This is a genomic window from Demequina muriae (assembly GCF_030418295.1).
Lineage (GTDB): Bacteria > Actinomycetota > Actinomycetes > Actinomycetales > Demequinaceae > Demequina > Demequina muriae.
The window spans coordinates 512,443-570,113 of record NZ_JAUHQA010000001.1 but is presented as its reverse complement, the minus strand read 5'-3'; the positions used below and the strand labels follow the sequence as shown (position 1 = coordinate 570,113).

Sequence of the window (57,671 nt, the reverse complement as noted above, 5' to 3'; positions counted from 1 at the left end):
TGGCGAGCACTGTTCGGGAAGGCCGCCGCCGCATCGTCCGCGCGCAGGCGCACGCTCGAGGTGGGACGTGCCGCTGTCAGGCGCGAGGTGCTGCCCGCCGTGCTGGAGCCCACCGAGACCATTCACCAGGCGTACCGGGCGCTCGATGAGCTCACCGAGCTCGACCAGGAGGGCGCCGCGTGAGCTCGCACCACCGCGTGATCGCGGTGCTGGGGGCCGGGAACATGGCCGGCGCGTTGGCGCAGCGATGGGCGTCGCTCGACCCCGCACCGGAGCTGCGACTCACCACGGGTTCCTCCCGTCCCGCGTGGGCGGACGGGCTCACGCACGTCTCGCATGTCCCCGTCGCTGACGTGCCGTCCGCGAATGTGGACGCCGTCGCCGAGGCCGACGTGGTGGTGCTGGGAGTCAAGCCCCACGCGATCGTGGCACTGGCGGGGGAGATCGCCGATGCACTCGCGCCGGGCGCGCTCGTCGTGTCCGTCGCGGGCGGTGTGCGGCTCGCGGACCTGGCGTCGGTGCTTCCCGCGGGCGCCGCGCTGGTGCGGACGATGCCGAACACGCCTGTGGCGGTGGGGCGTGGGGTGACGGCGTTCGCGGTCGCGCCCGGGGCGCCAGCGGGGACGAACGCGCGGGTGCACGAGTTGTTCGCGCCGACGGGCGCTGTCGAGGAGCTGGACGAAGACCTCATCGACGCCTTCTCCGCCGTGGTCGGCTCGGGTCCCGCCTATGTGTACGCCGTGATCGAGGCGATGAGGGAGGCCGCGGTCTCGCAGGGGCTGTCGCCCGAGCAGGCGGCGCGCATGGTGCCCGCGATGATCGGGGGAGCGGTGGCGTACCTCGAGTCGACCGGCCGTGAGCCCGGCGACCTGCGAGTCGAGGTCACGAGCCCGGGGGGATCGACCGCCGCCGCGCTGGGGGCCTTCGTGGAGCACGGGCTGGCCGAGGCGCTCGCCGCGGGGGTGGGCGCCGCGACCGCGCGTGCTCGCGAGCTCGGTCGCGGCTGAGCCGTCCGCTTCTCGGCCGCTGCCGCGGCCACCGTGGATCTGCCCGCCGTGCTTGGCGCGCGCTGTCCACACGTCCGCGTGCGCGCGCACCCTCCACCACATTCGCCTCGTGCCGAGGCGCGCCGACGCCGCATCGGGTCAGCCTGGGATCAGCCGCAGACAGCGGCACGAGTCGAGGAGGCAGCATGAAGGATCTGACCATGACGGTGACCGGGTGGGTCGCCACCGACCCGCGGCTGGTGGTGACGCGGGACGGGGAGGGGCCGCCCATGTGCACGTTCAGGCTCGCGCAGACGGCGCGGTACTTCGACCGCAGCACCGACAAGTGGACCGACGGCAACACGGAGTGGTTCACGGTGCGGGTGTTCCGCGACAGCGCGCGGCTCGTCGCGGAGTCGGTCCGCACGGGACAGCCGGTGATCGTCGAGGGACGGCTGCGCACGAACGAGTGGACCGATGCGCAGAAGGTGACGCACTGGGGCCTGCAGCTCGACGCCACGTGCGTGGGCCACGACCTCACCAAGGGCCTCGCGACCTTCACGCGCGCGGTCGTCTCCGGCGGCGAGGACGAGGCGCCGGAGGAGGAGCCGGTCGACTCGATTCCCGACGACGACACGGAGACGATCGCGGACCCGGCGCAGGACAGTGAGGATGCCGAGGAGGAGGTCGACGGGCGACCAGCGGCACTGGTGTGACCAGACTCCCCGCGCGTCGACAACCCCTCGTCGGCGCGCGGGGCTCCGCCGTCCCCTGCTCCCGTGAGGCGGTGAGCGCAGACCGCGTAGGCTGGTGGAGGCATGTCAGCAGGCGCATCGGCGCCACCCAAAGATCTCACGGAGTTGCAGTGGCAGAGTTCATCTACTCGATGTACAAGACGCGCAAGGCGCACGGCGACAAGGTCATCCTCGATGACGTCACGATGTCGTTCTACCCAGGCGCGAAGATCGGCATGGTCGGCCCCAACGGAGCCGGAAAGTCGACGATCCTCAAGATCATGGCGGGGCTCGAGCAGCCGTCCAATGGCGAGGCCCGACTCAGCGACGGGTACACGGTGGGCATCCTCCTCCAGGAGCCGCCGCTGAACGAAGAGAAGACCGTCCTCGGCAATGTCGAAGAGGGCGTGGCCGAGATCAAGGGCAAGCTCGACCGGTTCAACCAGATCTCCGAGGAGATGGCGAACCCCGACGCGGACTACGACACGCTGCTGGCCGAGATGGGCACTCTGCAGGAGGAGCTCGACCACGCCGACGCGTGGGACCTCGACAGCCAGCTCGAGCAGGCGATGGATGCACTCCGGTGCCCGCCAGCGGACGCCGACGTCTCGGTGCTGTCCGGTGGTGAGCGCAGGCGCGTGGCGCTGTGCAAGCTGCTGCTCGAGAAGCCCGACCTCCTGCTGCTCGACGAGCCCACCAACCACCTTGACGCCGAGTCCGTGCTGTGGCTCGAGCAGCACCTCGCGAAGTACTCCGGCGCGGTGCTGGCCGTCACTCACGACCGGTACTTCCTGGACCACGTCGCGCAGTGGATCTGCGAGGTCGACCGCGGCCACCTCTACCCCTACGAGGGCAACTACTCGACGTACCTCGAGAAGAAGCAGGAGCGCCTGGCCGTTCAGGGCAAGAAGGACGCCAAGCTGTCCAAGCGCCTCAAGGAGGAGCTCGAGTGGGTGCGCTCCAACGCGAAGGGCAAGCGCACCAAGTCCAAGGCCCGCCTGGGTCGCTACGAGGAGATGGCCGCCGAGGCCGAGCGCACCAAGAAGCTCGACTTCGAAGAGATTCAGATCCCGCCGGGCCCGCGTCTGGGCTCGCTGGTGCTGGAGGCCAAGGACCTCAACAAGGGGTTCGGCGACCGCACGCTCATCGACGGCCTGTCCTTCTCGCTGCCGCGCAACGGCATCGTCGGCGTGATCGGCCCCAACGGCGTGGGCAAGACCACGCTGTTCAAGACCATCGTCGGCCTGGAGCCGCTCGACGGCGGCGACCTCAAGATCGGCGAGACCGTCAAGGTCAGCTACGTCGACCAGAGCCGCGGCGGCATCGACCCCAAGAAGTCGCTGTTCGAGGTCGTCTCCGACGGTCTGGACTTCATCAAGGTGGGCAACGTCGAGATGCCGTCGCGTGCCTACGTGGGCGCGTTCGGATTCAAGGGGCCCGACCAGCAGAAGGCCGCCGGCGTGCTGTCCGGTGGAGAGCGCAACCGTCTGAACCTCGCGCTCACGCTCAAGGAGGGCGGCAACGTCCTGCTCCTCGACGAGCCCACCAACGACCTGGACGTCGAGACGCTCGGCTCGCTCGAGAACGCGCTCCTCGAGTTCCCCGGCTGCGCCGTGGTGGTCTCTCACGACCGGTGGTTCCTCGACCGCGTCGCGACCCACATCCTCGCCTACGAGGGCACCGACGAGAACCCGGCCAACTGGTACTGGTTCGAGGGCAACTTCGAGGCGTATGAGGAGAACAAGGTCGAGCGTCTGGGTGCCGATGCGGCCCGCCCGCACCGCGTGACCTACCGCAAGCTCACGCGCGACTGACGCGATTCGACAGCCCCCGGTGCCGCGAGGTGCCGGGGGCGTCGTCGTCTCCTGTCCGGCACTCATGGTCGCCTGTGGGGCGTGGCGACGCCCTATCCGGCACTGACTGTCGCCTAGGCCGCGCCGCCCGTCTCTTCCTGAGCGCGGTAGAGGACGGTGTGCGTCGGTTCTCGCGGCTCGCGACATCCTGGCGGGCACTCAGTGTCGTCGGGCCGCTACCGTGACGCCATGAGCCGCATCCACGTCCCCATCTCGCTGCGCTGGTCCGATCTCGACGCCTACGGCCACGTGAACAACGCCGAGATGCTACGGCTGCTCGAGGAAGCGCGCATTCGGGTCTTCTGGGCCGATGCGGGGGCTGGGGAAGGCGGGGATATCACCTCCACTGCGGTGATCGATGGCGGTCCTGGAGCGGACACCATTACCCTCATCGCCGGCCTGCAGATCGAGTACCTCGCGCCTGTGCCGTTTCTGCGCCGTCCCCTCGATGTCCAGCTGTGGATCGGTCGGCTCGGCGGAGCCAGCATCGAGATCTGCTACGAGGTGTGCTCGCCGATCGGGGCGGAGGAGCAGCAGATCTTCGCGCGCGCGTCGACCACGCTGGTGCTGATCGACGCGGAGTCGCAGCGCCCGCGCCGGCTGACGGAGGACGAGCGCGCCGCCTGGGGGCCGCACGTCGAGGACCCGGTGCAGTTCCGCAAGCGCTGAGCCCGCGCATCGGCCGGTGGTCGGGGAGTCGGGCGACACTCACGGTCCTGAACGATCCGCGGATCGCCTCACAGCGACACTCAGCGCCCGCTGGGGCGCCAAGGCGGGGATGGCGCGGGGGTGGTGCGACGGTGAGTGCCGGACAGAGCGTCGCCACGGGCCAGACCCGACAATGAGTGCCGGACAGGGGAGTGGGGAACGCGAAAGCGCCGGCCACCCCGAAGGGCAGCCGGCGCTCTCGATGAAGCAGGCGAGACTTACGCGGTGAGCGAGTCGACCCACTCCTGGTTCTCAGCGATCCAGTCGGCGACGACGGTCTCGAACTCGGACTCGTCGGCGTCGTTCAGCTTGTTCTCGAGGTCGTAGAGCAGCTCTGCGTCCATCGTGAAGTTGCTGAACCACTCGGCGACGTCAGGGAACTCCTCGGTGATGCCGGTGCGACCGTAGGTCACGATCTCCTCGGCCTCGCCCATGGCGCCCTCGGGGTCCTCGAGGTTCTTGATGTCGTACGCGCCGTAGGCCCAGTGCGGCTCCCACAGCGTCACGACGATGTTCTCGCCGTTCGACGTGGCGGTGTCGAGCTCCTGCAGCATGGCGGGGGTCGAGGAGGTGATGAACTCCATGCCCTCCAGGCCATAGGTCTCGATGGCGCCCTCGGTGGCGGCGGTCAGGCCGGCACCGGGCTCGATGCCGACGATGCGGTTGTCGAACTCGTCGGCGCTGTCAGCGAGCTCCGCGATGGTGTCGACGGGAGCATCGGAGTTCACGGCGATGGTGAGGGCGGCCGAGTCGAACCATGCACCCAGCTCCTCCATGTCGTCGCCGAACTCCTCGACGTAGGACTCGTGCGTGAGCGGCAGCCAGACGTCGGTGACGATGTCGTAGTCGCCGTCCGCCACGCCCTGGAAGACCGGGGCCGGGTCGGCGTACTCGAGCTCGACGTTGTAGCCCTGCTCCTCGAGCACGGCCTCCCACAGGAGGGAGGTGGCGACGGACTCGTCCCAGCCGTTGAAGACGGCCAGCGTGAGGTCGCCGCCCGCGGCGGCGTCAGTCTCTTCGCCCGCAGCGGTCGAGCCGTCGGTGGTCTCCTCGGCGGCGTCGTCATCGGCCGACGAGCAGCCGGCGAGAACGAGGCCCGAAGCTGCAGTCACCGCGAAAACGGTGGCAGTGCGCTTGAACATATGTTTCCTTTCCCAGCGTGCGGAATCTCCGCCGCCGTGAGCATCCCTGGCCGTGTCGTACGGCCCGATGCGCGCGACCGTTGGGGGAACGGCCGCGAGGTCTGTGGTGGTCGCGTCGGCATCACGCCGATGCGGGGGTGGGGTCAGGCCTTCGCGCCAGTCATCAGGTGCGGCTCGTCGTCCTGGGCGGCCATCGCCTCGAGGCGAGCCAGCTCGTCCTCGGTCTTCTTCGCACTGTGGCGGTTGCGCAGCCACGCGTACATGCCGAGTCCCTGACCGAACGAGCCGGTGAAGCGGTCGAGGATGATGGCGAGCACGACGACTGCGAGACCGGCCTCGAAGCCGAGCGGGTAGTCGAGCGAGCTCAGCGACCGCACGACGTCGCCACCCAGGCCGCCCGCGCCGACGAGGCCGGCGATGACGACCATCGAGAGCGACAGCATGATGATCTGGTTGATGCCGGCCATGATCGACGGCATCGCGAGGGGCAGCTGGATCTGGCGGAGGATGCGACGCGGGGAGGCGCCGAAGGCCTGACCGGCCTCGACCACTTCCTTGTCCACGCCACGGATGCCCAGCTCGGTGAGCCGCACGCCCGGCGCCATCGCGAACAGGATGGTCGCGAAGATGCCAGGAGCGACGCCCACCCGCAGCAGCGCGAGCGCCGGCATGAGGTAGACGAAAGCGGGCATCGTCTGCAGGAAGTCCATGATGGGTTTGAGGATCGCGGACACGGTGTCGTTGCGCGCGGCCCAGATGCCCAGCGGAATCGAGAGGGCGATGGCGATGAACGCGGCGACGATCACCAGCGCGAGCGTGTCGACCGCGTTGTCCCACTGGCCGACGCTCACGATGAACAGCAGGCCCACGGTGACGCCGATCGCGAACTTCCAGCCGCGTGCGAACAATCCCGCGAGCGCGAGAACCGCGATGATGGCGAGAGTAGGCGGCGAGGAGAACAGCCAGTCCATGCCGTCATACATGCCCTTGAAGGTGGAGCGCATGCCTTCGAAGAAGACTTCGAGGTTGATCTCGATCCACTCGAGACCCTCATTGATCCAGTTGCCGACGGGGATGCGGAAGTCCATCACACGCCTCCCTTCGTCGTGGTGGAGCCGAGCACTTTGTCGACCACCGAGGTGGGCAGCGGGTCGACGCGCGGAATCGCGGACGATGCGGCCTCGGGCTCACCGCCCAGAGTGGCGAGCAGGGTCACGCGGGGGATGACCCCCACCAGGCGGCCGCGGTCGTCGGCGACGCCGAGCGGAAGCGCGGCCTCGAGCGACGGGATGAACAGGTCGGCCAGCGGGGTGTCCGTCCCGACGGCGCCGTGGTCGGTCTTGATCGCGGGGGTGAGCGACTTCTCGCCGCTGCGCACCAGGTCCAGGACGTCGCGGTCGCGCACCCAGCCCACGAGGGTCCGGTCGCGCTTGGTGACGTAGGCCGCGGACATCTGCTCGTCGCGCATGGTGGCGAGGGCGGCGTGCGGGCCTCCGCTCTCGTGGATGACCACGCGGGGCTTGCGCATGACCGACTCGGCGGTCAGCACCTTGGTGCGGTCCACGTCCTGCACGAACTGCTCGACGTAGTCGTTCGCCGGGTTGGTGAGGATGTCCTCGGGCGAGCCGATCTGCACGATGCGGCCGTCACGCATGACCGCGATCCGGTCGCCGATGTACATGGCCTCGTTGAGGTCGTGGGTGATGAACACGATGGTCTTGTTCAGCTCGGACTGGAGCTCCAGGAGCTGATCCTGCATCTCGCGCCGGATCAACGGGTCGAGAGCGGAGAACGCCTCGTCCATGAGCAGCACGTCGGTGTCCGCGGCGAGCGCCCGGGCGAGGCCCACGCGCTGCTGCATTCCACCGGACAGCTGCGAGGGGAACTTCTCCTCCCAGCCGGCCAGGCCCACGATGTCGGTGACCTGGCGGGCCCGACGCAGGCGCTCGTCGCGCGACTTGCCCTGGATCTCGAGGCCGTACGCGACGTTGTCGATCACGGTGCGGTGGGGGAGCAGCGCGAAGTGCTGGAACACCATCGACACCCGGTGGCGCCGCAGGTCCCGCAGGTGCGACGTGCTCGCGTCGGTGATGGAGTCGTCGCCGATCTGGACGGTGCCCGCGGTCGCCGGCTGAAGGCCGTTGAGCGTGCGGATCAGGGTCGACTTTCCGGAGCCGGAGAGGCCCATGACGACGAAGATCTCGCCGCGCTTGACCTCGAAGGAGGCGTCGATCACGGCGGCGGTGGCGCCGCCGAGGTCGTCTCGCGAGGCGCCGTCACGAAGGCGCCGCACGGCGTCGTCGGGATGCTTCCCGAAGACCTTGTACAGTCCGTCAGCGCGCAAGGCGATGCTGTCGTTCACTCGTTACCTCAGCTCCCCGTGGTGACACGGGCGTCGTTGGAGGACTCGGTGGGACGAGGGGACTCGCAGCCGTCGTACGGCAGTCACGGGCCCGCGTGGCAACGACGTGGTGCCGTCGCCATCGCTCGCCGCCAGGGCGCGCTCCACGTTCGGGCGCAGCCATGAGGCCTGGGCTGGTCATTGGCGCTTCGGTCGCGACTGACGCGGACCCCGAAACGGCTACTCGACGCTATCAACCCCGCGGGGGGAATCTCAAACGGTGGGGCGGAGGAGGGCCGATGCGCGGGCTGAGTACGGCGGCAACATGCCTGCTAAACATGGCCTCGGTCGGTCATGGTCACGTTTTGGTAAAGGGTTGAGATCGAGTCGGAAAAGTCCGGTCCGTGTCGCTCCACCGCGCCACGAGGCCTTCCGGAGGCGTCACTCCGGCATGCGGATCATGCCCTCCTGCGACGCCGACGCCACGAGGCGTCCGTCCTCAGAGAACACCCATGTGCCGCCGAGACCGCGGCCACCCTGGGCCGTCGGAGCGTCCTGCACGTACAGCAGCCACTCATCGGCGCGAGCGGGGCGGTGCCACCACATCGCGTGGTCCAGGCTCGCAAAGTTCAGGCCAGGCGTCATCCACGACGCGCCGTGGCGGCGCAGCAGCGGCTCGAGCATCACCTGGTCGCACTGGAACGCCAGCAGCGCGCGGTGCAGCAGGTCCGAGCCCTCGATCGGCCGGCGCAGCCGGATCCAGGTGGTCTGGTACTGCTTGGGTCGCTTGTCCGGCTGGAGCAGCAGCGAGCCCTCGACGTGGCGCAGGTCGAACGGCGTGCGCTTGAGCCAGTAGTCCGCCCGTGCGTCGCCGACGAAGGGCGCGAGGATGTCGACGGACGAGACCACCGCATCGGGCCCCGGCACCTCGGGCATGCTCACGGCGTGCTCTGGCCCGTGCTGGGGCAGCTGGAACGAGGCGATCATCGACAGGATCGGCTTCCCGTCCTGGAAGGCGTGGGTGCGCCGAGCCGAGAAGGAGCGGCCGTCGCGCAGGTTCTCCACCTCGAAGGTGATGGGGCGCGACGCGTCGCCGGGTCGCAGGAAGTATCCGTGCATCGAGTGCATCGGCCGCGCGTCGTCGACGGTGTGACCGGCGGCCAGGAGCGCCTGCGCGAGCACCTGCCCGCCGTACGCGCGACCGCCGGGCATCGGCAGCGAGTCGCCCTCGAACTCGGTCTCGCCCAGCCTGCGGAGGTCGAGCACGGCCATCCCGGATGCGACGGCCTCCTTGGCCCAGATGTCCTCGACGTGGTCCATCAGTGCTCCTCAGATTCGGTTTCGACTAGTCGTGCTGGCCGGACTCGGGGGCCGGCGTGGGCTCGAACGTGTTGATCATCGAGTGGGCGGCCCGCTCGAGGTAGTCCATCAGCGTGACCGCGTGCAACGGCGCGAGGTCGGCCGATGCGACGGCGTCCCGCATGAGCGCGATCCAGTGGTCGCGCGCCTCGGGGTTGACGTGGAAGGGCTGGTGCCGCATGCGAAGGCGGGGGTGGCCGCGTTGGTCCGAGTAGGTGGTGGGGCCGCCCCAGTACTGCTCGAGGAACATCGTGAGCCGCTGGGTCGCGCCCTCCATGTCGTCTGTGGGGTACATGGGCGCCAGCACCGGGTCCTCGGCGACTCCCGCGTAGAAGCGGCGGACGATCCGCTCGAAGGTCGCGTGGCCGCCCACGGCGTCGTAGAAGCTCTGGCCCTCGGCCTGGGGCGCGCCGGCCCCGACGTTCATTCCTGGCGTGGTCATGTCAGTCCTCGTCATTCGAGGGGGGAAGCGGGCGGCCGTCCTCGCCCTTGGGGGCGGTGTCGGACCCCGGACGAGCGGAGTCGTGCAGTAGCACCTTGTCCGGGTTGGCCTTCGAGTCGAACATCATCGCCTCGCCGGGCACCGCGAGCGAGATCCCGCGCTCGGCGAACAGCCTGCGCATCTGGCGGTGCACCTCGCGCTGCACGTCCCACTGGGTGGCGGGGTTCACCTGGCACATGAGGCGCAGCATGATCGCGTTGTACTCCAGCGACTCGATGCCCGCGACCTCGGGCTCGCCCAACAACGCCGCGGCGACCTCCTCGCGCTCCCGCTTGGCGGCCAGGACGGCGTCGATCATGGCCTGACGTGCGGCCTCGACGTCCGTGTCGTAGGCGAAGCGCACCTCGATCATGGCGCGGCTCCACATGCGAGTCATGTTGCCGACGCGACGGATCTCGCCGTTGGGGACGTACCAGACGGTGCCGTCGAGCGATCGGAGCCGCGTGCACCGCAGTCCCACCTCTTCGACCGCGCCGGTCGCCTCGCCCAGGTCCACCACGTCGCCCACGCCGTACTGGTCCTCCATCAGCATGAAGGTGCCGGAGAGGATGTCCTTGACCAGCGACTGGGCTCCGAAGCCGAGCGCGACGCCGAGGATTCCGGCCGATGCGAGCATCGGCCCCACGGGCACGCCCACCACGGCCAGTCCGGTCATCAGCACGAGCAGAATGAGAACGACAGCGAGTGCGGACTTGAGCACCCTGCGCAGAGTGCCGGCGCGCTGTCGACGCCGCTCGGCCTCCAGCCGCTCCTCGATCGTGTCAGGATCCGGAAGCTTGATGCGCGCCTTCGACAGCGCCCGGCGGGCACGGGCGTCGGTCAGCGGCGCCCCGCGCTCCATCGCTCGGGTGAACCCGTTGATCGCGGCGCGTCCCACGAACCACAGGACGAGGACCACTACCAGCATGATGCCGAAGCCGATCAGGTTCTGTGACACGTCGCTCAGCCATTCCCCCAGTTCCTCGCCCGTGGGCAGGTCATCACCAGGGGCGGTCGTCGTGTCGGGGTCGGTCGTCAGATGCAGCACGCCTCCCAGGGTAACCATCGCGCGGGCCGTGGTCCGCGCATCGGCCGTGCTGTGCCTTTCGAGCGTGCGGCGCAACCTGGCAGGATGGGCACGTGACTGACGCCGACCGACCGCTGCCCACGCCCGCCCTCTCAGCGCTCGCGCGCGCCTGCGGGGTCTCGGTCGACTACACGGCGTGGAACGGCTACCGCGTGCCGTGCTCGCCCGCAGCGATCCGCGCGGCGCTTGCGTCCATGGGGGTCGACGCGCGCGACGACGACACGTGCGAGCGTTCGCTCGCGGATCTCGAGGACCTGCCGTGGCGGCGCATGGTGCCGCCCATCACCGTAGTGATCGAGGGTCAGAGCGTGCAGGTCCCGGTGCACGTGCCCCATGGCGAGCCCGTGACTGCCAGCCTCGTCCTCGAGAGCGGCGAGGCCCGCGAGGTCGCGCAGCTCGACGTCTACACCCCGCCCCGACGGATCGACCACCGCGACGTGGGCCGCGCGACCGTGCAGATTCCCGCTGACCTGCCGCTCGGGTGGCACCGGCTTCACGCGGGCACCACGGGCAAGCGCGCCCGTGGCTGGGTCGTGGTCACCCCCGAGCGCATCTCCGTTCCCGACCAGATCCGACGCGATCGGCCGTGGGGTCTCGCGGCCCAGCTGTACTCGGTGCGCTCCGAGCGCTCCTGGGGCATCGGCGACTTCGCCGACCTGGGCGACCTGTGCGCGCTCGCGGCCATCCGCGAGGGCGCCGACTTCATGCTCATCAACCCGCTGCACGCCAGCGAGCCGGTGCCACCGATGGAGCCGTCCCCGTACCTGCCCACGTCGCGCCGATTCCTGAACCCCCTCTACATCCGCATCGAGGACATCCCCGAGGTGGCGTACGTGCCGTCGCAGCAGCGCGCCGTCATCGAGTGGGAGTCCGAGCGGCCGCGCCGCGCCAACACCGAGGTGGACCTGTTGGACCGCGACGCGTCGTGGCGTGCCAAGGCTCCGGCACTCGAGAAGGTGTTCGAGGCGCCGCGGTCGGCGGCCCGTCAGGCCCGCTTCGAGGCCTTCTGCCTGCGCGAGGGCGCCGCCCTGGAGGAGTTCGCCACCTGGTGCGCGATCTCCGAGGCGCACAAGGGACTGCCGTGGCCGGAGGAGTTCTCGAACCCCCGTTCGCCAGCCATCGAGGCGTGGCGCGAGGAGAACAGCGAGCGCGTGCTGTTCTACGCGTGGCTGCAGTGGGTCGCCGACGAGCAGCTGGCGCGCGCGCAGGCCGATGCGGTCGAGGCCGGCATGTCGATCGGCATCATGACGGACCTCGCGGTGGGCGTGCACCCGCACGGCGCCGACTCCTGGTCGCTGGGCCGCGTGCTCGCGACGGGCATGAACGTGGGAGCCCCGCCGGACATGTACAACCAGCACGGCCAGAACTGGTCGCAGCCGCCGTGGCAGCCGCGCGCCCTCGAGGCCGCCGCATACCTGCCGTTCCGCGACGTGGTGCGGGCCGCCGTGCGTCACGCCGGGGCGCTGCGCGTCGACCACATCCTGGGGCTGTTCCGCCAGTGGTGGATCCCGGACGGCCACGGTCCCGATGACGGCGTGTACATCCAGTTCGACCACGATGCGATGATCGGCATCCTCGCTCTCGAGGCGCACCGTGCGGGCACCATCGTGATCGGCGAGGACCTCGGCACGCTCGAGCCGTGGGTCTCCGACTACCTCAACCACCGGGGCCTGCTCGGCACCGTCGTGGCGCTGTTCGAGAAGCAGTCGGACGGCTCGCCCACGCCACCGGAGCGCTACCGGGCCGATGCGCTGGTCTCCGTCACCGTCCACGACCTTCCGCCCACGGCGGCGTTCCTTGCGGGCGAGCACATCGAGGTGCGGCGTCGGCTCGGTCTTCTGGCCGGCGACGCCGGCGCCGAGAAGGCAGAGTCCGATCGCCAGCGCGACTCGCTCGTCGCGTACCTCCGCGAGCGCGACTGGATGATCGAGGACTGGAACGAGGACGACCTCGTCGCCGGCGTCCACACGCTCGCCATGCACTCGCCCGCGCTCCTCACGGCCGTGTCCCTGGCCGATGCCGTGGGGGAGCGGCGCTCGCAGAACCACCCCGGCACGCACACCGAGTACCCCAATTGGCAGGTGCCGCTGGCGGACTCGAATGGCCAGGCCGTGCTGCTCGACGACCTGTTCGACCACCCCCGGCTGCAGCGGCTGCTGGAGGCCGTGCGGAGCGCTCGGCGCTAGAGGCTGGGGCGCGTCGCCGGCCGCGCACGGGCCCCGGCACGCGGGGGGGACCTTGGGCCCAGGCATCCCTCCATTCGGCCCCTAGGTTCGCAGTGGCGCCCCTTCAGGGCCTCACGGGTCCCGGATCCCGCGCACTGCAGAACGCAAGGACGCGTGAACCATGGCCAACACCACCCGCGGCATCATCGACCGCACCATGTTGCCTCTGCCCAAAGTGAGGCCGAGCACTCAAGTGTGGATCGGGCTCGCGGTGCTCGTCGCGGCGTTCGCGATCGGCCTGCCGCTCGCCGACAGCGCCAGCCAGTTCACCCTCTTCATGATCACCGGCCTCGCGCTGGGGTACATCCTGACGCGCTCCCGCTTCGGCTATGCCGGTGGCGTGAAGCGCATCTGGATGACGGGAGAAGGCAGCCTCACGAAGGCCCTCGTCATCACCTTCGCTCTCGCATCGGTGTTCGCGGCAGGGATCCATTGGGCCGCTGCTGAGGGAGGCGCGGTTGCCGCGTCCGTCGCGGCGGAGGGCGACGCTGTCATCCCCGGCACCCAGAACGTCGGCTTCATCGGCCTGGGCCTCGTCGTCGGCGGCCTGCTGTTCGGCGCCGGGATGATCATGGCGGGCGGCTGTGCCTCCGGAACGCTGTCTGACTTCGGCGAAGGTGCCGTGCGCGTCGTGTTCTCACTCCCCATGTTCATCGTCGGCTCCGTGATCGGAGTGTGGATGACGTTCGAGTTCGAGAAGTCGTCGCTCGGCACCTGGGGCACACGGATCTACCTGCCCGATTCCTTGGGCTACCTCGGCGCGGTCGCGCTCACGCTGGCCGGCCTGCTGGCCATCTACGGGCTCACCCGCTGGTACGAGCAGCGGCGCAAGTCGCAGGGGCTCTATGCGGTCGAGGAGTGGAGCGCGGACGAGAAAGAGCTCCCCGAGCAACCCGCCGACGAGCCCTACAAGTTCTTCAGCGCCCGCACGTTCCACACGCTGATCCGCACGCGGTGGAGCTTCGTCACCGGTGGCGTGCTGCTGGCGTTCATGTTCCTGTTCATCCTGGTCACCACCAAGAAGAGCTGGGGCGTCACGGGCGTCTTCGCCGAGTGGGGCATCTGGGCGCTCAACCTCGTGGGCATCGACCTCACTCACCCCGCGTTCGCGAAGGCCAACGAGGCCGTTGACGCCGGCATCATCAACTCCGGGGTGGGGGTGCGCAACGTGGGCATCATCCTCGGGGCGGCCGTGGCGCTGCTCCTCGCGAGCCGCTTCGCCTGGAACCGGCGCTTCAACGTGCGCGACGTCAGCATCTACATGCTCGGCGGACTGCTGATGGGCATCGGTGCGCGTCTCGCTCACGGCTGCAACATCGGTGCGCTGTACTCGGGCATCGGCAACCTGTCGCTCTCAGGCTGGATCTTCGGCATCGCCCTGTGGGCAGGTGCGCTCGGCGCCCTGAAGTACTTCGCGGGCAAGGTCAACATCATCGACAGGAATCCGTACAAGCTGCCCAAGAACTTCGTGTAGCCGCGCTCGAGACGACAAGAAAGGCCATCATGCCCAAGAAGATCATCGTCGTCGGAGGAGTGGCGGGCGGAATGTCGGTCGCCGCCCGTTGCCGCCGTCTGGACGAGAGCGCCGAGATCCTGGTGCTGGATCGCGGCCGGGACGTCTCATTCTCGAACTGCGCGCTGCCGTTCCACCTGTCCGGCATCGTTCCCGACTCAGACTCCCTGGTGCTGTCCACTCCGGCGATCTTCGCCGCGCGGTACAACATCGAGGCGCGCGTCCGCAACGAGGTGACGAGCATCGATCGCGTGGCGAAGACCATCGCGGTGACCAACCTTGACTCCGGGGACTCCTACCACGAGGCCTACGACGTCCTCGTGCTGTCGCCTGGAGCAGTGCCGCTGCGCCCGACGATTCCCGGCGCTGACGCGCCGCACGTCTTCACCGTGCGCGACGTGGTGGACATCGACCGTCTGAAGAAGCACATCGACCAGCCGCATGTCACGGACGTCGTGGTGGTCGGCGGCGGGTACATCGGGCTCGAGGTGACCGAGAATCTGGTCCTGGCGGGCAAGAAGGTCACCATGGTCGAGATGCGTGATCGCGTGATGATGCGCCTCGACAGCGACATCGTGCAGCTGCTGCACCGCGAGCTCCACGACCGTGGTGTCCGGCTGGTGCTGAACGATGCGCTGACCAAGGTCGGCGAGGACTCGGTCACCGTGCAGTCCGGAGCCTCCTATGCGGGTCAAGCGGTCGTGATGGCGATCGGCGTGCGCCCTGAGACCACGCTGGCCGTCGAGGCCGGGCTGCAGATCGGCACCACCGGGGGAATCGTCGTCGACGGTCACTACCGCACGAGCGACTCCAGCATCTACGCCGTGGGAGACGCGATCGAGGTCTTCAACCAGTTGACCCACAAGCCCAGCCGTCTCGCGATGGCCGGACCCGCCCAACGCCAGGCGAGGGCCGCAGCGGACCATATCTACGGAATGTCGCAGCGTCAGACGGGCGTCATCGGCTCCGCAGTGGTGCGCGTGTTCGAGCAGACGGCGGCGTCGACCGGGCTCACCGAGGATGAGTGTCGTGCCGAGAACATGTCGTTCGACAAGGTGTACATCATCGGTGACGACATGGTGGGGCTCATGCCGGACTCCGCAGCGATGCACGTCAAGCTTCTCTTCGAGGTCCCGACGGGTCGCATCCTGGGAGCCCAGGCCGTAGGCCCCGGCAACGTCGACAAGCGCGTCGACGTCATCGCCACCCTCATCATGATGGGAGGCACGCTGGAGGACATGCGCGACCTCGAGCTCTGCTACTCGCCGATGTACTCGACGGCGAAGGATGTGGTCAACAATGCGGCGCTGGTGGGACTCAACATCCTCAACAAGGTGTACAGCCAAGTCACGATCGGGGACGTCAGGCGACTCATCGTCGAGGAGGACGCGACCATCGTCGACGTGCGCGAGCCGCACGAGTACGCCGCGGGGCACATCAAGGGCGCGCTGAACATCCCGCTCAGCGAGTTCCGTGAGCGCCTCGACGAGTTCCCGCGCGACGAGCCCTTCTATGTCCATTGCCGCATCGGCCAGCGCTCCTACAACGTGGTGCGTGCCCTCAACCAGCTGGGCTTCCCCAACGCCGTCAACATCGGCGGGTCGTTCCTGGGGTTCTGCAACCACGAGTACTTCACCGATCAGGTCACCGGCCGCGACTCCCTCATCTCGGAGTACAACTTCAACTAGAGCGAGCGCACGATGACACCACGCCTGTCCCGTATCGACACCATCGCGCTCGTGGTCGGCGCGATCATCGGCTGGGGTTCATTCGTGCTGCCCGGCACCCGGTTCCTGTCGGGCTCGGGCGTGATCGACACCGCGATCGGCTTCGCCATCGGCGGCATCGCCGTGATGTTCATTCAGCGCGGATACCACCACATGTTCGAACGCCACGTGGATCACGGAGGCGAGGCGGCGTACGCCGCACGGTTCCTGGGGCGCGGCCACGGCTTCATCGTGGGCTGGGCGCTGATGCTGACGTACACGAGCATCGTCGCGCTCAACGGAGTCGCGTTCGTGCTGGTCATCAAGCTGGTCGCGGGCGACGCCGTGTCGCAGGTGTATCTGTACACCGTGGCCGGCTACCCGGTGTATCTCACCGATATCGCGATCGCGAGCGCCACGATGGTGTTCTTCGCGTGGTTGAACCTGAGAGGGCTCAAGGTCAGCTCACGCACGGAGAACGTGTTGGTCTCCAGCCTGCTGATCAATGTCGCGATCCTGTTCGTGCTCATGCTGGTGCTCGGCGACACTGACCAGTTCGTCGCCACGTACGTGGACGGCTGGCAGATCAACTGGGCACACGTGGCCTCGGTGGTCGCGATCGTGCCGTTCCTGTTCGTCGGGTTCGACGTCATCGCGCAGGTCGCTCGGGACCTTGCGTATCCCCCTCACCGCGCCACCCGGCTGGCCGTCATCGGCATCGTCATCGGGTGCGTCCTCTACGCGGGCATGAACACGCTGACGGCGCTCGCCTTCACGCCCGCGCAGGCCGCCGAGCATGACTGGGCCACCGGCGCGGCGGTCACCGAGTATGTGGGTCCCGTGGGATTCGTGCTGCTGGTCGTGGCACTCGTGGGCGCGGTCCTCGGAGGGATCAGTGCCTTCACGCTCGCCGCGAGCAGTCTTATCGCGTCGCTTGCGTCCAACCGGTTCCTGCCGTTGTCGCTGGCCCACACCGATGATCGTCACGTATTGAACAGGGCCGTGCTCCTGATCCTGGGGGTGAGCCTGATCGCGCCGTGGGCGGGGCGCGAGGCGGTTAACTATATCGTCGACATGTCATCGCTGCTCGCCGCGATCGCGTACGCGTACACGTGCTTCATCAGCATCCGGATCGGGAACGTGACGCTCGAACGGGTCTACGCTGCGGTCGGTCTGGCGTGCTCAGTCGGGTTCATCGCGTTGCTGCTGTGGCCGGGATCACCCGGTCAGCTCAGCGGTCCCGCGATGGGCGCGCTGGTGGTGTGGGCGGCCATGGGCCTGGTGGTCTTTGCGCGCGGTCGGCATCACCCTGATGCCCCCGAGATCGGTGAGCGGCTGTGGGTGGCCCCGCAGGGTGCCTCTTCCCTCGCGGCCGTCGTCACCGAGTAGCGCGCCAGGCCCGCCGGCCCGTCCTCACTCCGCCGCGGTCTCCTGCGCGCGCAGTGCTCGCCGCACCTCGTCGGTCCCTTCGGTGACCACTTTGCGCAGCACCGACGGCGCGTCCGCGTGCGTGGCGAGCCACTCGTCGAGGGTGGTGTCGAGCCCCTCGATCCGGCCTGCCGCGAACGCCGGGAACACGTACGCGGCCACTCGCTTGCCCACGAATCCTTCGTTCTGCGCGTAGTACTCGGTGAGCTCATCGAGGATGGTGGGGACGAGCGAGAGCAGCAGATCCGGGTCCGCGGCCCGGACCAGGCCAAGCGCCACCTCGTACTGGACGGCGTTCGCGACCGGCGCGTCCGGGCGCACCAGCATCTCCCACGCCTCCCGCTTGGCCTCCGGAGTGGCGTGCGCGGCCTTCACGCCGGCGGCGCGACGCCGACCGATGGCGCCCGGGTCATCGGCGAGCGCAGCGGCGGAACGCTTGTCGACGTCCTCGCCGCAGGCCGCCAGTCCGGCCAACAGCTCCCACCGCAGGTCGGTGTCGATGTCGAGCCCGGTGAGGTGCTCGTCGCCGTCGGCCAGCGCGGCGAGGCGGGCGGCGTGCTCGGACGTGGACGCGAGCCGCGCGAAGCCCTTGAGAGACTGCAGCTGGAGATCCGAGCCGGCAGGGGCATCGGTGAGAACGTCCCACAGGCGCCCTGCCGCATCGGCCGTCTGCGCCGCGGCCGCCGCCGGCGGCACGTAGCGTGACAGCGCGGTCACCACGGTGCGCAGATGCGACTGCGTGGTCTCGGAGTTGGTGATCCCCGGCAGTGCTGTGAGCACCGCGTCGATGTAGGTGGCGGCGGGGAGCTGGGCGTCGCGGACCATGTGCCACAGCGCGTCCAGCACCAGACCCAGCGCCATGGGGTCGCGAAGGTCCGCGATGTGCGCCGTCACCGTCGCGATGGAGGCGTCGTCGAGCACGATCTTGGCGTACGTCAGGTCGCGGTCGTTGACCAGCAGCAGGTCGGGGCGGACCTCGCCCGCCGCGGACAGCACCTCGGTGAGCGAGCCGTCGACGGTGACGTCGGCGGACCACGCCTCGTCGAAGCGGCTCGCGGCGGCATCGTGCACGTATCCTGCGACGCGCACCTGGTGCGGACGGTACATCGGGTAGGCCGCGGGCACGTCCTGCGCGATCCACAGCGCAGTGACCAGCCCGTCGCGCTCCTCGATGACCGGGCGCAGCGTCGACGGTCCGGGAGTCTCGAGCCAGGCTCCCGCCCAGGCGTCGAGGTTGTGGCCGGTGATCTCCTCGAGCTCGTCGAGGAAGTCCGCGAGCGTGGCGTTCCCGTGCGAGTAGCGCGTCAGGTAGGCGTGGACGCCGGCGAAGAACCGGTCCTCGCCCACGAACGCCACCAACTGCTTGAGGGCCGAGGCGCCCTTGGCGTACGTGATCATGTCGAACGCCGAGACCGTCGCCTCGGTGTCGAGGACCTGGGCCACGATCGGGTGCGTGGTCGGAAGCTGATCCTGGACGTACGCGATCGACTTGCGCTCCGCAGTGAAGGTCACCCACGAGTCGGTCCACGGCGTGACCTTGGACGTGGCCCACGCACCCATGAACTCCGCGAACGACTCGTTGAGCCACAGGTCGTCCCACCAGCGCATCGTCACGAGGTTGCCGAACCACTGGTGGCTGAGCTCATGGAGCGTGACGTTGGTGCGGAACTCGCGCATCGCATCGGACGCGCGCGAGCGGAACACCAGGCGATCCTCCGAGAACGTCACGCAGCCCGCGTTCTCCATGGCGCCCAGGTTGTACTCGGGAACGAAGATCTGGTCGTACTTCTCGTACGGGTACGGGACTCCGAAGACGTCTTCGAACAGCGTGAGACCCGCCTGCACGGTGGCGATCATCTCGTCGGCGTCGAGGTGGTCGGCGAGGTTCGCGCGCCCGTAGACACGGGCGGGGATCTCGCCCTTGGTGGAGGTCAGGGTCCCGCCGGCCGATGCGTAGGGTCCGGCCACGACGGCGGCCACGTAGCAGGGGAGCGGCACGGTGGGGGCGAACGTCCAGCGGTTCGCCTCCTCGCCCTCGACGGCGTCGGGCTCAGGCGTGGGGGAGTTGGAGACGACCGTCCACGCGCTGGGGGCGGTCACGGTGAAGGCGAACGTGCCCTTGATGTCGGGCTGGTCGAAGCACGCGAAGGCCCGGCGTGCGTCGTCCGCAGCGAATTGGCTGTAGAGGTAGACGCTGCCGTCTTCGGGGTCCACGAAGCGGTGGATGCCCTGGCCGTCGGTGCGGTAGTCGCAGTCCGCCTCGACCGTCACGGTGGTGGCGCCGTCGAGGTCGACGAGGGCGACGCGTCCGTCGTGGTGTGCCTCGGCGGCGTTGGCGACTCGACCGTTCACCTCGAGGCGACGGACGGCGCCCACGAGGTCGAGGAACGTCGTGGTGCCGGGTTCCGCCTCGAACGTCACCGTCGTGAGGGATCGGAAGGTGTCTCCCGGCGGGGTGAAGTCCAGGTGCACGTCGTAAGCTGCGGAGCCGACTGATCGTGCGCGGGCGATTGCTTCTTCGCGGGTGAGCATGAGGCCAGTTTTTCACGCATCCGCCGTCACCCGCGCCCGACCCCAGGGAGCTGCCGCGTGGAGGCGGGGCGGGGCATGCGAAAGGGCGGCGGCCGACGGGCCGCCGCCCCTTCGCGATTCACTGCTGGGTCGAGCTATTTGTCCTTGGCCTGGTTCTCGAGGGCGCGCCGGACCCCGTCGCGTCCTTCGATCACCAGTCGCTTGAGTGCATCGTGAGCGTCGTCGTTCTCGGCGAGCCACGCATCGGCCTTCTCTTGAAGGCCGTCGTAGCGGCCGGCCAGCTGCACCGGGTACAGGCCCTCGATCAGGCCGGTGGCCATCTCGTTGGTCTTCTCGGAGTAGAGGCGGCGGATCGACGCGAAGTAGTCGTCGACAAACGGCTCGAGCAGCGTGGTGCTGCTGACGTGCATGAACCCTGCGGTGGCGGAGAACTGCAGCGCGTTCGGCATGTCCTTCTCAGCGTTGACCAGCGAGTCCCACGTCTTGCGCTTGCCCTCAGGCGTGGCGATCGCGGCCATGGCATGCGCGGCACGGCGCTGGCCGGAGGCGGTGGCATCCCGGGCCAGCTGCAGCTCGATCGCGTACTCGCCCACGCGCCCGCCGATCGCGAGTCCGATGACGAGGTCCCATGCGAGGTCGGAGTCGATCGGCAGGCCTCCCAGGCTGAGCTTGCCGTCGAGCAGGCCCTGGAGGTTGTCCAGCTGAATGTCGGTGCACGCGAGTGAGGCGAAGGCGCGCACGAACTGAAGCTGATTGTCCGACCCCGGCTCGGACTCGATGGCGAGCAGCCAGAGCGACTCGGCGGCGTTCTCGCACGCCTCCTTGGCGTGGTCCGGGTGCACATACAGCGACAGGGCGGTGTCGAGCTGACGCAGCAGCACCATCACCGTGGTCGACTGGGACTCGTGCGCGATGTTCCTGAGCACGAGGTCGACGAACTGGCGCGCGGGCATCTCGCCGTCGCGGGTCATGTCCCACGCCGCCGTGAGCACCATGGAACGCGCGAGTGGGTCCGAAAAGCTGCTGACGTGCTCCACCGCGGTGGCGAGCGACTGCTCATCGAGCCGCACCTTCGCGTACGCCAGGTCCCCGTCGTTGACGAGAATCAGCGCCGGGCGGTGCTTGCCGACGAGCTCGGGAATCTCGGTGCGTGCACCGCTGATGTCGGTCTCGACGAACATGGTGCGCTCGAGGCGGGTCTCGCCCGACTCGGACACGACGACGTCGTAGCCGCCGACTCCGATGCGGTGCGGCCGCTGCGTGGGCCACTCGCTCGGAACCTCCTGGCGCACGGCGAACACGGCGATGTCATCGTGGGTGTCGACCTCGATCTCCGGGCGCAGCGTGGTGATGCCGGCCTTCTGGAGCCACACCTCGGACCACGCCGCGAGGTCGCGGCCGGACGTGGCCTCGAGCTCGACCAGCAGGTCGCTCAGCGTGGTGTTGGAGTGGTGGTGCTTGCGGAAGTACTCCGCGACGCCAGCGAAGAACTGGTCCTGTCCCACCCATGCGGCGAGCTGCTTGAGCACGGACGCGCCCTTCGCATAGGTGATGCCGTCGAAGTTGACCTCTACGTCCTCCAGGTCCCTGATGTCCGCCATGATCGGGTGCGTTGACGGCAGCTGGTCCTGGCGCGCGGCCCACGTCTTCTCGAGCGAGTTGAACGTGACCCAGTTGTCCTTCCACTTGGTGGTCTCGACCGTCGCGACAGTGGAGACGTACTCCGCGAAGGACTCGTTCAGCCACAGGTCGTTCCACCACTTCATGGTGACCAGGTCGCCGAACCACATGTGCGCGAGCTCGTGCAGCACGGTGACGGTGCGCCGCTCGATGCGGGCCTCTGCCGCCTTGGAGCGGAACACGTAGTCCTCGAGGAACGTCACGCAGCCCGCGTTCTCCATCGCCCCGGCGTTGAACTCGGGCACGAAGATCTGGTCGTACTTCTCGAACGGGTAGTCCATCTGGAACTTGTCCTCGTAGAACGTGAAGCCGGCCTGAGCGTCGCCCCGGATCACGTCCGCATCGAGGAACTCCGCCAGCGCGCTGCGGCAGTACACATCCGCGCCGATGGTGCCCTTGCGGGACTCGATGGTGCCCTCGACACGGTGGTACGGACCCGCGACGATCGCGGTCACGTAGCAGGGGAGGCGAGTGGTCTCGGAGAAGTCCCAGCGCGCCTTCGCACGCGACTTCTCGGCGATGACGACCTCGCCGTCGACCGCGGTCTTCGTGCCGGGGTTGTTCGACAGCACGTGCCAGTGCTCGGGTGCGATCACCGAGAAGGTGAAGGCGGCCTTGAGGTCGGGCTGCTCGAACACCGCATAGACGCGGCGGGTGTCGGCGACCTCGAACTGGCTGTAGAGGTAGACCTCGCCGTCCTCGGGGTCCACGAACCGGTGCAGTCCCTCGCCGGTGTTCATGTACTCGCAGTCGGCGACCACGGTGAGCTCGTTGCTCTCCTGAAGGTCCGGCAGTGCGATGCGGCTGTCCGCGAAGTGCTGCTCGGGATCCAGGTCCGCACCGTTGAGCGTGATGCGGTGCACCGTGGGCGCGATCAGGTCGATGAAGGTCGATTCCCCAGGGGTGGCGGAGAAGCGAACGGTCGTCGTCGAGCGGAAAGTGTCCTCGTGGGTGGTGAGGTCAAGCTCGACGGCGTAGGTCTCGGTGGAGATGACGGCGGCGCGGGCCTCGGCCTCTGCGCGCGTGAGGTTCGTACCAGGCATGCCCAGATTCTGTCATGACTGCCCGACATGCGAAGGACGATGGGCCCTAGACCAGATCCGACTCATGAAGAGAGCGACCGAGCAGCTGACCTGCCCGCTCGCCTGTGACGGCCGGCATGAACAGGAAACCCTGGCCGGTCGCGCACCCGAGCTCCTGCAGGAGCGACAGCTGAGCCTCGGTCTCGACGCCGGCCGCGACCACCGAGAGCCCCAGCGCCTTCGCCAGCTTGACCAGGGAGGAGATGAGCTCGGAGCTCTCCTCGGCGCTGGTGAGGGTCTGGATGAACGACCGGTCGATCTTGAACGCCTCCAGCGGGAAGCGGTGGAGGGTCTCGAGGGAGGAGTAGCCCGTGCCGAAGTCGTCGATGTGGAGCTTGAGGCCCGCGTCGTGAAGCCTGCGCATGATGAGCAGCGCCATCTCCGGGCGGCGCATCAGCACGCCTTCGGTGATCTCGAGGGTGAGGAGCTCCGGCGGGAGGTCGTAGCGCTCCAGGGTGCTGAGCACCCGGGTCAGCAGGTTCTGGCTCCAGAACTCCTTGTCCGAGACATTGATGCTGACATTGGCGACCTGCGGCACCCACTCGACCAGTTGGCGGCACACCTCTTCCAGCACCCAGTGGCCCAGCTCGATTATGAGGGAGGTCTCTTCGATGTCGGCGAGGAACTCGCCGGGCTCGATGAGTCCGCGGTCGGGGTGGTTCCATCGCACGAGCGCCTCGAAGCGATCCGTGAGCCCGGTGCTGAGGTTCACGATCGGCTGGTAGTGCACCTCGAACTCGCCCTCCTGCAGGGCTCGCAGCACGTCCTTGGCGAGCTCGGCGCGACGCACAGCGTTGTCGTGCATCGGCGCGTCGAAGTAGGCGACGGTCCCCGGCTCCTCCGACTTGGCGCGGTACATGGCGGCGTCAGCGTCGCGCAGCACGGCGTCGGCGCTCTCGTAGCCGTTCTCGCTGGACGCGATCCCGATGCTCGCTCTGGTGATGACCTCATGACCGTCGAAGACCGGCACGGTGTCGAGCGCGGCCTGCACCCGCGAGGCGGCCTCCATGGCGCTGTCGGCATCGGTGTCGGCGAGCAGCACCACGAACTCGTCGCCTCCGAAGCGCGCCGCCGTGTCCGCTGCGCGACACGTGCGCGACAGTTCGGCCGCCACCCTCTTCAGCACGCGGTCGCCCATCTGATGCCCGAGCGAGTCGTTGATGAGCTTGAAGCCGTCGAGGTCGAGGAACAGGACGGAGTAGGGCGTTCCGTTGCGCGCATGGAGCGCGATGGCCTTGTCGAGGTGCTCGATGAAGAGCTGCCTGTTCGGCAGCCCGGTGAGGGAGTCGAACAGCGCGCTCCTTCGCACCTCTTCCTGTCGACGCTGGGACTCGAGGGCGGCGCACAGCAGCGCTGCCCAGTGCTGATGTGTGTCGCGGACGGCCGTCGGGTCGATCTCGACCACCACGGCGAGCAGCCCCCAGTCCTGCTCCCGAGTGCTCACCGGCACCACCACGCACACCTCACGGGCGGCCGTCGAGGCGCGTGCGATGAGTTCTTCCGGGGGGAAGCGGTCGCTCTGGGTGCCCAGGCCAGTGAGCCCGAGCCCGTCACCCTCACCGTCGTAGTCGCCCACGATCGTCAGCAGGCCCGAGGACGGTCCGTCGTCCCACAGCGCCAGGGCGCCCGCCTTGACGCTGGTGCCCGCGAGCCACGACAGATCGCGAGGGTCGGCGCCGCCCGTGTCGAGCAATCCGGCGTCCACGGCGTACTGCTCGACGATCGCGACGTCCGTCTGCTCCGCCTGGCGAAGGAACGCGCTCGCCTGGGCCTTCCACAGCACGGCGGCGATCCGGGCGGAGACGGGCGATGCGCCGGCGGTCGCGGGCGCGACCCAGGTGCCGGCGTGCTGGGCGTAGTCGCGCATCGCGTCCATGACCCCACGGAGCGTGTCGGGGCGCGACGTGACCGCCTGGAGCGACGCGGTGAACGCCTTGATCTGCGCCGTCGTGGCGTCGTCACCGAGGTTGATCAGGGTGATCGCATCGTTCACGATCGCGTCGATCGCCGCAGTCGCCAGGCCGTCCGCCTCGGAGTCGCCGGTGAGCAGCTCTCTCTCGAGCGCTCCGCGCAGCGCCCGGCGGCGGAGGCGAGGTTGATCCTCCGCAGCCAGATCGGTGCCGGCCTCGCCCCGGCGCTGCGCGTCCGGGTCGCACCCGCAGGACTCCCGTGCCATGAGGATGGCTGACTCGGGGGTGACGGCGGTGGCGGGAACCTGTTCTCCCTGGATCTGGGCCAAGAGCAGCCTGCCCGCCAGCGCGCCCACCTCATCGAAGCGGGGATCCACGCTGGACAGGGCGGGTGAGGTGAAGGTGCCGGCGGCGATGTTGTCGAACGCCACGACGGCGATGTCGTGAGGGACGCGCACGCCCTCATCGGCGAGCGCGCTCATCAGCCCGATCGCGTTGCGGTCGGTGCCGACCACCAGGGCCGTGGGGCGACGAGGCGCAGCGAGCACTTGAGGCGCCGCCACCGTGCCGCCGACCTCACCGTTCGAGGGCGTCGCGAAGACCAGTTCGGGGTCAGCCGGGAGGCCCTGGGCGCCGAGCGCCTCTCGGTAGGCGTCGAAGCGGTCGCGGATGTCGCGCTGCGCGAGATTGCCGACGAAGCCGATCCTGGTGTGACCGTGCTCGACGAGGTGCTCCACCGCTGCGATGATCCCGTGCCGGTTGTCCGGCCGGACCACCGGCGCTTCGAGATCCCCCATCTGCGTGCTCGACAGCAGGACGACGGGCTTGCCCGCCGCGTGCGCGCGCGCCAGGTGGTCAGCACCCGCGGCGGTGGTGATCGAGATCAGACCGTCCACCTCGGCCCAGGCGACCGGGATCGAGAAGTCTCCCGGTTCACCTGCCTCGTCTCGTGGCGAGTGCTCCTGGCGGGTCTCGACGACGATGAGGCGGCCATCGGCAGCGACGATCTCCCTGGCCAGGCCAGGGATGAGGCTGCCGAAGAAGTCTCCGCCGAGGCTGGGCGTGAGCACCAGGGCGGTCAGTGGGCGAGTCATGCTCCACCGTCGTCATCGCGTGACTGGCCGTGCATGTCGCCCCTTCGTTGTGGCGGGTAAACGCATCGCGCTCGGGATCGCCGCGCGCGCCTGCAGGGATCCGACTTCTTGGATCCCTCAATCTCAGATTAGTCGACGCGCACGGCCGCGCCCGTCACCCCGCGCAGGGCGACGTGCGGCCCGCGCCGGAAACGTAGAATGCTCCGGTGACCCAGACCGACGTTGCGGGGCAGCGCCGTCGTCGGATGGTGGACCTCGCCCCTCTGAGAGCCAGCCCCGCGTTCGCGCGTCTGTGGGTGGGCGGCGTGGTCGCCGGCATCGGGTCGCAGATGTCCATCGTGGCCGTGGGCCTGCAGATCTACGAGATCACCGAGTCCACGTTCGCCGTGGGCCTCGTGGGGGGCATCGCGCTGCTGCCGATGATCATCGCCGGCCTCTGGGGCGGGATGCTCGCGGACGTCTTCGACCGACGCAGGCTGCTCATCGCCTCCTCGCTCATCGCGTGGCTCTCGGTGCTGGGTCTGGTCGCGCTGTCGACATGGGACGCCGTGCTCAGCTCTGGACCAGCAGGCACGCACGCCCCCGTCTGGCCGTTCTACCTGGTCACCACCATCAATGCCGTCGCCGCCACCATCTCCGGCGCCACCCGCGGCTCCGTGGTGGGACGCATCCTCCCTCCCGAGCTGATCTCCCGAGCCACCGCGCTGAACGGCATCGGCTTCGGCACCCAGCTCACCGTAGGCCCCGCCCTCGCAGGAGTCCTCGCCGCGAGCATCGGCCTGCCGTGGACGTTCGCCGTCGACGCCGTGCTGTTCACCGTCGGGTTCCTGGGGGTATGGATGCTCCCCTCGCTGCCGCGCCTGGGCGAGCGCGTCGAGGCCGGGTGGGGACAGGTGCGCGCAGGCCTGGGCTTCCTCAAGCGCAGCCCCAACATCCGCATGAGCTTCATCGTGGACATCGTCGCGATGACGTTCGGCCGTCCCTACGTGCTGTTCCCCGCGCTCGGCGCGACGATCGTGGGCGGCGGTGCGCTCACCGTGGGCGCCCTCACCGCGGCAGGCGCCGTGGGGACCATCCTCGTGAGCCTGTTCTCCGGTCCCGTCGCGCACATCCACCGCCACGGCATCGCGATCACGCGTGCGATCACGGTGTTCGGAGGCTTCGCGGTGCTGTTCGGCGCCGGCACCCTGCTGATGAGCGTCGTCGAGCACGATGCGGCGGCGGGCTGGTCCGGGATCTACTGGCCCGCGCTCGTACTGCTCGGTGTCGCGATGGCCGGAATGGGCGCCTCGGACGAGGTCAGTGCGATCTTCCGCCAGACCATGATCATCAAGGCCGCTCCCGACGAGATGCGCGGCCGGCTGCAAGGCATCTTCGTCGTGGTGGTCACCGGCGGCCCGCGCATCGGCGACATGTACGCAGGCATCCTCGCGACCGCCGTCGCACTGTGGTGCCCGCCCCTCGTCGGCGGGTTCGCGATCATCGGTCTCATCGCGGTGCTGTCGCGCCTGCGGCGCTCGCGCGACGGACAACGATTCCGGGACTACGACGACCGTCACCCCGTCGCGTAGCGCCCCGGCGATGCGGCCGATGCGTCAGTAGGCTTGAGCGCGAAGAGTTCCGTTCGTCAGGGGGCGTCCATGGCAGTGCGCATCGATCTCAACATCTCGCTGGACGGCTTCGCCACGACGACCGATGGCACGCCAGACGATCCCATCGGCAAGGACTGGTGGCGGCTGGTCGCTCCCTACGTCGCGACCCGCACCGTCCGCGCTCGCGTGTTCCAGGAGACGGAGGGCAGAGGCACCACGGGCGTCGACGACCGGTACGCCCAGGAGTACTTCGCGGAGGTCGGCGCCGAGATCATGGGCGCGGGCATGTTCGGGCTGCACGCTCACCCGAATGATCCCGAGTGGCGCGGCTGGTGGGGTGAGGAGCCGCCGTTCGGGTTCCCCGTCTTCGTGCTCACGCACTCCGAACGCTCCACCCTCGAGATGAAGGGCGGAACGACCTTTCACTTCCTCTCGGCCACTCCGGCCGATGCGCTCGCGCTCGCGATCGACGCGGCGCAGGGCAAAGACGTCCGGGTGGGAGGCGGCGCGACCGTGGCTCGCGAGTTCCTCAAGGCCGGCCTGGTGGATCGACTGCACGTGGGAATCACGCCGATCCTGCTCGGCCGCGGCATTCGGCTGTGGGACGACCTGCGTGGCCTCGAGTCCGGGTACACCGTCACGACGGAGACGGCCGAGAGCGGCGTCGTCCACCTCACCTTCGAGCGCTGAACTTTCGAGTGCGGGGCCTTCGAACGCTGTGGCGGGACTGGGCCACGGGTACTGCTGTCGCAGCACACCGCCTCTTGGCAGGCGCTTCGCGCGGTGCCAGGATGGTGAGGACACGTCCCCGTATCGACCACTGGGGGTGTGCGTGATGGCAAGGCCAACGACCAAGCACGGGCTGCTGAAGGAGTGCAAGGCCAGCAGACGGCGGGTTCTCGACCTGATCGACGCCCTGCCGCCCCACAAGCGCGACGCTGAGTTCGTCTTCGACGACCGGGATCGCAACGTGCGCGACGTCCTCGTCCACCTCCACGAGTGGCACCTGCTGCTGCTCGCGTGGGAGCACGCGAACACTCATGGCGACGGGGCGTCGTTCCTCCCCGACGGCTACCGTTGGAACTCCTACGCGCCCATGAACGTGGCCCTCCGGGACAAGCACGTGGGCACCAGCCTGGCGCAGGCGCTCGACCTGTATCGAGAGTCCTATGACGACGTGGTCGCGATGATCGAGTCCCACACCGACGACGAACTGTTCACCAAGAAGTTCTATCCATGGACGGGATCGACCTCGCTGGGCGCCTACTGCGTCTCCAACACGTCCAGCCATGACGACTGGGCACTCAAGAAGCTGCGCCGGCACGCCCGCAGCTGAGGCCCCCGGCGGGCGCGCTACTCGCTCGGCGTCGACGCCAGGTAGACCGTCGCGGTGGCGTCGCGGCCCTGCAGCGGGTTCGGGAAGGTGATGACCTCGGCCTCCACGTCCACGAACACCTGCTCGAGGATCGCGACGTAGTCGGCGTCCGGCGGGTCGTTGGACCACATCGCGTAGACGCCCCCGGGGGCGATCCGCGAGGCGACGGCGCGCATGCCCTCCAGCCCGTAGAACCCGGCGCTGCCGTCGTCGAGAAGGTGTCGCGGCGAATGGTCGATGTCCAGCAGCACCGCGTCGAAGGTGCGACCCGGCGCCGCGGGGTCGTAGCCGCCCTCGTGACTCATCGCGAAGAAGTCGCCCTGCACGAAGGCGCACCGCGCATCGGCCGTCAGCACCGGTCCCAGGGGGACCAATCCTTTCTCGTGCCACTCGATGACCGGCTCCAGCAGCTCGACCACGGCCAGGTCGCGCACGGCGGCATGCTCGAGAGCGCTCGCGGCGGTGTAGCCGAGCCCGAGGCCGCCCACGACGACGTCCACGGGCCGGTCACCGAGCCGAGCGAGACCGTGGTGAGCGAGCGCCTCTTCGGCGACGGTGAACTGGCTGGACATCAGCCATTCGTCGCCCAGCTTGACCTCGAACACGTCGACGCGCGTGACAGGGTCGAGCCGCCGGCGCAGGCTCACCTCGCCGATGGGTGTCGGGCCCCACCCCAGTTCCTCGAAGCGTGCGCTCATGACAGGTCTCCTTCGGTCGGTGCGGTCGCGACGGCGAACCCCGCCTGGCGCCACGCCTCGTACGTCACCAACGCAGCCGAGTTGGACAGGTTCAGCGATCGCCTACCGGGCAGCATCGGGATCCTCACGCGGTCCGTGACCCTGGCATGCGCCATGGCCTCTTCTGGCAGGCCGGTGGGCTCGGGGCCGAACAGCAGCACGTCGTCGGGCCGGTACTCGAGGTCGGAGTAGATCGTGGTGGCGTGCGCGGTGAAGGCGAACACCCGTGACGAGGGCATCGCGTCCAGCAGCGCATCGAAGTCGGGGTGGACGGTCACCGTCGCGAGGTCGTGATAGTCCAGCCCGGCCCGTCGCAGCTTGGGTTCGGACAGGTCGAAGCCCAGCGGTTCGATGAGGTGCAGGTGCGAGCCCGTCACCGCCGAGAGTCGGATCGCGGCACCCGTGTTCTCGGGGATGCGGGGCTCGTAGAAGGCGACGTGGGGCGCGGCGGACATGCCGCCATCATCCCAGGCCCCGCATGGGCGCGCGCCCAGGGCTCACGTCTCGTCGACGAGGATCCCCTGGTGAGCGGCGAGCAGCGGCGCCACGTCGATGAGCTGCTGCGCTGAGATCGCTGCTCCGCGCATGCCCTCGACGTCGTCGAGGCCGGCGAAGTCCAGTCCGCGCAGGTCCACGTGGGTCATGCGTGCCCGGCGGACCGTGAGGGTCTGGACGGTGCAGCCACGGAACGCTCCCCGCACCAGCTCGGCGTCCATCAGGTCGAGGTCGTCGACCACGCAGTCCTCGAACACCACGTCCGTGAGCCGCGTCCCCCGAAGGTTCAGGTAGCCGAACTTGCTCCCCGTGACGACGGACTCCGACCACTCGCCGCTGTGCAGCTCCGCGGCGCCGATGCGCGAGCGTGTGATCTCGCAGCGGCGCCACCTGCTCGAGGGCGCGTTGAGTGACGCGGCAGCCACCGCATCGGCCCTGCAGTCGGTGAGCGTGACGCCCGTCAGCGTCGCCTCGCCGAGATGGGTGCGGCTCAGGTCGCACTCCGTGAACGAGGAGTCGGTCAGGTCGCGGGTGTCGAAGTCCAGCCCGCTGACGTCGAGCGCGTCGAAGCGCGGTCCTTCGTCGAGGTCGTAGGTATCGGCGCGGGTCAGAGGGGGGAGCTCCACGGGTTCGAGGCGGGGCGGGGTGATCTCGAGGGCCATGACGTCACTGTAGGTCGAGTCGACGAGGCCCGGCAGCGTGGCGCGGACGCTCAGTCGGCCCCGGGGGCGGGGGTGTCGCGCATGCTCCGCGCGGCGACCAGCACGATCCCCACCATGATCGCGACGACGACGGCCACGAGCATGTGCTGAGGGGTCCCCGCTGAGGTCAGAGCGCTGCGGAACACGTGCGTGCCCGCCGGAATGAGCTCGGAGGGGTCCTGCAGGTAGATCCGGCTGCCCACGGCGTAGGTGAAGGCGACGACGACGGCGGGCACGATCCACAGCGCCAGGAGCGATACGACGCTCGCCAGCGCGCGTCTGACCGTCATCACCCCGCACCATCCGACGGCCACGGCGACGATGAGCACGGGCAGCCACCGCACGGTGTCGTAGACCAGCTGCGGGGTGTCGTACGAGGGCATCGCGCCGATGGGCTGGATCAGGGTCGGCAGCCACTGCGCGAGAGCGAGAGCCGCGAACGTGATCGCCACCGTGGTGCCTGCCGTGCCTGCGCGCGCGAGGCCGGTCATCACGAGCAGTCCCACGACGATCCCGACGCTCACTCCCGCGATCATGCCGAGGAGGTACACGAGTGCCCGGGTTGAATCCTCGAGCCCGCCTTGCAGCACCGCCGCAGTCTGGACGAGCGCGACCACCTGCACGGCGGCCGCCCCCGCACCCACCAGCCAGAGGCGGACCGGGCGACCGATGCTCGCGGCGAGTCGTGCGAGCGCACCGGCGAAGGCGGAGCCCATCACGACCATCGCGACCGATGCGACCAGGTAGTACTGGCTGAGCGGCAGCAGCGCGAGCGGCATCTCCTCGGGGAGCGTGTCCGTCTCCCAGATGTTCTGGAGGGGAAGCGTCATGCCCGTGACGAGCCACGGCGCCAGCCCGAGCGCGGCGGACGCCACGCCCGCGAGGACGGCCGATGCGGCGGGAAGCGGGCGCGCCGGCTCGCCGTGGGCCGGCGGGCGCTCGACAGCGTCTCGTCCTTCGGCGGTATGGCTGGGCGCGGGGGAGCCGTTCTCAGGATCGGGAGTCATGCGCCCACCCTAGGGAGCCCGCGGCATGAGCGCGCGGGCAGCGCGGCGAAGCTCAGCGAATGGGGCGGAGCTTGGGCGACGCCATGATCGCGACGAAGTGTCCCGCGAGCACGAACGGCGTGATCGCCACGAGCGCGATGAGCGTCCACCACAGCACGGGAGCGCCCACCACAGTCTGCACGAGCGCGGCGATGAGGATCAGGTGCGTCATCTCGACGGAGTGATACACGCGGTGCAGCGGCACCAGGTTGAAGGCCTTGCGAGCGAGGCGGAGCATCGGGCGCCCGATCTCGCGAGCCTCATGGGAGTCAGGAACGTTCGGCATGCCCACCGCGCCGCGGGCGACGTGAACGGCGTCGTTGAGGAGCTTGTTCATCAGCACCATCGACCCGAGCAGGGCGCCGAGTGCCAGGGGAAGCACGTCGCCCATGGAGATCGCCACGGAGGCCCCGAGCGTGATCGGGATGAGACCTTCGGTCGTGTAGTGCGCGATCTTGTCGAGGAAGACGCCGCGCGGTCCCGACGTGCCGCGCACCCGCGCGACCTCGCCGTCGGAGGCGTCGACGAGCATCTGCGTCTGAGCGAACACGGCCGCCAGGAGCGGACCCGCAATCGACGGGATGAGCAGCGACAGCGCGGCCATCCAGCCGGTGAGGATCACGCCCACGGTGACGGCATCGGCGCTCAGGCCGGCGGCGAGGAACCGCCGGGTGAGACGCGGCGACACCTTGCGCCAGTAGAGCGATGCGCTCCAGTGCTCGGCCATCGCACGTCCGCGGATCGCCGGGGGCTGGCCGATCTCTCGAATCTTGTCGAGCGGCACATCGATGCGTGCGGGATCCACGACGCGTCGCGGGTGCAGGCGGACGGAGCCCTCGCCGAAGAGGTACCCGCTGTCGTGCACCGGAGTGTGGATGGCCATCCGACAATTTTAGCAGGGGGTTCACCCAAAGTTAAGAAACCCGTCATGAGACGTTATCCCCCCTGGTTGCGGGGGCGTGGTAGCACGCTGGACCCGCGTGCACCAGCGCTGACCACGACGCGGTGCGCATTACGCTGGCGACTATGAGCCTGCCCGCACCCCCCGGATCGCGCCGTGCCGCGATGGGCGGTGCCGGTCACAGCCGCGGGACGGCCGGTCGCGACGAGTCCGCGCAGCGGGCCGCGAACGCGGATGCACCTGACATCCCCGATCTGTGGCGCCGCGTGGGCGCGCTCTTCGCCCCGTACCGGCGCCAGCTGATTCTCACGGCCGCGCTCGTGGTGACCACCGCATCGGCCGGCGTCATCCCGCCCCTCATCGTCGAGCGCATCTTCGACGATGCGCTGTTCCCGGCCGGCGGGCCCCAGATCACTCTCTTGATCGAACTCGTGGCGCTCGTCATCGCGATCTTCTTAGGGGTAGCGGTGCTCGGGGTGTGGCAGACCTATGTGACCGCGTCGGTCGGCAACAAGGTCACCGGCGACCTGCGCATGCGCCTGTTCGACAAGCTGCAGTCGATGGATCTCGCGTTCTTCACGCGCACCAAGACCGGCGTGATCCAGTCCCGGCTCCAGAATGACGTGGGCGGCGTCTCCGGGGTGCTCACCACGTTCATCTCGAGCATCGTCGGCAACTCGGTGACCGTGCTCGCGTCGCTCGTGGCGATGATCCTGCTCGATTGGCGGCTCACGCTGATCGCGGTGGTGCTCATGCCCGCGCTGGTGCTGGTGCAGCGCCGCGTGGGCCAGGTGCGTGCGCGGCTCGCGTCCAGCACGCAGGAGTCGCTGTCGGAGATGACGGCGATCACTCAGGAGACGCTGTCCGTGAGCGGCATCCTGCTGTCCAAGGTTTACAACCGGCAGCGGCTCGAGTCCGGGCGCTACGGCGCGGAGAACGCGAACCAGATCGGCCTGCAGGTGCGGCTGTCGATGTCGGGCCAGTGGTTCTTCGGCGTCGTGACCGTGATCATGAGCTCCGTCCCGGCGGTCATCTACCTGGCGTCGGGCCTGCTGATCGCCCGTGCGAACGACCAGGGCGTCGAGCCCGCCATCACGGCCGGCACCGTGGTCGCGTTCACCGCGATTCAGGCGCGCCTGCTGTTCCCGCTGATGGCGCTCATGCGCGTCGCCCTCGAGGTGCAGACGTCGCGCGCGCTGTTCGCCCGCATCTTCGAGTACCTGGACCTGACGCCCGCGATCGTGGATGCGCCCGATGCGCGGGACGCCGCCGAGGCTCCCGGCCCGGTGGGCAGGGTCGAGTTCCGTGACGTCACCTTCCGGTACCCCGACGCGGCGGCCGATGCGGTCCCCACCCTGGATGGCGTGTCGTTCGTCGCCGAGCCGGGGCAGACGGTGGCGTTCGTGGGGCCTTCAGGAGCGGGCAAGACCACGGTGGTGTACTTGGCGGCGCGGCTCCACGAGGCGAGCTCGGGGGCGGTGCTGTTCGCGGGAGCGGACGTGCGGGAGCTGACCCACGAGTCGATCGTCGAGAAGATCGGCGTGGTCAGCCAGGAGACCTATCTGTTCCACGCGACGATCGCGGAGAACCTGCGCTACGCCAAGCCCGATGCCAGCGACGACGACCTCATCGCCGCCTGCCGCGACGCCAACATCCACGACCAGATCCAGCGGTTCGAGCACGGCTACGACACGGTCGTGGGGGAGAGGGGATACCGGCTGTCCGGCGGTGAGAAGCAGCGCATCGCGATCGCGCGCGTGCTCCTCAAGGACCCGCCCGTGCTGCTCCTCGATGAGGCGACCAGCGCGCTCGACACCGTGAGCGAGCGCATCGTCCAGGTGGCGCTCGACCGTGCCGCCGAGGGGCGTACGACCCTGGTGGTCGCGCATCGGCTGTCCACGATCGCCGATGCGGACGTGATCCACGTGGTCGACGGCGGCCGCATCGTGGAGTCCGGCACCGCGGCTGAGCTCACCGCTGCGGGGGGTCTGTTCGCCCGGCTCAAGGCCGAGCAGCGCGACTGACGGGCGCGACCCACGCACGCGCATCGGCCATGGGCCGTGCCTTGACCTTGCCCCTGGGTGAAGCGGTGTGCTGGTGCGTGACACCTCCGAGAGGCGGATGGTGCACGAAAGGAAGACCATGACTGATTTCACTGTCGAAGAGCGTGCGGCGCGTCCCTGGGTGGGCGTCTCCACGACCGGCGAGCTGGCGCACTGGGGCCGCGTCAATGCCCACGTGCCCACGATCTATGCGGCTCTCGCGGAAGCCGGGGGCATCCCCCTCGGAGGCCCGATCTACCAGTACCGGCGGCTGCGGACGGCGACCGAGCCGATGGATCTGACGGTCTCGGTGCCGGTCTCTGCATGCATGGAGATCGGCGACGGCTTCGAGACCGGAGAGATCCCGGCCGGCCGCTACCTCGTCGCTCGCCCGGAGGGTGGCCCGGACATCCTGGACCGCGTGCACGCGGAGATGTGGACATGGGCGGGAGAGCACGGTCTCGACCTCGCGATCGACGAGCGCGCCGACGGCATTCACTGGCATGCGCGCACCGAGCAGTTCCTCACGGACCCGGAGTCCGAGCCCGATCGCAGCAAGTGGGCGATCGAAGTCACATACTTGTTGAGGTGACCACCTCCTCACGACTGTCCATCGGAGAGTTCAGTCGACTGACGTGGCTGTCTGCGAAGGCGTTGCGCCTGTACGAACGGCGAGGGCTGCTCCTGCCCGACCTCGTGGACGAGTACACGGGGTACCGGTACTACCGGGAGGCGCAAGCGGAGCGCGCGCGTTCCATCGCGCTGCTGCGACGAGCGGGAATGCCACTGGATCGGATCGGTGCGGTCCTCGACGCCGACGATGGCGATCGCAGCGCCGTGATCGCCGAGTACCGGGCGGAGACCATCCACGGTCACGAGCGCAACCTCGCGCTCTTGGACAACGTCGCGATCGCGCTCGGCGCCGAGTCGCCACCGATGGCGGACGTCGGCGTGGAGGTGTTCAGCCGGGAGGTGGCCGAGCGGGCCTTCGTGGCCCGCACGCTGCATACGACCGCTGCCGAGCTGCCCGCACACATCGAGGAGACGGCGCGCGCGATGGCACAACGCGCAGGTCAGGCCGTCGACCGCAGCCAACCACTCGTGGTGGTGTACCACGGCGAGGTCGGCTGGGAGTCGGATGGGCCGGTGGAAGTACGCGTGCCGGTGGCGGACCGGGCAGTCGCCGACGGTGTCGAACCCGCGGGATCCGAGTTCTTTGTCGACGTTCCCCTCGGCGAAGTGCAGTTCCCGACCATTCTGCGTTCGTTCGACGCGGTGCGTGCCGCCGCTTCACGAGGACCCTGCCGCCCGTCGGGGCATCCACGCGAGGTCTATCTCGATGGCGATCCGTTCCGCTGCCAGGTGGCGCAGCGCTACCGCGTGCCGATGCGCGCGTGACGCCATCGGCCCGCCGCCCGCATCGGCCGTGCGCCCTGGCCTGACCCAGGCAAGCGCATCGGCCGCGCGGCTGTGACGTCCGGACTGACGGTGGCGAGATTGGTCAGTGCGGAAGCTGCAGGTGTGTCTTCCTCACTGAGCTCCGCGCGGGAGGTCAGTGGGGAGACCGCAGGCCGAGCCGAACATCGGCCGGGTGGGGAAAGCGAAACGGCGGGACCGGGCCCGTAGGCCCGATCCCGCCGTCCGTCTAGAACTGTTGGGTCGACTAGTTGCCGCAGCCGCAGCTGCCGCCGCAGCATCCGCCGGTGTTCTCGGCGGCGGGCGTCTCAGCGCCCTTGTCGATCAGGTCGATGCTCTGCTTCTCAGCCATGCGTGCCTCCTAGAGGTGGGCGACAGCCCCACAGCGGGGCCTGACTCCAGGGTAACCCCGTGCGGACTACCAGATGCTCACGCGCGCCTCGGGGTCGAGCCACAGCTCGTCCTCCTCGGTGACCTCGAAGGCCTCGTACCACGCGCCCACGTTGCGGACGATGCCGTTCACGCGGAACTCGCTGGGCGAGTGGGGGTCCATCGCCAGGCGCGTGACCAGCGACTCGTCGCGAGCGACCATGCGCTCGGTCAGGGCGTATCCGATGAAGAAGCGCTGGGTCGCGGTGAGCCCGTCCACCTCGGGGGCCTCGGCGATGGGGTGGCCGAGCGAGATCTCGTAGGCCTTGAGCGCGATCTCGACGCCCGCCAGGTCACCGATATTCTCGCCCACGGTGAGCGCGCCGTTGACCACGTGCTCGTCGCTCAGCTGCTTCGGCGAGTAGCCGTTGTACTGGTCGATGAGTCGGTTGGCGCGCTCCATGAAGGCGGCACGGTCGGCCTCGGTCCACCAGTCCTCGAGCTTGCCGCGACCGTCGTACTTGGAGCCCTGGTCGTCGAAGCCGTGGCCGATCTCGTGGCCGATCACGGAGCCGATGCCGCCGTAGTTGACCGCGTCGTCCGCGTCCGGGTGGAAGAACGGGGGCTGCAGGATCGCGGCCGGGAAAGCGATCTCGTTAGCGAGCGGCAGGTAGTAGGCGTTGACCGTCTGCGGCGTCATCAGCCACTCGGAGCGGTCCACCGGCTTGCCGATCTTGGACCACTCCCAGTCCTCATCGAACCTCGACGAGGCGCGCATGTTGCCCACCAGGTCGTGAGGCGACACCTCCAGGCCGGTGAAGTCGCGCCACTTCTCGGGGTAGCCGATCTTGGGCGTGAACTGCGCGAGCTTATCGAGGGCGCGCTGCTTGGTCGACGGCGTCATCCAGTCGAGCTGGGTGATGGACTGCCGGTACGCCTCGATGAGGTTCGCGACCAGGCGATCCATATGCGCCTTGTGGGTGGGCGGGAAGTGCTCCTTCACGTACTCCTGGCCCACCAGCTCGCCCGCCACGGCCTCGACGAAGCCCACGCCGCGCTTCCAGCGCTCCCGCTGCTGCGTGGCTCCCGAGAGCACCGTGCCGTAGAACGAGAAGTTCGCCTGGGAGATCTCCTCCGTCAGGTACGGGGCACGGGAGTTCACCACGCGCCAGCGCAGGTACGACTGCCAGTCGGCGATGGCCGTCTCCGCCCACAGCTGCGCGAAAGCCTCGAAGAAGCTCGGCTCGCCGGCGATCAGCAGGTCGTGCGCGGCCTCAGGAAGGTGGATCGCGTCGGCCCACGCCCGCCAGTCGAAGCCGGGCGCCTCGGCGACGAGCCGGTCCAGCGTGGTGGGGTTGTGCGTGAGCTCGGCCTCGCGCGTCTTGACGTTGTCCCAGTGGTGGCTCGCGAGCGCCGTCTCGAGCGCCATGATGCCTTCTCCGGTGAAGCCCACGCCGGTGAGGGCCGCCATGCGGTCGATGTGTGCGACGTACTTCTCGCGGGTCTCCGCGTGAGCATCCTCGCGGTAGTACGCCTCGTCGGGGAGGCCGAGCCCGTACTGGGACAGGTAGACCACGTTCTTGTCGGGGTCGTTCTTGTCCGCGAACACGTAGTAGCCGACGGCGCCGCCCACCCCGGTGCGCTGCAGCGCACCCATGGTGACGGCGAGCGCGGCGCGATCCTGCGCATCGGCGATCGCCACGAAGTCCTCCTCGAGCGGCGTGGTGCCCAAGGCGTTGGCGCGCTCGACGTCCATGAAGCTCGCGTACAGCCCGCCGATCTGCGACTCGGGATCCGCCGCCTCGATGATTGCGCGGGTGTGCTTCTCCGCCTCGTCGCGCAGCGTGTAGAAGCTGCCGTCAGCGGCGCGGTCGTCCGGGATGACGTGCGACTCCGCCCAGGGGCCGCTCACGTAGCGGAAGAAGTCGTCCTGCGGACGCACGGTGGGGGAGAACTCGGACTGGTCGATGCCGGAATGAAGTGCCATGTCCTCACCCTATGGGGGGCCGATGCGCGGGCTGGGACGGTTTCGCTGTCGGCGAGGTCGCGTCGGGGGCGCTGCGGGGCTGCGGAGCGCGCGCTGGCGGGCGGGCCTGGCAGGATGGTCCCATGCGCATCCATATCGCCGCCGATCACGCCGGGTTCGAGCTCAAGCAGCACCTCAAGGCCCATTTCGATGCCGCTGGCCACGACGTGGTGGACCACGGTGCCGAGGAGTACGACGCTCAGGACGACTATCCGGCGTTCTGCATCTCCGCCGCCGAGGGCGTGCGCGACGAGCCGGGATCACTGGGGATCGTCATCGGTGGCTCGGGCAATGGCGAGCAGCTCGCCGCCAACCGGGTGACGGGCATCCGTGCCGCGCTCATCTGGTCGGAGGAGACCGCGCGGCTCGCGCGCCAGCACAACGATGCGCAGGTGGGGTCCATCGGCGGTCGCATGCACTCGCTCGAGGACGCCACGGCGATCGCGGATGCCTTCGTGGCCGAGCCGTTCAGCGGCGACGCTCGTCACCAGCGCCGCATCGACGCGATGACGTCGTACGAGAAGCGGCGCTGAGCCTCTGACTTACGCGGCCGCTGCCGCTCCAGTGCTGTCCTGGCGGGACATGAGTGCTGGATTCACGCGGAATCCCGCACTCATGTCCCTCTCTCGCGCGCGGCGCTGTCGCTAGAAGTCCCAGTTCGCCAGGGGAGCGACAGGCGACATCATCGCGACTGCAAGTTCGCGGGCCTGGCCAGGAGTGTGCTCGAGCACCTGGCCGGCGGCGGCGAGCGACTCGACGCTGGTGCCGCCCAAGTAGACGGTGGACAGGTGGCGCACGTCCATGGTCAGGTCTGCCACTGCGCCCTCGGCGCGGGTGACGGTGGCCTCTCCGTCGCGGACGACGATGCGCCATGTGCCAGCGTTGTCGGGGACGTGCTTGTCGGTGAGCCCCACGGTCACGTCGCAGTCGTGGAAGTACTCGCGTGACTGGAGCGCCGTCGGGACGTCGAGCAGGCGCACCCACAGGTTGTCGATCACCTTGGAGCGAGCCCCGCGGGCGTCCTTGAGCTGATGCAGCAGGGGATCGTCGGTGGCGAGATTCTCGGTGTAGGTGGTCTCGACGAGGTCGAAGTCGGTCAGCGTCTCCCACAGTCGCTGCGAGGCGGCGGGAGTGAGCGCACCGTGCTCGCGCACCTGGCAGATCCCGTCGTGGATGCCGATGTCAGAATCGGCCTTGCGGCGGAAGAACGCGTAGGCGACGGGCTCGCCGCGGTCCTCGACGATGGCGATGCGCCACTTCTCCATGCCCTTGCGGTTGCCGAGCGGGTCCGTGAAGCGCGCGTTGCGGCCGGAGCCCACGGGATTGAGGATCGTGCCAGGACGGGTGAGCTTGGCCTGCAGGTCTGCGACCAACTGGTCATGGGCATCGAAGTCCGCACGCTCGAGTCGCACCGTGAGCTCGTCGGCGCCTTCGACCTTCCACATGCGAGGGCCGCGCGGGATCGACGCCTTGACCGTCTGCGCGCCCATGCCGTATCCGAAGCGGGCGTAGATCTCCGCCTCCATCGCGTACAGCGTGCTCACTGCCTCACCGCGCTCGAGGCACCGACGGAAGTGGTCGTGCATCATCTCGGTCATCAGGCCCCGACGGCGGTGCGACGGGTGGACGCCCAGCCAGGACAGTCCCGCCGCGCTGACACGACGGCCTCCGGGGGTGATCATCTCGGTGCCGAAGCTCGCGTGCACGGCAGCGATCTCGCCGACGGCGCCGCGACGCTCGTCCGTGACCTCGAGGCCGCGGGCCCGCTCCACGGGCAGAGCGTCGATGTAGTCCTGCCGGTCCTCGATGAGCCACTCGCCCACGAAGGCCCACTGGACCACCTGGAAGAACTCGTCGAGTCGCGCCTCGGGGACGGTGATGGACTGGTAACCCTCTGCCTTCTTCATGCCCCTAGGGTTCCAGGTTTCTGCTCGGGCCCCAAACCCTGACGCCCACGCACTGTCTGCGAGCGAGGCGAAGGTCGGGGCGCATGGTCGCTAGAACCCGAAGTTCGCGACGGGCTTGATGTCCGAGGCCATCGCTCGGGACAGCTCTGCCGCAGTGCCGGGAGTGCGCTCGTCGACGAGCCCCGCGCGCAGCAGCTCCGTGATGGTGGTGCCGCCCAGGTACGCGGCCCCCAGCTCCTGGATGTCGATCCGGAGGTCCGCGCTGGCCGGGTCCGCGCCGTCGTCCCGTGTGACGCGCGCCTCGCCGCTGGCCACGTGGATCCTCCACACGCCAGCGTTGAGCGGCAGGAACGCGTCCTCGAGATGGATCGTGACATCGCATTCTGCGGCGTATCCGCGCGCCTGCAGCGCCTCGGCGACGTCGAGGATGCGGACCCACAGATTGTCGGCCACTGCGACCTTCGCCGAGCGGATGTCCTTGAGGCGGAGGAGGAGCGGGTCGTCGAGCGCGAACTTGCCCGCGTAGGTGGTCGCCATCAGGTCGAAGTCGACGAGCACCCCCCAGAGGCGCACGGTGGACGCCGCGTCGAGCGCGCCCCACGCCCGCACCCTGACCTTGCCGTCGGGTCCGGAGTCTCCCCAGTCGCCCTTGCGCTGGAACAGCGCCCATGCGACGGGGTCCGCGCCATCGCGCACGACCGCGATCCGCAGCTCCTCGCCGCCCTCGCGGTCGATCTCGAGGTCCATGAGGATGTCGGCCAAGGTCTGCGGTGCGAGAGTCGTGACGGTGCCGGGCCGGGCCATGCGCGACTGGATCGAGCGGATCTCGTCGCCGTGGCGCTCGAGAGAAGCGGAGTCGATCTCGACCGAGAGAGCGTCCGAGCCCTCGAGCGGGCGGATGTCGACGCCTCGGCCCAGCTGGACGCGTGCCTCGGTCGCCGCCAGGCCGTAGCCGAACCGCTGGTAGATCTGGGTCTCCGCAGCGAACAGTGTCGAGATGACCTCGCCGCGAGCCAGGGACCGGGAGAAGTGGTCGTGGATCATCGCGCGCAGCAGCCCGCGGCGGCGATGTCCGGGGTGGACGCCCACCCAGCTGAGACCTGCGGTCGCCACCTCGCGGCCGCCCGGCACTCGCGTCTTGAACGCGAACGACGCGTGGACCGCGGCAAGCGTGCCGACGCGCCCGCGCAGCGGATCGACGACCTCGATCGCCCGCGTGCGGTCCCACGGCAGGATGTCGTGGATGAACCCGGCGTCCTTCTCCGGGACCGTGAACGCGAAGGCGAAGGCGTCGACGTGCAGGACCTCGGCGGCACGGGAATGGTCAACGGAGAGGGCGTGATAGCCCTGAGGTGTGGTCACGCCACGATTGTGGCACCAGACGGCGACTTTGCGCTCGCGCAGCGGGGCGAGGTTCAGTGCGGCTGGGAGCGGACCTGCTACTCGGCTGCGGCCTGCTCCACGGCGTCGCGGAGGCGCTCGTACTCCACCTTGATGCAGCGGTTCTCGACGACATCGAGTCCGGCATCGCGCGCGAGCGCTGCCGACTCCGCGTGGGCGACGCCGAGCTGCATCCACAGTGCGCGCGCACCCACGGCGATCGCGTCGTCCGCCACGGGAGGCACGTGCTCGGAGCGCCGGAACACGTCCACGATGTCAGGGACCACGGGCAGCTCGGCGAGCGACGAGTAGAAGCCGTGGCCGCGGATCTCCTGGCCTTCGGCCATCGGGTTGACGAGGTAGACCTCGAACGGCGTGCGCGTCATGAGCCACGCGGCGATCGAGTAGCTGGTGCGGTGGTCGTTCGGCGATGCGCCGACGACGGCGACGGTTCGCGCGCCAGCCAGCAGATCCACCAGCGCGTCGTCGTCGAGTGCGTGCGTGGAGCCAGCGGATCCTGGGGTGGGGCAGGCCTCGCCTGACGGCTGTCCGGGCAACTTGATGCTCATACCTCCGGAACGTACCGGCACGCCGGACATTCCCGAAATCGGTGTGGGAATGGCCCACAGGGACGGCTCGTTACCTGGGTGTCCGACCTCAGAGGAACAGACGTGAAGGAGACAGCAATGGCGACCAAGTCAAGTCCCGACATCGGTATCAAGGAAGAGGACCTCAAGTCCATCAATGCAGGACTCGGGCAGGCGCTGGCCGACACGTTCACCCTGTACCTGAAGACCCAGGGCTACCACTGGAACGTCACGGGACCTCACTTCCGCTCGCTGCACCTCATGCTCGAAGAGCAGTACAACGCACTCTTCCTCGCGGCAGATGACCTTGCGGAGCGCATGCGTGCGCTCGGCGTGGAGGCGCCTGGCTCGATGGCGGAGATGCTCGAGCTCGCGACTCTCAAGGACCACGAGCCCGCGTCCGACGCCATGACCATGGTGAAGAACCTGCAGCGCGACCACGAGGCCATCGCCGCGGCGATCCGGCCCCTGTCGGAGGCCGCGGACGAGGCCGGCGACGGCGCGACCGCAGACCTCTACAACGGGCGCCTCGACTTCCACGAGGAGACGGCCTGGATGCTCCGGGCCTTCGCCTCCTGATGGCGCCAGTCGTGACCGGGTTCGGTTCACGGCGCTGACACTGTCCCCTCCCGGGACGAGTCCCCGACCCCCCTCGGGACTCACGGGCCCTCGCCGCACGGCGGGGGCCCGTTGTCATGTCCGGCCGCGTGGGGCGCAGGTCCAGACGTGACAACGGGCCCCCCGCCATATGCGAGGGGCCCGTCGTCCGTGGCGCGGCTGAGGGGCACGCCAGGTCTAGGTTGTCTGAAACTTCTGTCAGGCTAGCGCTTTCGCGAGGCTCGCGACAGAGGCGCGCGAAGAAATTTCCGCGACTAGATGTAATACATCGCCGGTTCGCGCTGCTCATGATGCGAGACGGCGCCCTCCGGCAGGGCATCCGGGTCCGGGTGCCGGTACGAATCACCCGCGTCGATCGACGACGCTGCGGTGCCCGCTTCACGCGAGCTGGGGTGCTCGCGGATCTTCGCCGGGATGCCCACCGCGGTCGCCCCATCGGGGACGTCCTTGACCAGCACGGCATTCGCGCCGATCCGCGCATCGCAGCCGATGTGCACCGGCCCGAGGACCTTGGCGCCTGCGCCGATGACCACCCGGTCGCCGACGGTGGGGTGGCGCTTGCCAGGGCTCATGGTGGTGCCGCCGAGCGTCACGCCGTGGAAGAGCAGCACGTCGTTGCCGACCACGGCGGTCTCGCCGATCACCACGCCCATGCCGTGGTCGATGAAGACGCGACGCCCCAGCGTCGCACCGGGATGGATCTCGATCCCGGTGCGACGGCGGGCGTGCTGAGACCAGAGCCGACCGTAGGTGCGCAGACCGTGATTCCACAACCAGTGAGCGGCACGGTGGTGCCAGATGGCGTGGACCCCCTGATACGACAACGCGATGACGATCCACGAGCGCGCCGCAGGGTCGCGTCTCATGGCGGTGCGGATGTCCTCGAGCGCGAGGCTCAAGAATCCAGGGTGGTCAGACATACGGGGACGGGCCTCTCGTGCTCGGTCAGTCCATCAGGTCGGCGTAGAGCACCGAGGAGAGGTACCGCTCGCCGAACGACGGGATGATGGTGACGATGGTCTTGCCGGCGTTCTCGGGACGCTTGGCGACCTCGATGGCCGCGTGCAGCGCCGCACCCGAGGAGATGCCCACCAGGAGGCCCTCCTTGCGAGCCGCGGCACGGGCGGTCGCCACCGAGGTCTCGGAGTCGACGTCGATGACCTCATCGTAGATCTCGGTGTTGAGGATCTCGGGCACGAAGTTCGCGCCGATGCCCTGGATCTTGTGCGGGCCGGGCTCGCCGCCGTTCAGGATGGGGCTCTCGGCCGGCTCCACCGCGATGATCTGGATGCTGGGCTTGCGTGCCTTCAGGACCTCGCCCACGCCGGTGATGGTGCCACCGGTGCCGATGCCGGCGACGACGATGTCGACTTCGCCGTCGGTGTCGTTCCAGATCTCCTCGGCCGTGGTGCGGCGGTGGATCTCGGGGTTGGCCTCGTTGGCGAACTGCCGCGCGAGCACCGAGCCGGGACGCTCCTCGGCGATCTTGTTCGCCGCCTCGACGGCGCCCTTCATTCCCTCGGGTCCAGGGGTGAGGATGAGCTCGGCTCCGAAGGCCCGCAGCAGCGCGCGGCGCTCCTTCGACATCGTCTCGGGCATCGCCAGCACGACGTGGTAGCCGCGAGCGGCGCCGACCATCGCGAGCGCGATGCCGGTGTTGCCCGAGGTCGCCTCGACGATGGTGCCGCCCGGCTGGAGGTCGCCCGACTTCTCAGCGGCGTCGACGATCGCGACGCCCAGGCGGTCCTTCACGGAGTTCGCGGGGTTGTAGAACTCGAGCTTGCCGAGCACGGTCGCGCCGGCGCCTTCGGCGAGAGCGTTGATCTTGACCAGGGGAGTGTTGCCGATGAGGGCCGTAGCGTCCTCGAAAATCCTTGCCATGAGTGGTCTTCCTTCGGTGATGAGGCCCTGAGAGGGCGTGTCCGGTGAGAACAACAGGAGTGCATCGGGATTCGATACCGGGGCGAGCGCTGGCGTGCATCGAGCCCGCTCGTGGCGGGCGCGCGCTAGCGCTCTACAGACAGCAGCAGCACATGCAGCTGCGGAGGGTCGCACACATCAGCGGGGCAGGCGAGAACGGCGCGTAGGCGCTGTTCTCGGTGCTCATCTCGCTGACCTTTCTGTGCGGACGTCTGCCAGAGTAGCGCCGATGCGCGGGCGGGAGCAAGAACCGCGGGCTCGGGAGGACGGCGCAGCGGGCGGGGTCTAGGGTGAAACCGAGCCGCGCAGGCGGCAAAGGAGCGGAACCATGGCAGTGTCGACAGTGCTCGCGCAGCGGGAGATCAAGGCGGACCCCCGCGAGGTCTGGGGCGTCATCACGGACATCGACGGCGCGGCCGAGGTGCTCTCGGGCGTGATCTCGATCGAGCGTCTCGAGGGCGAGGGCTACGACGTGGGCGTGCGGTGGCGCGAGACTCGTCGGATGCTCGGCAAAGAGGCGTCCGAGGAGATGTGGGTGGCAGCGGTCGATGCACCCCGGTCGACCACTATCGAAGCCGAGTCGAGTGGCACTCGCTACTCCACGGTGTTCACGTGTGAGCCGCGCGGGCTCGGAACGCTCCTCAGCGTGGCGTTCACCGGCGAGACCGTGAACCCTTCGCTTGGCCAGCGGCTGGCGTGGGCGCTGTTCGGAGCGCTGGGACGCAAGGCCTCAGAGAAGGCGCTGACCCGGGACCTCGACGACATCGCACGAGCGGCGGAGGCTCTCGGGCGTACCTAGGGCTCGGCGGCGCATCAGAGCGTCGCGACGGCAGCGGGTCCGTCCCGCGAGGAGGGTGACATGGAGTGGTTCAGCATTGACGGGATCCCATGGCTGGGAGTCCTGCTGGCGTTCGTCGCGACGTTCGCTCTGGGGTTCTTCTGGTACTCGCCGCAAGGCTTCTTCCGGCCGTGGCAGCGAGCGGTCGGGTTCACCGACGAGCAGATGAAGGACGCGAGGATGGGGCTCGCGTTCGGTCAGATGGTGGTGGGCAACGTGCTCGGGCTGCTGTTGCTCGCGGTGCTGCTGGTCGCCCTCGGAGTGGACAGCTGGTGGGGCGCCGCAGTGACGGGCGGGGTGCTCGGCTTCGCGTTCCGTGGTGGGGCGCACCTGCTGCACGACGGCTTCGCGATCCGGGGCCCGGTGGCCACCTGGATCGACACGGCGCACGACACGCTGGCGCTCGCGGTCTCGGGCCTCATCATCGGGCTGTTCCTCTAGCCCGCACCCCTTGTCCGGCACTCATGGTCGGCTCTGCGCGATGGTGGAGTGCTGTCCGGCACCTACTGACGCCTAAGCAAATGGAGCGGGTGACGGGAATCGAACCCGCACCATCAGTTTGGAAGACTGAGGCTCTACCATTGAGCTACACCCGCGTCACCGGTGCGAGGGGCGCGAGCCCGTCTTCCCGGCGCGTACTAGAGTAGCCGAGCCCGGCCGATGCGGGTACCGCGCGCGCTGTGGCGACGCGCGGACGGGGTGTAGCGCAGCTTGGTAGCGCATCTGCTTTGGGAGCAGAGGGTCGCAGGTTCAAATCCTGTCACCCCGACGTTTGTCAGGAGTTTCGCCCTCCTCGAGGTGCCACATGCGTGCGGTTGGGGACGTCGGACTGTAGTTGCCCGTGTGCGGCCCGATAGTTCGCACTGTCGTAGAGCGCGACGAACGGGCCCGTCCACGAGCACTGGAATGATGACCGGATGGACTCCGTTGTGCGCCTGCGAGTGACCCAGGCAGGGTGCGTCGCCCGCCTCGCGGAGGCGTTTCTCGCGATCCCGCCTGAACTTGCTCCAGTCGAACGTGCGCGGACCCAAGCGATCCGCGAGTAGATCTACTACGGGTACGAGAAGCCCATGGCGAGGGCGCGCCAAGCACCGCTGTTGTGGGGCAAGTACGAGGAGGACCGGCCTTGGTCAGCGGCGGCGGTCCTCGTACTTGACGGGCGTGCCGTGCGTGGCAAGCGGCAGCTGAACAGGGAGCACGTCCATGAGGCGTCGAGACTAGTCGAGACTAGTGCGGTTGCTCCTCGAGAGAGCGAGAAGCCCAGAAGAGACTGCCGACCTCCTCGATGCCAACCTGGCGACATGCACGGTGTGAAGCGCGACTGCATATGCTGCTAAATGGGAGGCAGGGTTGTTCTCCCGATTCTGAAAGTCAGCCGAGCACGAACGGCCCACTGAAGGGCGGCTCTGCAGTGGGGGCACCTTCACGAACAGGGTCCACGACGACAACCTCTTCACCAAAATAAGGATCGGAGTCACTTATATCTAGCCTATCGTGAATCATCAGGCGAAAAGTGTTGTTGTGCTCTACCCACTGGAAGTATTGTACTACCAACTGAGGAAAACTCTCGCTAGATGTGTACCCTTCGATCGAGAGTGCTGCGTAGGGGTATTGGTGATCTTCGTTGAAGGCTGGGAAGGTTCCAGTGCCGTGGCGAGTAATTCTAGAAGGGTCAATATACTCTACGTTTGCTCCGGGGTCTTCTTTGTATTCTGCAACAATTGAAATATCCCCTTTGAGGTAATCGTTTCCCTGCGGCTTCTCGTTGGCTTCCCGTGAGAAATAGTGGCCGGTGAGACAGTCTGCGATATTCAAGGCAGCTGTTTCGCTCCGCTCTTCAGACGTGTCTTTCACGAGGTCGTTCACGACCTGGATGCGATTCTTGAACCACTCCGCCACGATGGCCGCATCGGTACGTGGATCCAGTGCGATCTCGTCTTCTATGTTGGCCGCAAAGAACGCGTCGCAGCGGAGATCCCTTTCGCTCTGGTCCAGACTTTCCCACCCTGGGTCGGCGAGTTGGTCGTAATCAATCTCCCCTGAGAAAGCATGCTCGAACGATTGTTGTGTAGCAGCAGGGGATGTCCTTGGCTCAGATGTCGCGCTCGGCCGGGAGGTTGGCGTAGGCGGAGGAGACGTTGGCTCGTCGGTCGCGGAGCCTGTGCTGCAAGCCGCGAGGCTGATGCTCCCTACAGTCGCCAGAGCCGTAAACACGATGACGCGGCGGAGCGCTCGTCTAGTGTGCAGCATGAAGATCGTCTCTCCAGGTTGTTGTTGTGTTCCTCGCGGATCGCGGACCACTGAAAGCCGCTAGCCAGAACCTACCCGCCCTGCTGCCAGCACGTAAAGAGCACCCCGCGATGGCGGTTCTCTTGGTTGGGACTGCTGAGGGTCTTGGTGACTCGGTAGGTTGGGCCGCGTGGGCGACCTATGGCGCCATGGTGGTCTCAAACTCAATGGGCGCCAATCGGTCTAGGGCGCGCTGTCGTCGACGGCGGTGATATGTCCGTTCGATCCAGGTCACCATCGCGGTGCGCAGTTGCTCGCGGGTGGCCCACGACTGGCTGTTCAGGACGTTCTTCTGCGGTAGTGCGAAGAAGGATTCCATGGCGGCACTGTCGCCCGCGGCACCGACGCGGCCCATGGATCCGACGAGGCCGTGGCGGTTGAGTTCGTGCTGGTATTTGCGCGATCGATACTGGCTCCCACGGTCCGAACGCACTGTCACAGGACCGGCCGGGCGGCGTCGCTGGACCGCCGTCCTGAGGGCGTTGACGGCAAGGTCGGACGTCATGCGCGCGTCGATCGAGTAGCCCACGATCCGGTTGGAGAACACGTCGTTGACGGCACAGAGATAGAACTTGCCAGTGCCGGTCCAATGTTCCGTGATTTCCGTCAGCCACAACCGATCAGGCTCGTCCGAATTGAACGCCCGCTGCACGAGGTCGTCGTGCACCGGTGGACCGACCCTGCCGGTCTTCCCACGACGCTTGCGCTGGATGATCGACGTGATGGCATGCTCAGAGCACCCCGCCACGCCCCGCGCTCCGACGCCGTGAAGCCACCGTCAGCGAGCTCGTCAGCGATGAACCGGTATCCGAACGCCGGGTCGTCGTGATGGATGGCGAACGCTGCGTTGGCCAGGTGAGCATCCACCCAGTCCCGGTCCGACACAGGGTCCTTGAGCCACCGGTAGTAGGGCTGCTTGGCGATCTTCAGCACCCGGCACGTCACCGCGACCGGCACCCTCACGGGCGCCCTCTGCGCGGCCCGCTCGCGGACGAGCAGGTACATCATTTTGGGGAACCACTGAGCTTGAGGTTGGCCTGCGAGAGATACGCTGCCGTGCGCCGAAGCACCTCGTCTTATTGCTCGAGCAACCGGTTCTGGCGACGCAGTTCACTGCTCTCAGCAGACTGATCAGTGCTCACGCCGACCCCACGGCCCTCATCAACCGCCTCCTGCTTGATCCACCGCTGCAGACACGTTGACGAGATCCCGAAATCTCTCGCGATCTGCTCGACCGACGTGTCCGGTCCCCGGTTGCGGGCAACCCTGAGCACGTCCTCCCTGGACTCCTTCGGAAACGCTTCTGGCATGAGGAACATCCTTCCAGCAGCGACCCTCGTTACCGCGAGTCAGGAATCACCTCAACCCTCGGCAGTCCCAACTTCTTGCCGACATTCCTGCGGCCGATTCAACGGGAGACCGCTCAGACTGGCCTCCCGCCGCTCACATCGCTGGTCGTTCGCGCAAATGACGGGCGAGTGGGACCTGGCTACATTACCCACACACGGGTGAGCAGCATCGACGACGATCACGAACGCGAAGTTGCCGCCGCTGAAGACCGACTCGCGTGCTACCGGCGCTTCGCGCCCGATGTCCCGACCGATGCGGTGCCTCAGCTCACGGCTCGCCATCGAGCCGTGCGTGAACTTAGTGGTCGAAAGGCAACGCGCGAGAGGCCCGCCGCCCAGGCGTGCCCCACGTGTGGCTACACGCTTCCGGCCACGGGCCTCTGCGACGACTGCGACTAAGCGCGTGGTCCTTCGAGTCGGTGCAGCGTTGGGGACATGCCACCAGAAACGGCTGTGATCCAGAGTGATGTGGTGTGAACATGGCGATCACCGTCTCACCTGCTAAATGACAGTGTTAATGGTCTAGCGTGACCTGTTGAGATCCACCATGAAGTGCCTCGGCAGGAGCAGAGGGTCGCAGGTTCAAATCCTGTCACCCCGACGTGTGGGATGGCCGGCGCAGGTAGCGCGCCCCGATCGCTACGCGCTGACGCGGGCCGCGCGGCCACCCACCCTGACGACGTCGCCCACCTGGAGCTGGTGTCCGCGGCGGTCATCGACCTCATCGTTCACGCGAACCGTGCCGGAGCGGATCGCCTCCTTGGCCTCTCCGCCAGAGTCGACCAGCCCCGCGAGCTGCAGGAACTGGCCCAGGCGGATGCCGTCGCCTCCGACGGGAACGTTGGGGACTTGATCGGGGGCTGCCATGCCGCCATGCTAGCCCGCGTCCTCGCCCCGGTGCGGTGTGATCAGCGTGCCGTTGCCGTCGTGCCACAGCAGCCTCCGAGCGAGCACCAGGTCGGCCACCCTCTGGGCGGCATCCATGGCTGGCCGATAGCCACGGGCTTGCCCGCACCCCCACAGGTCACGTGCGGGATTCGGCGACTCCTGGGACGACGCACTCCCTGCTCGGGGGGCCTTGTCGCAGTACCACCCACCGTCCGGCCACTGCCACCTGATGAGTCGGCCTGCCATGACACTGGTGCGGTCCTCCACGAGCCCGAGCCGCACCGCGTCTCGATGAGCCACTCCTCCGCACCGCCCATGACTGGGATGGGCCCATGTGCCTAGTGGTGGTCTCGCGAGCCACCGTACGATCGAGAGACGAGCCCTGTTCGCACTGGTCCCGGCGCCGAGGCGCATCGAAGGGGTCTGAGCCATGCCGAGCACCGCCGCTCCCGCATCGTCGACAGAGATGCCTGCCGTCGCATGGCACGCCCGGACCGCGGATCAGGCGCTGGAGGCGTGGCAGACCGATGCCACGGCTGGCCTCGAGTTCGACGAGTCTCGTCGGCGCCTGGAGCAGTACGGCCCCAACACGATCCCGGAGGCGCGCCGGCGTGGCCCATTCGTCCGCGCGATCGCGCAGTTCAACAACCCGCTGATACTGGTGCTCCTGGTCGCCGGCACGGTCACGGGCGTGCTGCAGCACCACCTCGACTCCGCAGTGATCTTCGGTGTGGTCGTGATCAACGCGATCATCGGATACGTCCAGGAGGGCAAGGCCGAGAATGCCCTCGACGCCGTGCGGGCCATGCTCGCCAGCCATGCCACGGTGGTGCGGGAAGGAAGCCGCCACCGAGTCGAGTCCGGGGAGCTCGTCCCCGGCGACATCGTGCTGCTGGAGGCCGGCGACCGTGTGGCCGTGGATCTCCGCCTGCTACGCGAGCACGGCCTCCGCGTGGACGAGTCCGCTCTGACCGGAGAGTCGATGCCCGTGGAGAAGGACATCGGTCCCGCCCCGGTCGACGCGAGCATCGGCGACCGTACCTGCATGGCCTACTCGGGCACGCTCGTCGTCCACGGGCAGGCCCGCGGCGTCGTGATCGCGACCGGTGCCGGAACCGAGGTGGGGCAGATCGGAGCGATGGTCAGCGAGACCACATCGCTGGCGACGCCGTTGACCACGCGGATCGACCAGTTCGCCCGCCAGATCACCGGGTTCATCCTGATCGTCGGAGCACTGGCGTTCGCCTTCGCATGGGGGGTGGGCGGTCACAGCGTCCTCGAGGCCTTCCTCGTCGTCGTCGGACTGGGGGTCGCCGCCATCCCCGAGGGCCTGCCGGCGATCATCACGATTGTGCTGGCGATCGGGACCCGTGCCATGGCGGGCGAGCGCGCCATCGTGCGACGACTCCCCGCCGTGGAGACGCTCGGCTCGGTCACCGTGATCTGCTCGGACAAGACGGGCACGCTCACCCGCAATGAAATGACCGTGGTGCGCGTCCTGCTTCCCGAGAGCGAGCTCACGTGCAGCGGCGTCGGCTATGCGCCCGACGGCGGACTCGCCGATGCGCACGGCGCCGTGGACCCGTCGGAGTGCCCGGTGCTGCTGCGCCTGGCCACCGCCGGGCTGCTGTGCAACGACGCGGTGCTTCACCACGGTGACGACGATTCGTGGAGCGTGGTCGGCGACCCGACCGAGGGCGCGCTCGTGACGTTGGCGATGAAGGCGGGCCTGGAACGGCACGAGGTGGCTGCTGACTTCCCCCGCGTGGACCACGTGCCCTTCGAGTCAGAGAACCGGTTCATGGCCACGCTTCATCACGACCACCGAGGGCACTCCTTCATGGTGCTGAAGGGCGCGCCGGAGCGCGTGCTCGCCATGTGCGGCCTGGCGGGGAACGACGAGTGGCACGATCGCATCGTCCGCGCTGCCGCTGAGGGTGAGCGGGTGCTGGCCTTGGCCACGGCCGAGGTGGGGCCCGAGACCGACTCCCTCGACCTCGAGCACCTGCCGAGATTTGATCTGATCGGGATGGTCGGCCTCCTGGACCCACCCCGTCCCGAGGCGGTCGCGGCGGTCGCCGAATGCCAGGCAGCGGGCATCACCGTCAAGATGATCACCGGAGACCATGGGGCCACCGCTGAAGCGATCGGCCGGGAGCTCGGCCTGCAGTCCGAGGGAGTGCTCACGGGGGACGCCATCGAGGCGATGGACGACGAATCGCTGCGGGCCGCCGTCGACGAGAACGACGTGATCGGACGCGCGAGCCCTGAGCACAAGATGCGGCTGATGGCCGCCCTCCAGGCGCGCGGCCACTACGTCGCGATGACCGGTGACGGCGTCAACGACGCCCCAGCGCTCAAGGCGGCGGACATCGGTGTGGCGATGGGGCACCGCGGCACGGACGCTGCGCGAGAGGCCTCCGATCTGGTCCTGACTGACGACAACTTCGCCACCATCGCGAGCGCGGTCAAGCAGGGACGCGTGGTCTTCGACAACATCAAGAAGTCACTCCTGTTCATCCTGCCCACGAACGGCGGCGAGGCCGGGTTGATCCTGGTGGCGCTGCTCCTCGCGCGGACCATGCCCGTCACCGTCGGGCAGATCCTGTGGGTCAACATGGTCACCGCAGTGACCCTCGCGCTGGCGCTGGCCTTCGAGCCTCCCGAGCCCGGAGTGATGCGGCAGTCGCCGCGCGCCCCCACGGAGCCATTGATCACTCGGCCGCTCGGCATCCGGATCGCGTACGTGAGCTTCGTGATGGCTCTCATCACGTTGGCGGCGTTCGAGTGGGAGCTCTCGCGGGGCGGCTCGATCGAGGTGGCGCGGACCACGGCGGTCAACGTGCTCGTGTTCGCCGAGATCCTGTACCTGTTCAACGTCCGGCATTTCACCGCGTCTGCTCTCAATCGCCGGGCCTTCACGGGCAACCGCGTCGCCCTGGTCGTGACCGGTGTCCTCATCGCACTGCAGGTGGCGTTCACCTACGCGCCGCCTCTGCAGAAGGTCTTCGCCAGCGAGGCGCTCGGGTGGGCCTCCTGGGCTGTGATCATCGGCCTGGCCATCGCCAAGTTCCTCGCCGTCGAAGCGGAGAAGGCGCTCTGGCGACGCCGGGGAGTGAGACGGATGTAGTCCGGAACCCCCGGCGAGCGCGGGGATATACCGGACACTTCGGTCCAATGTCACGGTCATCCCTGGCACATGGCGAATCGGAGGATTCCGTCCGCTATAGTCGCCCCGTGACCTCCACTCCCCGCGCACTCTCGTCCCTGCTCACCGCCGGCCTCGCCGCCCTCGCTCTGGTCGCTCTCGCGCCTGCCGCGCACGCGGCGTCGGAGTCGATCACCGACGACCTCACGGGCTCGCCGCTCCAGATCGACTCGGATACCGCGTGGCGCACGTTCGACGTCACCACGGCTGGGCGGGTCGAGAACGTGGTGGTCACCCTCGACTTCCACAAGACCGACGGCCAGTGCTCAGCGCCGGCAACCGGAAGCGCCTTCTCGAACGAGATCTCCATCGGTCTCACGTCTCCGGGCGGGACTGGCATCAGCCTGGTGAGGCCATGGGACGGCGTGGAGACCGGGACCGGCCAGTATCCCGACTACTCGAGCTCGCCGGGTCGCGTCGTGATCGTTCTTGACGACAGCGCTGCCACCATGGTCGGCAGCACCAACGCCGGAGTGCCGGAGTCCGGAACGTTCCGCCCCGCGCAGCCGCTGTCCACCTTCGACGGCGACAGCACGCTGGGCACCTGGACCCTCAGGGTTCAGGACACCACGGGTGGGGATCCGCTGTGCTACTACAGTGCGACCCTCGACCTTGAGATCGCGCCGGCACCTGTCCTCGCCGACGCCTTGTTCGACGACATGCTCCTCGGCGAGGCGAGCTCGGCCTCGATCCCGCTCGAGCCACTCAGCCCGGCCGCTGACTCGTTCGCCATCACCGAAGGCGCGCTGCCCGCTGGCGTGGAGCTGAACCAGACGACCGGAGAGATCTCCGGCACCCCGACCGAGCGTGGCGACTTCGCCTTCACCGCGATCGCGACGAACGAGGAGGGCGACTCGGTGCCCGTGGAGTACAAGGTCCGTGTGACGGAGTCCGCGACGCTCAGCGGCGACGCGACCGCTCAGGCACGTGCCGGTGTGGACTTCACCTACACGCCGTCGTTCGACGCGGGCTTCCCAGCCGCGACCGAGGTGACGCTGGCCGCAGGCGACCTGCCCGACGGCATGGCTCTCGACGGCGCCACCGGCGAGATCACGGGGGCGTCCACCGGCGCTGTCGGAGACTTCGCCGTGACGCTCGCTGCCGACAACGGCGTGGGCGAGCCCGCCACGCTGGATCTCGTCATCACGGTGACGGCAGGACCGGTCGTCGAGATCGACATCGCGGCGGGGGAGACCACCGTCGACGAGGGCGGCTCGCTCGACTTCGTTGTGACGGGGGCCGATGAGTTCGGCAACCCCGTCGTGCTCACCGAGGACGAGGCAGTGCTCAGTTCGGACGTCGAGAGCGACGTGGTGGACGGCCACACCGTGTCCTTCCCCACCGCCTCGCCGCACGTGATCACCGCGACGCACCTCGAGACCGGCGTGACCGCATCGGTCACGGTCGAGGTCATCGCCGCACCGGTCGTGGAGACCGCCGACGACAACGGACCCGAGGAAGTGCTCGCGGACACCGGAATGCGCCCCGAGCACGCCGCTCAGGCCGCGGCCGCATCGGCTCTGCTCCTGCTCGGAACGGGCCTCGTGACTGCTGCGGCACGCCGCCGCGTCTGACGGCCAGCGGTCAGCGCGCGAGCGCTGACCGCACCGCCCGGGTGGTCTGGACCGCCACGAGCGGCACCAGCGCCAGGACCAGCGCGACCAGCCATGCCACGCCAGGGATCGCGGCGAGGCCCAGGACGTCGCGCAGCGGCGGGAACGTCATCGCGGCCATCGTCAGCGTCCCCACGACCGCGAGCGCGGCCCACAGCCACCGGTTCCGACGCGCGCCCCGGAACCCGGACCCCGACTCGGAGCGGGCGTTGTAGACGGCGAGAGTCTGCGCGAGGGACATGGTCAGGAACGTGATGCTCTGAGCCTGCGCGTTGCTGAGGTCCAGCCACAGGTGCGCGGCCCCGTACGCGGCGAACCCCGTAGCCGCGACCAGCAGTCCGTGGAGCGCGATGCGGCGCAGGACCGCGCGGGAGATCACCGGCTCGCGCGGGTCCCGTGGCGGCTCCTTCATGACGTCGGTGCGACTCGGCTCGAGCGCCAGCGCGAACGACGGCACCACGTCGATGACGAGGTTGTTCCACAGGATCATCAGCCCGGCCAGGGGAGCGGGCCACCCCGCGAGCACGGCGACGGTGATGACGGCGACCTCGGCGACGTGCCACGAGAACAGGTACTGCCCGAACCGACGGATGTTCGTGAAGATCCGCCGCCCCTCCTGGACTGCGAGCTCGATGGTGCCGAACTGGTCGTCGAGCAGCACCACGTCGGCCGCGTCCTTGGCGACGTCGGTGCCCGACCCCATCGCGACCCCGACGTCGGCCTGACGGAGCGCCGGGGCATCGTTGACGCCGTCCCCCGTGACCGCCACCACCTCTCCCTGGGCCTGCAGCGCCTCGATGATCCGCAGCTTGTGCTCGGGCGCAACGCGCGCGAAGATCGCGTCGCCCTGCAGGAGCGCGCTGAGCTCGTCCGGGTCCATCTCGGCGAGCTCGGCGCCGGTGAGGGCGCGCTCGGTGCGAAAGCCCAACTGCCGGCCGATCGCGGTCGCGGTGTCCGGACGGTCGCCGGTGATCATCACCACGCGCACCCCGGCGCCGTGCAGCGCCTCGACGGCGGCGCTGGCCTGGGTGCGCGGCGGGTCGTGCATCCCGACCACGCCTACGGCCCGCAGGCCTTCGAACAGCTCGTCCCCGTCGCCTGACGCCTCACCACGGGCGAAGGCCAAGGTGCGCAGACCCTGGGTCGCCCACGTCTGGGCCGCGTGAGCAAGGGCCTGATCGCGCGCGGGGTGAAGGATGACCTCGGGTGCGCCCTTCGCGTGAACGATCCCGTCGACCACCACCGCCATGCGCTTGCTCGCTGAATCGAAAGGGACCTCGTCGTCCCTCGCGGAGGCCTCCCGCAGGCCCCTCCAGTCGAGTCCCGCCTTGCCTGCGGCCTCGAGCAGCGCCACCTCGGTGGGGTCGCCCACCGGATCGCCCTCCTGATCGATGTCCGCGTCATTGCACAGGGCCGATGCGTGCCACAGGTGGTCGTCCTCGGCGCCTTCCGCGACATGCGTCTCGACGACGGTCATCTCGTTGCGGGTGAGCGTTCCCGTCTTGTCGGTGCACACCACCGTGGTGGAGCCGAGCGTCTCCACCGCCGGCAGCCTGCGCACCAGGGCGTTGCCTTGAGCCATGCGGCGCATGCCCACCGCCATGGTGAGCGTCGCGACGGCCGGCAGTCCTTCCGGAACCACGGCGATGGCGAGCGCCACCGCGATCTCGACCATCTCCGTGACGTCGTTGCCGCGCCACCACCCGAGGAGGAACAGCACGATGGAGCCGATGACCACGCCGATCGCCAGCCGGCTCGACAGGTGGTTGAGCCCCGCCTGGAGCGGCGCCTGGGTCTGCTCGGCCGACGAGGTGAGCTCCGCGATGCGACCCATCTCGGTGCGCGCTCCGGTGGCGACCACCACGCCGCGCCCGCGGCCCGCGAGCACGGTGGTGCCCATGTAGGCCATGCACGTGCGCTCGGCGAGCGGGGTGCTCGAGTCGACGGGCGAGGGGTCCTTGGTGACGGATGCGGATTCGCCTGTGAGTCCGGCCTCGTCGATCTGCAGCCCCTCGGCGTCGATGATGCGCAGGTCGGCGGGCACCTGCTCGCCGGACTCGATTCCCACGATGTCGCCGGGAACCAGGTCTGCGGCGTCGACCTCCTCGCGCCTATCGTCCCGCTCGACCTCGGCGACGGTGCGCAGCAGGTTCTTGAGGGCCTCCATGGACTTGGCGGCCTTGAACTCGGTGCCAAATCCGACCGCGACGTTGACGATCAGCGCGATGAGGATCGCGATCGCCTCCACCACCTCGCCGACGAACAGGCCCACGACGGCGGCGCCGAGCAGCAGCACGATGACGGCCTGGGCGATCTGCCTCCAGAGCAGCACCCACCACGGGGTGCCGCCGTCGTCGGCGATCTCGTTGCGGCCGATGCGCTCGCGGCGTCGGCGCGCCTCCTCCTCGGTGAGACCCACGCCGGCGTCCACGTCGAGAGCGGTCAGCACGTCGTCGGTCGGCCGCGAGTGGGGGGAGGGCATCGCGCGAAGTGACGCGGCATCGTCTTCCCCC

44 protein-coding genes, 2 tRNA genes and 1 pseudogene (2 of these 47 only partly in view) are annotated in these 57,671 nt (G+C 68.6%); 22 read left to right on the top strand and 25 right to left on the bottom strand.

The window, feature by feature from the left end; genetic code table 11:
- The 5 genes from QQX02_RS02600 to QQX02_RS02580 all read left to right on the top strand — a co-directional run.
- Positions 1 to 183, top strand: partial view of a GTPase gene (locus QQX02_RS02600; protein WP_301141035.1) — the final stretch only. The gene continues 1,164 nt to the left of window position 1, outside the view; 183 of the gene's 1,347 nt are visible here — the last part of the coding sequence; its start codon lies off the left edge, out of view; its stop codon occupies positions 181 to 183.
- Complete coding sequence (gene proC / locus QQX02_RS02595) at positions 180 to 1,007, top strand: pyrroline-5-carboxylate reductase (RefSeq protein ID WP_301141033.1); 828 nt, start codon at positions 180 to 182, stop codon at positions 1,005 to 1,007. Before QQX02_RS02600 ends, proC begins: the two co-directional genes overlap by 4 nt.
- Before the next feature lie 185 nt (positions 1,008 to 1,192).
- A complete protein-coding gene (locus QQX02_RS02590) occupies positions 1,193 to 1,702 on the top strand; it encodes a single-stranded DNA-binding protein (RefSeq protein ID WP_301141032.1) in 510 nt (169 codons plus the stop codon).
- A 149-nt stretch (positions 1,703 to 1,851) separates the two neighbouring features.
- The gene (ettA, locus tag QQX02_RS02585) at positions 1,852 to 3,534 is read left to right on the top strand and encodes an energy-dependent translational throttle protein EttA (protein WP_301141031.1); all 1,683 of its coding nucleotides are present in this window, start codon (positions 1,852 to 1,854) and stop codon (positions 3,532 to 3,534) included.
- Positions 3,535 to 3,762: 228 nt separating this feature from the next.
- The gene (locus QQX02_RS02580; RefSeq protein WP_301141029.1) at positions 3,763 to 4,242 is read left to right on the top strand and encodes an acyl-CoA thioesterase; all 480 of its coding nucleotides are present in this window, start codon (positions 3,763 to 3,765) and stop codon (positions 4,240 to 4,242) included.
- Between the two features lie 257 nt (positions 4,243 to 4,499).
- Here the strand turns inward: QQX02_RS02580 and QQX02_RS02575 are convergent, their stop codons facing one another.
- The 6 genes from QQX02_RS02575 to QQX02_RS02550 form a co-directional block, all read right to left on the bottom strand.
- On the bottom strand, positions 4,500 to 5,423 hold the full coding sequence (locus tag QQX02_RS02575; RefSeq protein WP_301141028.1) for a glycine betaine ABC transporter substrate-binding protein: 924 nt from the start codon (positions 5,421 to 5,423) through the stop codon (positions 4,500 to 4,502).
- A 143-nt stretch (positions 5,424 to 5,566) separates the two neighbouring features.
- Complete coding sequence (locus QQX02_RS02570; protein ID WP_301141027.1) at positions 5,567 to 6,511, bottom strand: ABC transporter permease; 945 nt, start codon at positions 6,509 to 6,511, stop codon at positions 5,567 to 5,569.
- Positions 6,511 to 7,785: a quaternary amine ABC transporter ATP-binding protein gene (locus tag QQX02_RS02565; protein ID WP_301141025.1), complete on the bottom strand. Its 1,275-nt coding sequence runs from the start codon at positions 7,783 to 7,785 to the stop codon at positions 6,511 to 6,513. The genes QQX02_RS02570 and QQX02_RS02565 overlap by 1 nt, the downstream gene beginning before the upstream one ends.
- A gap of 420 nt (positions 7,786 to 8,205) precedes the next feature.
- Positions 8,206 to 9,084, bottom strand: a complete 879-nt coding sequence (locus QQX02_RS02560; protein WP_301141024.1) for an acyl-CoA thioesterase — start codon at positions 9,082 to 9,084, stop codon at positions 8,206 to 8,208.
- Between the two features lie 25 nt (positions 9,085 to 9,109).
- Entirely contained in the window at positions 9,110 to 9,565 is a 456-nt protein-coding gene (locus tag QQX02_RS02555) for a globin (RefSeq protein ID WP_301141022.1), read from the bottom strand.
- Between the two features lies 1 nt (position 9,566).
- Positions 9,567 to 10,652, bottom strand: a complete 1,086-nt coding sequence (locus tag QQX02_RS02550; protein WP_301141021.1) for a mechanosensitive ion channel family protein — start codon at positions 10,650 to 10,652, stop codon at positions 9,567 to 9,569.
- Between the two features lie 92 nt (positions 10,653 to 10,744).
- On the opposite strand from QQX02_RS02550, the gene malQ reads away from it, so the two are divergent.
- From malQ to QQX02_RS02530, 4 genes are all read left to right on the top strand, one after another.
- Positions 10,745 to 12,877: a 4-alpha-glucanotransferase gene (gene malQ / locus QQX02_RS02545; protein ID WP_301141020.1), complete on the top strand. Its 2,133-nt coding sequence runs from the start codon at positions 10,745 to 10,747 to the stop codon at positions 12,875 to 12,877.
- Between the two features lie 160 nt (positions 12,878 to 13,037).
- Entirely contained in the window at positions 13,038 to 14,390 is a 1,353-nt protein-coding gene (locus QQX02_RS02540) for a YeeE/YedE family protein (RefSeq protein WP_301141019.1), read from the top strand.
- A gap of 29 nt (positions 14,391 to 14,419) precedes the next feature.
- Entirely contained in the window at positions 14,420 to 16,117 is a 1,698-nt protein-coding gene (locus QQX02_RS02535; RefSeq protein ID WP_301141018.1) for an FAD-dependent oxidoreductase, read from the top strand.
- Between the two features lie 12 nt (positions 16,118 to 16,129).
- Positions 16,130 to 17,524: an APC family permease gene (locus QQX02_RS02530; protein ID WP_301141016.1), complete on the top strand. Its 1,395-nt coding sequence runs from the start codon at positions 16,130 to 16,132 to the stop codon at positions 17,522 to 17,524.
- A gap of 24 nt (positions 17,525 to 17,548) precedes the next feature.
- On the opposite strand, the gene pepN (QQX02_RS02525) is transcribed toward QQX02_RS02530, so the two are convergent.
- The 3 genes from pepN (QQX02_RS02525) to QQX02_RS02515 all read right to left on the bottom strand — a co-directional run bounded on the left by pepN (QQX02_RS02525) (position 17,549) and on the right by QQX02_RS02515 (position 25,861).
- Entirely contained in the window at positions 17,549 to 20,095 is a 2,547-nt protein-coding gene (pepN, locus tag QQX02_RS02525; protein ID WP_301141014.1) for an aminopeptidase N, read from the bottom strand.
- 134 nt (positions 20,096 to 20,229) lie between these two features.
- Positions 20,230 to 22,818 (bottom strand): aminopeptidase N, encoded by a 2,589-nt coding sequence (gene pepN / locus QQX02_RS02520; protein WP_301141013.1) that lies wholly within the window; start codon positions 22,816 to 22,818, stop codon positions 20,230 to 20,232.
- A 46-nt stretch (positions 22,819 to 22,864) separates the two neighbouring features.
- Positions 22,865 to 25,861 (bottom strand): EAL domain-containing protein, encoded by a 2,997-nt coding sequence (locus QQX02_RS02515; protein ID WP_301141011.1) that lies wholly within the window; start codon positions 25,859 to 25,861, stop codon positions 22,865 to 22,867.
- A 206-nt stretch (positions 25,862 to 26,067) separates the two neighbouring features.
- Between QQX02_RS02515 and QQX02_RS02510 the strand changes: the two genes are divergently transcribed.
- The 3 genes from QQX02_RS02510 (at position 26,068) to QQX02_RS02500 (ending at position 28,789) form a co-directional block, all read left to right on the top strand.
- Entirely contained in the window at positions 26,068 to 27,432 is a 1,365-nt protein-coding gene (locus QQX02_RS02510; RefSeq protein ID WP_301141010.1) for an MFS transporter, read from the top strand.
- 69 nt (positions 27,433 to 27,501) lie between these two features.
- A complete protein-coding gene (locus tag QQX02_RS02505; protein ID WP_301141008.1) occupies positions 27,502 to 28,143 on the top strand; it encodes a dihydrofolate reductase family protein in 642 nt (213 codons plus the stop codon).
- A gap of 145 nt (positions 28,144 to 28,288) precedes the next feature.
- On the top strand, positions 28,289 to 28,789 hold the full coding sequence (locus tag QQX02_RS02500) for a ClbS/DfsB family four-helix bundle protein (RefSeq protein ID WP_301141006.1): 501 nt from the start codon (positions 28,289 to 28,291) through the stop codon (positions 28,787 to 28,789).
- 17 nt (positions 28,790 to 28,806) lie between these two features.
- On the opposite strand, the gene QQX02_RS02495 is transcribed toward QQX02_RS02500, so the two are convergent.
- The 5 genes from QQX02_RS02495 to QQX02_RS02475 are packed head-to-tail and all read right to left on the bottom strand — an operon-like array spanning position 28,807 to position 32,690.
- Positions 28,807 to 29,526 (bottom strand): polyamine aminopropyltransferase, encoded by a 720-nt coding sequence (locus QQX02_RS02495; RefSeq protein WP_301141005.1) that lies wholly within the window; start codon positions 29,524 to 29,526, stop codon positions 28,807 to 28,809.
- Positions 29,523 to 30,020, bottom strand: coding sequence for a tRNA (cytidine(34)-2'-O)-methyltransferase (locus tag QQX02_RS02490; protein ID WP_301141003.1), 498 nt, complete (start codon positions 30,018 to 30,020; stop codon positions 29,523 to 29,525). The genes QQX02_RS02495 and QQX02_RS02490 overlap by 4 nt, the downstream gene beginning before the upstream one ends.
- A gap of 42 nt (positions 30,021 to 30,062) precedes the next feature.
- Entirely contained in the window at positions 30,063 to 30,722 is a 660-nt protein-coding gene (locus tag QQX02_RS02485; protein ID WP_301141002.1) for a pentapeptide repeat-containing protein, read from the bottom strand.
- 50 nt (positions 30,723 to 30,772) lie between these two features.
- Positions 30,773 to 31,768 carry a hypothetical protein gene (locus QQX02_RS02480; RefSeq protein WP_301141001.1) on the bottom strand — a complete coding sequence of 332 codons (996 nt, stop codon included), beginning with the start codon at positions 31,766 to 31,768 and terminating at the stop codon, positions 30,773 to 30,775.
- A gap of 52 nt (positions 31,769 to 31,820) precedes the next feature.
- Entirely contained in the window at positions 31,821 to 32,690 is an 870-nt protein-coding gene (locus tag QQX02_RS02475; protein WP_301141000.1) for a CDP-alcohol phosphatidyltransferase family protein, read from the bottom strand.
- A 182-nt stretch (positions 32,691 to 32,872) separates the two neighbouring features.
- Between QQX02_RS02475 and QQX02_RS02470 the strand changes: the two genes are divergently transcribed.
- The 3 genes from QQX02_RS02470 (at position 32,873) to QQX02_RS02460 (ending at position 36,148) form a co-directional block, all read left to right on the top strand.
- Positions 32,873 to 34,732, top strand: a complete 1,860-nt coding sequence (locus QQX02_RS02470; RefSeq protein WP_301143634.1) for an ABC transporter ATP-binding protein — start codon at positions 32,873 to 32,875, stop codon at positions 34,730 to 34,732.
- Between the two features lie 118 nt (positions 34,733 to 34,850).
- A complete protein-coding gene (locus tag QQX02_RS02465; protein ID WP_301140998.1) occupies positions 34,851 to 35,342 on the top strand; it encodes a GyrI-like domain-containing protein in 492 nt (163 codons plus the stop codon).
- Positions 35,339 to 36,148: a MerR family transcriptional regulator gene (locus QQX02_RS02460; RefSeq protein ID WP_301140997.1), complete on the top strand. Its 810-nt coding sequence runs from the start codon at positions 35,339 to 35,341 to the stop codon at positions 36,146 to 36,148. The genes QQX02_RS02465 and QQX02_RS02460 overlap by 4 nt, the downstream gene beginning before the upstream one ends.
- A 436-nt stretch (positions 36,149 to 36,584) precedes the next feature.
- On the opposite strand, the gene QQX02_RS02455 is transcribed toward QQX02_RS02460, so the two are convergent.
- Positions 36,585 to 38,522: a M13 family metallopeptidase gene (locus QQX02_RS02455; RefSeq protein WP_301140996.1), complete on the bottom strand. Its 1,938-nt coding sequence runs from the start codon at positions 38,520 to 38,522 to the stop codon at positions 36,585 to 36,587.
- 122 nt (positions 38,523 to 38,644) lie between these two features.
- Between QQX02_RS02455 and QQX02_RS02450 the strand changes: the two genes are divergently transcribed.
- A complete protein-coding gene (locus QQX02_RS02450) occupies positions 38,645 to 39,094 on the top strand; it encodes a ribose-5-phosphate isomerase (RefSeq protein ID WP_301140995.1) in 450 nt (149 codons plus the stop codon).
- 111 nt (positions 39,095 to 39,205) lie between these two features.
- On the opposite strand, the gene QQX02_RS02445 is transcribed toward QQX02_RS02450, so the two are convergent.
- From QQX02_RS02445 to QQX02_RS02435, 3 genes are all read right to left on the bottom strand, one after another.
- On the bottom strand, positions 39,206 to 40,468 hold the full coding sequence (locus QQX02_RS02445; RefSeq protein ID WP_301140994.1) for a GNAT family N-acetyltransferase: 1,263 nt from the start codon (positions 40,466 to 40,468) through the stop codon (positions 39,206 to 39,208).
- 90 nt (positions 40,469 to 40,558) lie between these two features.
- Positions 40,559 to 41,830, bottom strand: coding sequence for a GNAT family N-acetyltransferase (locus QQX02_RS02440; RefSeq protein ID WP_301140993.1), 1,272 nt, complete (start codon positions 41,828 to 41,830; stop codon positions 40,559 to 40,561).
- A 77-nt stretch (positions 41,831 to 41,907) separates the two neighbouring features.
- A complete protein-coding gene (locus QQX02_RS02435; protein ID WP_301140992.1) occupies positions 41,908 to 42,417 on the bottom strand; it encodes a CoA-binding protein in 510 nt (169 codons plus the stop codon).
- A gap of 117 nt (positions 42,418 to 42,534) precedes the next feature.
- On the opposite strand from QQX02_RS02435, the gene QQX02_RS02430 reads away from it, so the two are divergent.
- Positions 42,535 to 43,014 carry a Dps family protein gene (locus tag QQX02_RS02430; RefSeq protein WP_301140991.1) on the top strand — a complete coding sequence of 160 codons (480 nt, stop codon included), beginning with the start codon at positions 42,535 to 42,537 and terminating at the stop codon, positions 43,012 to 43,014.
- 293 nt (positions 43,015 to 43,307) lie between these two features.
- Here the strand turns inward: QQX02_RS02430 and cysE are convergent, their stop codons facing one another.
- On the bottom strand, positions 43,308 to 43,973 hold the full coding sequence (cysE, locus tag QQX02_RS02425; RefSeq protein WP_301140989.1) for a serine O-acetyltransferase: 666 nt from the start codon (positions 43,971 to 43,973) through the stop codon (positions 43,308 to 43,310).
- A gap of 25 nt (positions 43,974 to 43,998) precedes the next feature.
- Positions 43,999 to 44,934: a cysteine synthase A gene (gene cysK / locus QQX02_RS02420; RefSeq protein WP_301140988.1), complete on the bottom strand. Its 936-nt coding sequence runs from the start codon at positions 44,932 to 44,934 to the stop codon at positions 43,999 to 44,001.
- 367 nt (positions 44,935 to 45,301) lie between these two features.
- Between cysK and QQX02_RS02415 the strand changes: the two genes are divergently transcribed.
- Positions 45,302 to 45,772 (top strand): SRPBCC family protein, encoded by a 471-nt coding sequence (locus QQX02_RS02415; RefSeq protein ID WP_301140987.1) that lies wholly within the window; start codon positions 45,302 to 45,304, stop codon positions 45,770 to 45,772.
- Between the two features lie 60 nt (positions 45,773 to 45,832).
- On the top strand, positions 45,833 to 46,252 hold the full coding sequence (locus QQX02_RS02410; RefSeq protein ID WP_301140985.1) for a DUF1761 domain-containing protein: 420 nt from the start codon (positions 45,833 to 45,835) through the stop codon (positions 46,250 to 46,252).
- 81 nt (positions 46,253 to 46,333) lie between these two features.
- On the opposite strand, the gene QQX02_RS02405 is transcribed toward QQX02_RS02410, so the two are convergent.
- A tRNA-Gly gene (locus QQX02_RS02405) sits at positions 46,334 to 46,407 on the bottom strand.
- 99 nt (positions 46,408 to 46,506) lie between these two features.
- Here QQX02_RS02405 and QQX02_RS02400 point away from each other — a divergent pair.
- Positions 46,507 to 46,580 (top strand) — tRNA-Pro (locus QQX02_RS02400).
- 602 nt (positions 46,581 to 47,182) lie between these two features.
- Here the strand turns inward: QQX02_RS02400 and QQX02_RS02395 are convergent.
- From QQX02_RS02395 to QQX02_RS02385, 3 genes and pseudogenes are all read right to left on the bottom strand, one after another.
- Positions 47,183 to 48,061 (bottom strand): hypothetical protein, encoded by an 879-nt coding sequence (locus QQX02_RS02395; protein WP_301140984.1) that lies wholly within the window; start codon positions 48,059 to 48,061, stop codon positions 47,183 to 47,185.
- 178 nt (positions 48,062 to 48,239) lie between these two features.
- A pseudogene (locus QQX02_RS02390) lies at positions 48,240 to 49,410 on the bottom strand (IS3 family transposase).
- Between the two features lie 678 nt (positions 49,411 to 50,088).
- On the bottom strand, positions 50,089 to 50,316 hold the full coding sequence (locus QQX02_RS02385) for an RNA-binding S4 domain-containing protein (RefSeq protein ID WP_301140983.1): 228 nt from the start codon (positions 50,314 to 50,316) through the stop codon (positions 50,089 to 50,091).
- A 451-nt stretch (positions 50,317 to 50,767) separates the two neighbouring features.
- Here QQX02_RS02385 and QQX02_RS02380 point away from each other — a divergent pair, with 451 nt between their 5' ends.
- The gene (locus QQX02_RS02380; RefSeq protein WP_301140981.1) at positions 50,768 to 53,467 is read left to right on the top strand and encodes a cation-translocating P-type ATPase; all 2,700 of its coding nucleotides are present in this window, start codon (positions 50,768 to 50,770) and stop codon (positions 53,465 to 53,467) included.
- Between the two features lie 107 nt (positions 53,468 to 53,574).
- Positions 53,575 to 55,119, top strand: coding sequence for an Ig domain-containing protein (locus QQX02_RS02375; protein WP_301140980.1), 1,545 nt, complete (start codon positions 53,575 to 53,577; stop codon positions 55,117 to 55,119).
- Positions 55,120 to 55,129: 10 nt separating this feature from the next.
- Here QQX02_RS02375 and QQX02_RS02370 read toward each other — a convergent pair whose 3' ends face one another.
- On the bottom strand, positions 55,130 to 57,671 hold the 3' portion of the coding sequence (locus tag QQX02_RS02370) for a cation-translocating P-type ATPase (protein WP_301140979.1). It continues 44 nt past the right edge of the window; 2,542 of the gene's 2,586 nt are visible here — the last part of the coding sequence; its start codon lies off the right edge, out of view; its stop codon occupies positions 55,130 to 55,132.

Bases quoted from the DNA above. Each gene is read 5' to 3' on its own strand.
- QQX02_RS02590 (WP_301141032.1), top strand. From the start codon at position 1,193: ATGAAGGATCTGACCATGACGGTGACCGGGTGGGTCGCCACCGACCCG.
- QQX02_RS02580 (WP_301141029.1), top strand. From the start codon at position 3,763: ATGAGCCGCATCCACGTCCCCATCTCGCTGCGCTGGTCCGATCTCGAC.
- QQX02_RS02575 (WP_301141028.1), bottom strand. From the start codon at position 5,423: ATGTTCAAGCGCACTGCCACCGTTTTCGCGGTGACTGCAGCTTCGGGC.
- QQX02_RS02570 (WP_301141027.1), bottom strand. From the start codon at position 6,511: ATGGACTTCCGCATCCCCGTCGGCAACTGGATCAATGAGGGTCTCGAG.
- QQX02_RS02560 (WP_301141024.1), bottom strand. From the start codon at position 9,084: ATGGACCACGTCGAGGACATCTGGGCCAAGGAGGCCGTCGCATCCGGG.
- QQX02_RS02555 (WP_301141022.1), bottom strand. From the start codon at position 9,565: ATGACCACGCCAGGAATGAACGTCGGGGCCGGCGCGCCCCAGGCCGAG.
- QQX02_RS02540 (WP_301141019.1), top strand. From the start codon at position 13,038: ATGGCCAACACCACCCGCGGCATCATCGACCGCACCATGTTGCCTCTG.
- QQX02_RS02535 (WP_301141018.1), top strand. From the start codon at position 14,420: ATGCCCAAGAAGATCATCGTCGTCGGAGGAGTGGCGGGCGGAATGTCG.
- QQX02_RS02530 (WP_301141016.1), top strand. From the start codon at position 16,130: ATGACACCACGCCTGTCCCGTATCGACACCATCGCGCTCGTGGTCGGC.
- pepN (WP_301141014.1), bottom strand. From the start codon at position 20,095: ATGCTCACCCGCGAAGAAGCAATCGCCCGCGCACGATCAGTCGGCTCC.
- pepN (WP_301141013.1), bottom strand. From the start codon at position 22,818: ATGCCTGGTACGAACCTCACGCGCGCAGAGGCCGAGGCCCGCGCCGCC.
- QQX02_RS02515 (WP_301141011.1), bottom strand. From the start codon at position 25,861: ATGACTCGCCCACTGACCGCCCTGGTGCTCACGCCCAGCCTCGGCGGA.
- QQX02_RS02505 (WP_301141008.1), top strand. From the start codon at position 27,502: ATGGCAGTGCGCATCGATCTCAACATCTCGCTGGACGGCTTCGCCACG.
- QQX02_RS02500 (WP_301141006.1), top strand. From the start codon at position 28,289: ATGGCAAGGCCAACGACCAAGCACGGGCTGCTGAAGGAGTGCAAGGCC.
- QQX02_RS02495 (WP_301141005.1), bottom strand. From the start codon at position 29,526: ATGAGCGCACGCTTCGAGGAACTGGGGTGGGGCCCGACACCCATCGGC.
- QQX02_RS02490 (WP_301141003.1), bottom strand. From the start codon at position 30,020: ATGTCCGCCGCGCCCCACGTCGCCTTCTACGAGCCCCGCATCCCCGAG.
- QQX02_RS02485 (WP_301141002.1), bottom strand. From the start codon at position 30,722: ATGGCCCTCGAGATCACCCCGCCCCGCCTCGAACCCGTGGAGCTCCCC.
- QQX02_RS02480 (WP_301141001.1), bottom strand. From the start codon at position 31,768: ATGACTCCCGATCCTGAGAACGGCTCCCCCGCGCCCAGCCATACCGCC.
- QQX02_RS02475 (WP_301141000.1), bottom strand. From the start codon at position 32,690: ATGGCCATCCACACTCCGGTGCACGACAGCGGGTACCTCTTCGGCGAG.
- QQX02_RS02470 (WP_301143634.1), top strand. From the start codon at position 32,873: ATGGGCGGTGCCGGTCACAGCCGCGGGACGGCCGGTCGCGACGAGTCC.
- QQX02_RS02465 (WP_301140998.1), top strand. From the start codon at position 34,851: ATGACTGATTTCACTGTCGAAGAGCGTGCGGCGCGTCCCTGGGTGGGC.
- QQX02_RS02455 (WP_301140996.1), bottom strand. From the start codon at position 38,522: ATGGCACTTCATTCCGGCATCGACCAGTCCGAGTTCTCCCCCACCGTG.
- QQX02_RS02450 (WP_301140995.1), top strand. From the start codon at position 38,645: ATGCGCATCCATATCGCCGCCGATCACGCCGGGTTCGAGCTCAAGCAG.
- QQX02_RS02445 (WP_301140994.1), bottom strand. From the start codon at position 40,468: ATGAAGAAGGCAGAGGGTTACCAGTCCATCACCGTCCCCGAGGCGCGA.
- QQX02_RS02435 (WP_301140992.1), bottom strand. From the start codon at position 42,417: ATGAGCATCAAGTTGCCCGGACAGCCGTCAGGCGAGGCCTGCCCCACC.
- QQX02_RS02430 (WP_301140991.1), top strand. From the start codon at position 42,535: ATGGCGACCAAGTCAAGTCCCGACATCGGTATCAAGGAAGAGGACCTC.
- cysE (WP_301140989.1), bottom strand. From the start codon at position 43,973: ATGTCTGACCACCCTGGATTCTTGAGCCTCGCGCTCGAGGACATCCGC.
- cysK (WP_301140988.1), bottom strand. From the start codon at position 44,934: ATGGCAAGGATTTTCGAGGACGCTACGGCCCTCATCGGCAACACTCCC.
- QQX02_RS02415 (WP_301140987.1), top strand. From the start codon at position 45,302: ATGGCAGTGTCGACAGTGCTCGCGCAGCGGGAGATCAAGGCGGACCCC.
- QQX02_RS02410 (WP_301140985.1), top strand. From the start codon at position 45,833: ATGGAGTGGTTCAGCATTGACGGGATCCCATGGCTGGGAGTCCTGCTG.
- QQX02_RS02395 (WP_301140984.1), bottom strand. From the start codon at position 48,061: ATGCTGCACACTAGACGAGCGCTCCGCCGCGTCATCGTGTTTACGGCT.
- QQX02_RS02385 (WP_301140983.1), bottom strand. From the start codon at position 50,316: ATGGCAGCCCCCGATCAAGTCCCCAACGTTCCCGTCGGAGGCGACGGC.
- QQX02_RS02380 (WP_301140981.1), top strand. From the start codon at position 50,768: ATGCCGAGCACCGCCGCTCCCGCATCGTCGACAGAGATGCCTGCCGTC.